Source organism: Haloarcula salina (assembly GCF_010119195.1).
Classification (GTDB): domain Archaea; phylum Halobacteriota; class Halobacteria; order Halobacteriales; family Haloarculaceae; genus Haloarcula; species Haloarcula salina.
The window spans coordinates 290170-346399 of the sequence record NZ_WRXL01000003.1 but is presented as its reverse complement, the minus strand read 5'-3'; the positions used below and the strand labels follow the sequence as shown (position 1 = coordinate 346399).

At 68.0% G+C, this 56230-nt stretch carries 51 protein-coding genes and 1 pseudogene (2 of these 52 running past the window's edge); 21 read left to right on the top strand and 31 right to left on the bottom strand.

The genetic code is table 11. The annotated features are described in order from the left end of the window. A protein-coding gene (locus tag GM656_RS10155; RefSeq protein WP_162413546.1) for an inorganic phosphate transporter crosses the window boundary here: on the top strand, positions 1 to 966 show its 3' portion. 228 nt of this gene lie to the left of the window's left edge; the window shows 966 of its 1194 coding nt (coding positions 229-1194); its start codon lies beyond the left edge, outside the window; it ends in the stop codon at positions 964 to 966. A 38-nt stretch (positions 967 to 1004) separates the two neighbouring features. Here the strand turns inward: GM656_RS10155 and GM656_RS10150 are convergent, their stop codons facing one another. Both GM656_RS10150 and GM656_RS10145 read right to left on the bottom strand, forming a co-directional pair. Further along, positions 1005 to 1436: a universal stress protein gene (locus tag GM656_RS10150; RefSeq protein ID WP_162413545.1), complete on the bottom strand. Its 432-nt coding sequence runs from the start codon at positions 1434 to 1436 to the stop codon at positions 1005 to 1007. 344 nt (positions 1437 to 1780) lie between these two features. Further along, a complete protein-coding gene (locus tag GM656_RS10145; RefSeq protein WP_162413544.1) occupies positions 1781 to 2377 on the bottom strand; it encodes a homing endonuclease associated repeat-containing protein in 597 nt (198 codons plus the stop codon). Between the two features lie 129 nt (positions 2378 to 2506). Here GM656_RS10145 and GM656_RS10140 point away from each other — a divergent pair, with 129 nt between their 5' ends. The 3 genes from GM656_RS10140 to fer all read left to right on the top strand — a co-directional run bounded on the left by GM656_RS10140 (position 2507) and on the right by fer (position 4616). Next, complete coding sequence (locus GM656_RS10140; RefSeq protein WP_162413543.1) at positions 2507 to 3115, top strand: IMP cyclohydrolase; 609 nt, start codon at positions 2507 to 2509, stop codon at positions 3113 to 3115. Between the two features lie 67 nt (positions 3116 to 3182). Beyond that, entirely contained in the window at positions 3183 to 3881 is a 699-nt protein-coding gene (locus tag GM656_RS10135; RefSeq protein ID WP_162413542.1) for a metallophosphoesterase family protein, read from the top strand. Between the two features lie 81 nt (positions 3882 to 3962). Further along, positions 3963 to 4616: a ferredoxin Fer gene (gene fer, locus GM656_RS10130; RefSeq protein WP_162413541.1), complete on the top strand. Its 654-nt coding sequence runs from the start codon at positions 3963 to 3965 to the stop codon at positions 4614 to 4616. Positions 4617 to 4636: 20 nt separating this feature from the next. Here the strand turns inward: fer and GM656_RS10125 are convergent, their stop codons facing one another. Continuing rightward, positions 4637 to 5812, bottom strand: coding sequence for an aspartate kinase (locus tag GM656_RS10125; RefSeq protein ID WP_162413540.1), 1176 nt, complete (start codon positions 5810 to 5812; stop codon positions 4637 to 4639). A 184-nt stretch (positions 5813 to 5996) separates the two neighbouring features. Here GM656_RS10125 and GM656_RS10120 point away from each other — a divergent pair, with 184 nt between their 5' ends. Next, a complete protein-coding gene (locus GM656_RS10120) occupies positions 5997 to 6395 on the top strand; it encodes a hypothetical protein (protein ID WP_162413539.1) in 399 nt (132 codons plus the stop codon). A 112-nt stretch (positions 6396 to 6507) separates the two neighbouring features. Here the strand turns inward: GM656_RS10120 and GM656_RS10115 are convergent, their stop codons facing one another. The 4 genes from GM656_RS10115 to GM656_RS10100 form a co-directional block, all read right to left on the bottom strand. Further along, positions 6508 to 7473 carry a YndJ family protein gene (locus tag GM656_RS10115; RefSeq protein WP_162413538.1) on the bottom strand — a complete coding sequence of 322 codons (966 nt, stop codon included), beginning with the start codon at positions 7471 to 7473 and terminating at the stop codon, positions 6508 to 6510. Continuing rightward, positions 7470 to 8144: a DUF4166 domain-containing protein gene (locus GM656_RS10110; protein ID WP_162413798.1), complete on the bottom strand. Its 675-nt coding sequence runs from the start codon at positions 8142 to 8144 to the stop codon at positions 7470 to 7472. Before GM656_RS10110 ends, GM656_RS10115 begins: the two co-directional genes overlap by 4 nt. Before the next feature lie 230 nt (positions 8145 to 8374). Continuing rightward, a complete protein-coding gene (gene thrC, locus GM656_RS10105) occupies positions 8375 to 9757 on the bottom strand; it encodes a threonine synthase (RefSeq protein ID WP_162413537.1) in 1383 nt (460 codons plus the stop codon). A gap of 71 nt (positions 9758 to 9828) precedes the next feature. Beyond that, entirely contained in the window at positions 9829 to 10215 is a 387-nt protein-coding gene (locus GM656_RS10100) for a helix-turn-helix domain-containing protein (RefSeq protein ID WP_162413536.1), read from the bottom strand. Positions 10216 to 10612: 397 nt separating this feature from the next. Between GM656_RS10100 and GM656_RS10095 the strand changes: the two genes are divergently transcribed. Beyond that, positions 10613 to 11590, top strand: coding sequence for an orotate phosphoribosyltransferase (locus GM656_RS10095; protein ID WP_162413535.1), 978 nt, complete (start codon positions 10613 to 10615; stop codon positions 11588 to 11590). A 475-nt stretch (positions 11591 to 12065) separates the two neighbouring features. Here GM656_RS10095 and argF read toward each other — a convergent pair whose 3' ends face one another. From argF to GM656_RS10040, 11 genes are all read right to left on the bottom strand, one after another. Next, positions 12066 to 12962 (bottom strand): ornithine carbamoyltransferase, encoded by an 897-nt coding sequence (gene argF / locus GM656_RS10090; RefSeq protein ID WP_162413534.1) that lies wholly within the window; start codon positions 12960 to 12962, stop codon positions 12066 to 12068. Between the two features lies 1 nt (position 12963). Beyond that, complete coding sequence (locus GM656_RS10085) at positions 12964 to 14025, bottom strand: [LysW]-lysine hydrolase (protein WP_162413533.1); 1062 nt, start codon at positions 14023 to 14025, stop codon at positions 12964 to 12966. Continuing rightward, positions 14022 to 15149: an aspartate aminotransferase family protein gene (locus GM656_RS10080; RefSeq protein WP_162413532.1), complete on the bottom strand. Its 1128-nt coding sequence runs from the start codon at positions 15147 to 15149 to the stop codon at positions 14022 to 14024. The genes GM656_RS10085 and GM656_RS10080 overlap by 4 nt, the downstream gene beginning before the upstream one ends. Then, positions 15146 to 16045 (bottom strand): acetylglutamate/acetylaminoadipate kinase, encoded by a 900-nt coding sequence (locus GM656_RS10075; RefSeq protein WP_162413531.1) that lies wholly within the window; start codon positions 16043 to 16045, stop codon positions 15146 to 15148. The genes GM656_RS10080 and GM656_RS10075 overlap by 4 nt, the downstream gene beginning before the upstream one ends. Before the next feature lie 18 nt (positions 16046 to 16063). Then, positions 16064 to 17101: an N-acetyl-gamma-glutamyl-phosphate reductase gene (gene argC / locus GM656_RS10070; RefSeq protein WP_162413530.1), complete on the bottom strand. Its 1038-nt coding sequence runs from the start codon at positions 17099 to 17101 to the stop codon at positions 16064 to 16066. After that, a complete protein-coding gene (gene lysX, locus GM656_RS10065; protein ID WP_162413529.1) occupies positions 17098 to 18000 on the bottom strand; it encodes a lysine biosynthesis protein LysX in 903 nt (300 codons plus the stop codon). Before lysX ends, argC begins: the two co-directional genes overlap by 4 nt. Positions 18001 to 18084: 84 nt before the next feature. Then, positions 18085 to 18249 carry a lysine biosynthesis protein LysW gene (lysW, locus tag GM656_RS10060; RefSeq protein ID WP_162413528.1) on the bottom strand — a complete coding sequence of 55 codons (165 nt, stop codon included), beginning with the start codon at positions 18247 to 18249 and terminating at the stop codon, positions 18085 to 18087. Positions 18250 to 18414: 165 nt separating this feature from the next. Next, positions 18415 to 19950 (bottom strand): argininosuccinate lyase, encoded by a 1536-nt coding sequence (gene argH, locus GM656_RS10055; protein ID WP_162413527.1) that lies wholly within the window; start codon positions 19948 to 19950, stop codon positions 18415 to 18417. A gap of 4 nt (positions 19951 to 19954) precedes the next feature. Beyond that, positions 19955 to 21202: an argininosuccinate synthase gene (locus tag GM656_RS10050; RefSeq protein WP_162413526.1), complete on the bottom strand. Its 1248-nt coding sequence runs from the start codon at positions 21200 to 21202 to the stop codon at positions 19955 to 19957. 306 nt (positions 21203 to 21508) lie between these two features. Next, positions 21509 to 22285, bottom strand: coding sequence for a hypothetical protein (locus GM656_RS10045; RefSeq protein ID WP_194242951.1), 777 nt, complete (start codon positions 22283 to 22285; stop codon positions 21509 to 21511). 141 nt (positions 22286 to 22426) lie between these two features. Further along, on the bottom strand, positions 22427 to 23515 hold the full coding sequence (locus GM656_RS10040) for a helix-turn-helix transcriptional regulator (RefSeq protein WP_162413525.1): 1089 nt from the start codon (positions 23513 to 23515) through the stop codon (positions 22427 to 22429). Positions 23516 to 23658: 143 nt separating this feature from the next. Here GM656_RS10040 and GM656_RS10035 point away from each other — a divergent pair. From GM656_RS10035 to GM656_RS10005, 7 genes and pseudogenes are all read left to right on the top strand, one after another. Further along, a pseudogene (locus GM656_RS10035) lies at positions 23659 to 23846 on the top strand (DUF7554 family protein). Between the two features lie 40 nt (positions 23847 to 23886). Continuing rightward, positions 23887 to 24396, top strand: coding sequence for a 2'-5' RNA ligase family protein (locus GM656_RS10030; protein WP_162413524.1), 510 nt, complete (start codon positions 23887 to 23889; stop codon positions 24394 to 24396). Between the two features lie 188 nt (positions 24397 to 24584). Further along, on the top strand, positions 24585 to 25007 hold the full coding sequence (locus GM656_RS10025) for a PPC domain-containing DNA-binding protein (RefSeq protein ID WP_162413523.1): 423 nt from the start codon (positions 24585 to 24587) through the stop codon (positions 25005 to 25007). A gap of 1 nt (position 25008) precedes the next feature. Further along, positions 25009 to 28668: a DNA polymerase II large subunit gene (locus GM656_RS10020; RefSeq protein WP_162413522.1), complete on the top strand. Its 3660-nt coding sequence runs from the start codon at positions 25009 to 25011 to the stop codon at positions 28666 to 28668. A 114-nt stretch (positions 28669 to 28782) separates the two neighbouring features. After that, positions 28783 to 30846, top strand: a complete 2064-nt coding sequence (locus GM656_RS10015; RefSeq protein WP_162413521.1) for a hybrid sensor histidine kinase/response regulator — start codon at positions 28783 to 28785, stop codon at positions 30844 to 30846. Continuing rightward, complete coding sequence (locus GM656_RS10010) at positions 30839 to 31885, top strand: sensor histidine kinase (protein WP_162413520.1); 1047 nt, start codon at positions 30839 to 30841, stop codon at positions 31883 to 31885. The genes GM656_RS10015 and GM656_RS10010 overlap by 8 nt, the downstream gene beginning before the upstream one ends. A gap of 57 nt (positions 31886 to 31942) precedes the next feature. Further along, positions 31943 to 32158: a hypothetical protein gene (locus GM656_RS10005; RefSeq protein ID WP_162413519.1), complete on the top strand. Its 216-nt coding sequence runs from the start codon at positions 31943 to 31945 to the stop codon at positions 32156 to 32158. A gap of 38 nt (positions 32159 to 32196) precedes the next feature. On the opposite strand, the gene serA is transcribed toward GM656_RS10005, so the two are convergent. From serA to GM656_RS19100, 3 genes are all read right to left on the bottom strand, one after another. Then, positions 32197 to 33783 (bottom strand): phosphoglycerate dehydrogenase, encoded by a 1587-nt coding sequence (gene serA, locus GM656_RS10000; protein WP_162413518.1) that lies wholly within the window; start codon positions 33781 to 33783, stop codon positions 32197 to 32199. A gap of 150 nt (positions 33784 to 33933) precedes the next feature. Continuing rightward, entirely contained in the window at positions 33934 to 34104 is a 171-nt protein-coding gene (locus GM656_RS09995; protein ID WP_162413228.1) for a hypothetical protein, read from the bottom strand. Positions 34105 to 34163: 59 nt separating this feature from the next. Beyond that, positions 34164 to 34331, bottom strand: coding sequence for a DUF7556 family protein (locus GM656_RS19100; RefSeq protein WP_174242965.1), 168 nt, complete (start codon positions 34329 to 34331; stop codon positions 34164 to 34166). Positions 34332 to 34734: 403 nt separating this feature from the next. Between GM656_RS19100 and GM656_RS09990 the strand changes: the two genes are divergently transcribed. The 4 genes from GM656_RS09990 to GM656_RS09975 all read left to right on the top strand — a co-directional run bounded on the left by GM656_RS09990 (position 34735) and on the right by GM656_RS09975 (position 40543). Beyond that, positions 34735 to 35580 carry a CBS domain-containing protein gene (locus GM656_RS09990; protein WP_162413517.1) on the top strand — a complete coding sequence of 282 codons (846 nt, stop codon included), beginning with the start codon at positions 34735 to 34737 and terminating at the stop codon, positions 35578 to 35580. Continuing rightward, on the top strand, positions 35577 to 37313 hold the full coding sequence (glyS, locus tag GM656_RS09985) for a glycine--tRNA ligase (protein ID WP_162413516.1): 1737 nt from the start codon (positions 35577 to 35579) through the stop codon (positions 37311 to 37313). Before GM656_RS09990 ends, glyS begins: the two co-directional genes overlap by 4 nt. Continuing rightward, positions 37314 to 37904, top strand: a complete 591-nt coding sequence (locus GM656_RS09980; protein ID WP_162413515.1) for a dolichol kinase — start codon at positions 37314 to 37316, stop codon at positions 37902 to 37904. Positions 37905 to 37981: 77 nt separating this feature from the next. Further along, complete coding sequence (locus GM656_RS09975; protein WP_162413514.1) at positions 37982 to 40543, top strand: DEAD/DEAH box helicase; 2562 nt, start codon at positions 37982 to 37984, stop codon at positions 40541 to 40543. Between the two features lie 2 nt (positions 40544 to 40545). Here GM656_RS09975 and GM656_RS09970 read toward each other — a convergent pair whose 3' ends face one another. Continuing rightward, on the bottom strand, positions 40546 to 41424 hold the full coding sequence (locus GM656_RS09970; RefSeq protein ID WP_162413513.1) for an Sjogren's syndrome/scleroderma autoantigen 1 family protein: 879 nt from the start codon (positions 41422 to 41424) through the stop codon (positions 40546 to 40548). A 142-nt stretch (positions 41425 to 41566) separates the two neighbouring features. Here GM656_RS09970 and mdh point away from each other — a divergent pair, with 142 nt between their 5' ends. Next, entirely contained in the window at positions 41567 to 42481 is a 915-nt protein-coding gene (gene mdh / locus GM656_RS09965; protein ID WP_162413512.1) for a malate dehydrogenase, read from the top strand. A gap of 158 nt (positions 42482 to 42639) precedes the next feature. On the opposite strand, the gene GM656_RS19510 is transcribed toward mdh, so the two are convergent. The 4 genes from GM656_RS19510 to GM656_RS09950 all read right to left on the bottom strand — a co-directional run bounded on the left by GM656_RS19510 (position 42640) and on the right by GM656_RS09950 (position 44593). Then, on the bottom strand, positions 42640 to 42771 hold the full coding sequence (locus GM656_RS19510; RefSeq protein WP_277815051.1) for a hypothetical protein: 132 nt from the start codon (positions 42769 to 42771) through the stop codon (positions 42640 to 42642). A 144-nt stretch (positions 42772 to 42915) separates the two neighbouring features. Continuing rightward, positions 42916 to 43563, bottom strand: coding sequence for an OapC/ArvC family zinc-ribbon domain-containing protein (locus GM656_RS09960; protein ID WP_162413511.1), 648 nt, complete (start codon positions 43561 to 43563; stop codon positions 42916 to 42918). After that, positions 43563 to 43946, bottom strand: a complete 384-nt coding sequence (locus GM656_RS09955) for a DUF2073 domain-containing protein (RefSeq protein WP_162413510.1) — start codon at positions 43944 to 43946, stop codon at positions 43563 to 43565. Before GM656_RS09955 ends, GM656_RS09960 begins: the two co-directional genes overlap by 1 nt. Before the next feature lie 5 nt (positions 43947 to 43951). Further along, a complete protein-coding gene (locus GM656_RS09950) occupies positions 43952 to 44593 on the bottom strand; it encodes an Era-like GTP-binding protein (RefSeq protein WP_004590329.1) in 642 nt (213 codons plus the stop codon). A 1060-nt stretch (positions 44594 to 45653) separates the two neighbouring features. Here GM656_RS09950 and GM656_RS09945 point away from each other — a divergent pair. Next, positions 45654 to 47213 carry a Cdc6/Cdc18 family protein gene (locus tag GM656_RS09945; protein WP_162413509.1) on the top strand — a complete coding sequence of 520 codons (1560 nt, stop codon included), beginning with the start codon at positions 45654 to 45656 and terminating at the stop codon, positions 47211 to 47213. Between the two features lie 27 nt (positions 47214 to 47240). Here the strand turns inward: GM656_RS09945 and GM656_RS09940 are convergent, their stop codons facing one another. Continuing rightward, on the bottom strand, positions 47241 to 47930 hold the full coding sequence (locus GM656_RS09940; RefSeq protein WP_241692745.1) for a S26 family signal peptidase: 690 nt from the start codon (positions 47928 to 47930) through the stop codon (positions 47241 to 47243). A 29-nt stretch (positions 47931 to 47959) separates the two neighbouring features. Beyond that, complete coding sequence (locus tag GM656_RS09935; protein WP_162413508.1) at positions 47960 to 48703, bottom strand: S24/S26 family peptidase; 744 nt, start codon at positions 48701 to 48703, stop codon at positions 47960 to 47962. Between the two features lie 89 nt (positions 48704 to 48792). On the opposite strand from GM656_RS09935, the gene GM656_RS09930 reads away from it, so the two are divergent. Further along, positions 48793 to 50370: a DNA-directed DNA polymerase II small subunit gene (locus GM656_RS09930; RefSeq protein WP_162413507.1), complete on the top strand. Its 1578-nt coding sequence runs from the start codon at positions 48793 to 48795 to the stop codon at positions 50368 to 50370. Between the two features lie 67 nt (positions 50371 to 50437). On the opposite strand, the gene GM656_RS09925 is transcribed toward GM656_RS09930, so the two are convergent. Further along, positions 50438 to 51871, bottom strand: a complete 1434-nt coding sequence (locus GM656_RS09925) for a receiver/sensor box histidine kinase (RefSeq protein ID WP_162413506.1) — start codon at positions 51869 to 51871, stop codon at positions 50438 to 50440. A gap of 171 nt (positions 51872 to 52042) precedes the next feature. Between GM656_RS09925 and GM656_RS09920 the strand changes: the two genes are divergently transcribed. After that, the gene (locus GM656_RS09920; RefSeq protein ID WP_162413505.1) at positions 52043 to 53341 is read left to right on the top strand and encodes an O-acetylhomoserine aminocarboxypropyltransferase/cysteine synthase family protein; all 1299 of its coding nucleotides are present in this window, start codon (positions 52043 to 52045) and stop codon (positions 53339 to 53341) included. 370 nt (positions 53342 to 53711) lie between these two features. Here the strand turns inward: GM656_RS09920 and serB are convergent, their stop codons facing one another. Both serB and GM656_RS09910 read right to left on the bottom strand, forming a co-directional pair. Next, complete coding sequence (serB, locus tag GM656_RS09915; RefSeq protein ID WP_162413504.1) at positions 53712 to 54344, bottom strand: phosphoserine phosphatase SerB; 633 nt, start codon at positions 54342 to 54344, stop codon at positions 53712 to 53714. Positions 54345 to 54436: 92 nt separating this feature from the next. Further along, a protein-coding gene (locus tag GM656_RS09910) for an ATP-dependent DNA helicase (protein ID WP_162413503.1) crosses the window boundary here: on the bottom strand, positions 54437 to 56230 show its 3' portion. 384 nt of this gene lie beyond the right edge of the window; only the last 1794 of its 2178 coding nucleotides appear in the window; its start codon lies beyond the right edge, outside the window; it ends in the stop codon at positions 54437 to 54439.

The window sequence follows — 56230 nt, the reverse complement described above, 5'->3', positions numbered from 1 at the left end:
GGCGCGACGATCTCGTCGCTGGCGGCCGTCGCCGGCCTGCTGACCGCGACGGCGTTCATGGCCTTCGGCATCTACACCGGCTACCCCGTCCCGGCGGCGTTCGCGACGACCGGCGCGATGATCGGCGTCGGCCTCTCGCTCGGCGGCGATCCCGTGTTCGGCACCTACCGCCGCATCGCGACGTTCTGGCTGCTCGTCCCGCCGGTCTCGGGCGGGCTCGCCTACCTCACCGCGACGCTCCTGCGTCGGGACGACATCCCCGAGACCGTCGGCGTCCCGCTGCTGGCGGGCGTCGTCGGCGGCATCGTCGCCAACGTCGAACTGAGCGTCATCCCCTCGCCGGCCGGGAGCGAACAGGGCTCGCTCGCGGGCTTCGCCGCCATGGTCGTCGGCACCGAGATCGCCGCCGTCGTCCTGACGCTGCTCGTCGCCGCCGGGAGCTTCCTGTTCATCCGCCGACGGACCCAGGCCTCCGTCGACAAGGGCATCAAGACGTTCCTCGTCGCGCTGGGCAGCGTGGTCGCCTTCTCCAGCGGCGGCAGCCAGGTCGGCCTCGCCACCGGCCCGCTGGAGAACCTCTACCGCGTCGAACTCGGCCTGCCCGGCCTCCTCCTGCTCGCGCTCGGGGCCGCCGGCATCCTCGGCGGCGCGTGGATGGGCGCGCCCCGGCTCCTGCAGGCCACCTCCCGCGAGTACGCCCAGCTCGGCGTCCGGCGCTCCATCGCCGCGCTGGTCCCCGGCTTCATCATCGCGCAGGCCGCCATCACGCTTGGCATCCCCATCTCGTTCAACAACATCATCATCTCCGGCGTCATCGGCGGCGGCCTCGCCGGCGGGTCGGCCGGCGTCTCCCGGCGGAAAATCGGCGTCACCGTCGGCTTCTGGCTCGTCACGCTCGTCACGAGCGTCGCCGTCGGGTACGGCGTGTATCAAGTCCTCGAAGCGGCGCTCGGCGGGCAGGTCTGACACGGAGCGACCGACCACCAGCAGCCGACTGCCTGGCGCTACCGCACGACCGTCACCGTCACCGGCGCTTCGCTGACGACCGCCGTCGCCACGGTCCCGAGCAGCCGCCGCGCGAGTTCGTTGCGCTCCCCGCCGTGGCCGCCCATCACCACTTGATCCACGTCTCGCTCCGAAACCGCGTCGAGTATCGTCTCCGCCGGGTCGCCGGTCTCGACAGTGGTGGTGACCGCCTGGTCGCGCTCGGCGGCCCGCCGCTTCGCTCGTTCCACGAGGTCGTTCGCTCGCTCCATCGCCGCCTCGCGGCGCTCGTCGCCGGGTTCGAGCACCCCGCCCTCGCTCATTCCGGCGTCCAGCGGCGCGACGACGTTCAGCACCGTTATCTCGCAGTCGAAGGTCGACAGCGCGTACGTCAGCGCCTCGTCCGAGAGCGGCGACCCGTCGAGCGGGACGAGCACGTGAGCGGGAGCCATACCCGTACTCTCGGGGCGAGCTACAAGTATCCGGTGTGCGAGACGTGCGCGGCTCGCTGATTTGTTCGTCGCAGAAATAGTCCATCCTGGATTCGAACCGACTGCAGACTCGCTACGCTCGTCTGCCGGGGCTCGAACCAGTAATTACGATTCGCGGCTCGCGTTATTGCTCGCCGCAGAAATAGTCCATCCTGGATTCGAACCAGGGTCGAAGCCCCCAGAAGGCTTCAGGATTGGCCTCTACCCCAATGGACTGATACCTTCGCCACCGTTCGCAGATGGTGGCGCGTGATTATCTGTAATCCCGCAGCCGTATTTCAGTGTTGCGGAGTGAGGTGGCTATGTCACTCGCCGGCATCCGGCGTGTCGACCGTGGGAGGCCCGACTGTATCCGGCACTTCGTAATGTTCCTTTCGGTGACAGTTGGCACAAAGGATGTCGCATTTCGCCATCTCTTCGCTGATTTTGGCCTTCGAATAGCCGTAGGTAATCATCTGAGAGATGGTCATTTCCTTCTCTTCGTCGTCGCGATGGTGGAAGTCGAGACAGGCCGGGTCGGTCTCGTCACAGCGTCGGCATCCGCCGCTGTTTCGCTTCTGTTCGTACACCCATCCGCGATGTCTCGTCCGTCGATCAAGGGTTCGCTGTCCGTTCTCCTCAACGTTTTTGTAGTGCCAACGCTGGTCCTGTGAGAGGTCAGACCACGAACAACCCTCGGGAAGAGAGACATTTGCGGGCCGCTCGGCGACGCGAGTCCCGCGAGAGTAATTCGTCTCCAGTCCTGCCGCGCGCTTCGCGTCGTTCCAACTGCCCAGGACACGCTGAATCGTCCCCGACGCTGGAGTGAGTCCGAGGTCCTCGTACTGCGCTTTGGTCGGGGACTCACCGAGGCTCTTCGCTGCGGAGCGGAGCGCGTCGAGACAGTCTTTCTCAGTCACCATGAGTCGAATCGAGTCGCGTTCGTATTTCAATTCACGTCAGATAACATACATTCTCGTCTCAGAGACCGGCCGTGTCGCGGGCGGCGCGACATCGACACCGCTTTTTCCGGGTGCCGATCACAGTCGGGTATGTACGTCGGACGATTCGTCGTCGTCGGCCCCGAGGTCGGCGCGTACCGCGTCTCATCGCGCTCGTTCCCGAACCGCCAGGCCGTCCAGCGAGACGGCACCGTGACCGTCGAACCGACGCCGGACGCGCCGGAGACGGACAACCCCTACATCTCCTACAACGGCGTCCGCGTCACCGAGCGCGGCGCGGTCGTGGGCAACGGCTCGCACGTCGACCCCATCGCGGAGAAGCTCGAACTGGGCTACCCCGCGCGGGACGCGCTGGCGGAGCCGCTGCTCGCGCTGGACTTCGAGAAGGACGACTACGACACGCCCCGCATCGCGGGGATCGTCGGCGTCGACGCGGCGGACCCGACGACGACCGCCGAGGGGCCGGGCGCGGTCGTCGGGACCGTCCGCCGGGACGCCCTGCTGGTCGAGGAGGTCACCGAGCCGACGCTCGTCGCCACCTACGAGGAGGACAGCCCGACGGCGTTCGGCCTGGACGCGACGGCGGCCGACGCGGCGGCTCGCGAGGTGTACGACCACGAGTACGAACACGCCGTCTGTGCGGCCGGCGTCAGCGGGACCGCGGGCTCGTTCGACGTGGCCGTGTACAACGGCGAGTGACACGCGGGCGACACAGTAACTGAGTCAGCACCGACACTCAAGACCCTTCAGTGGATAGGAACGAACAATGAAGCTCGGAGTCCTCTCGGATATTCACGGAAACAGGGTGGCGCTGGCGGCGGTCCTCGACGATATGCCGGCGGTGGACGGACTGGTCTGTGCGGGCGACGTGGTCGGGTACAACCCCTGGCACGCCGACTGCGTCGACGCGATGCGGGGCGAGTCGGCGGGATTGCCCGAAGGCGTCCCGTGGCCGACCGAAGCGGTCCCGACGGTGATGGGCAACCACGACCGGGCCGTCGCTGGCGAGACGCCCTTCGCCTTCAACGGGATGGCGCAAGCCGGCGTCGAACACGCCACCGAGCAGCTCTCCGAGGAGCAACTGGCGTGGCTCGCCGACCTCCCAGACGAGCGGCGGGTCTGTGACGACCGGGTCAAGCTGGTCCACGGCCACCCGGACGACCCGGACCACTACACGTACCCCGACGAGTTCGGGCCGGACCTGCTCGACGACGAGGACGTGCTCGTGATGGGCCACACGCACCACCAGCACCACGAGGTGTACGACGACGGCATCGTGATGAACCCCGGGAGCGTGGGCCAGCCCCGCGATAACGATTTCCGGGCGGCCTACTCGGTGCTCGACCTCGACGAGATGACCGTCGAAGACCGGCGGGTCAAATACGACACCGACGCAGTCATCGAGGCCGTCGAGGACGCCGGCCTCCCGCGGAACATCGGCTTCAGGCTGGTCAAGGGACAATAATCGCGGGATCGCTACCGCGGGTCGCCAGCAGAAACTGTAGCGAGAGGAGGGGATTTATGTCCGTGCCCGCTACGTGACGGTGTGGAGTCCCCATTCGAGGTGCTCGGGGTCCCGCCGGACGCCGACGACGACGAGGTCGTCGACGCGTACCGGGAACGCGTCAAAGACGCGCATCCCGACCAGGGCGGGTCGATAGCCGAGTTCCAGGCGGTGAAGACGGCCTACGAGCGGCTGCAGAACGGCTACGAGCCCGGCGACCCGCTGCCCGACGAGGACGCCGAGAGCGAGGCCGAGCCGGCCCCGCCGGAGCCGGACGATCCGCTGGTCGAGTTCCTCAACTTCGAGGTGCTCGACGACCGCGGGTGGGCGCTGGACGACGACGACCTCTTCGAGAAGGCGGCCGCGGCGGACCTCGACACCGCGGACTACGGACGGTTCTACGTCGAGCCGAACGACACGCTGCTCGAAGCGGCCGAGAGAAACGAGTTCGCGTGGCCCTTCGCCTGCCGCGGCGGCGCGTGTACGAACTGCGCGGTCGCGGTCGTCGATGGGGAGATGCCGTCACCGGCGAGCCACATCCTCCCGCCGGACCTCACCGAGAAGGGGATCCGGCTGTCGTGTATCGCCGCGCCGGTCACCGACGACGCGAAGGTCGTCTACAACCTCAAGCACTTGCCGGAAGTGAGCGAGTTGCTGTTGCCAGCGAGCCGATTCGAGCAGGCGTCGACGGACTGACGCCGGTGAAAACGCCGTCCTCAGAACACGTCCTGGACGAGCGAGAGCGCCTGCTCGCGGTCCTCCCACGGGACGAACACGGAGACGGAGGTCGCCGACGTGATCACGTCGTAGAGGTGGATGTGGGCCTCGGCGAGCGGTTCGGTGACCTGGTGGGCGAGCGCGGACTGGCTCGGGTCGCCGCCGGTGACGCGGATGACTGCGATGTCGTCCTCGACGGTGACGGACGAGAGCGTCTCGTCGTCGACGATGCGCTCGTGCAGCAGCGCCTCGGCCTGTTCGGCGTCCTCGCCGTCGACGTAGAACGTCAGCGAGTCCATCCCGGAGGAGTTGGCCTCGATGTTGATGTCCTCCGCGGCGATGGCAGAGGCGAGGTCCGCGAGGATGCCCGGGCTGTTGCGGATGGCGCGCCCGGCGACGGTGACGCAGGCGACGGACTGCTCCTGCAGGTCGATGAGGTTCTGGAACTCGCCCTCGATAGACGTGCCGCCGCTCAGCAGATCGCCGTGCTGGTAGTGGACGACGCGGACGCCGAGGTCGCCGGTCTTGTACGACAGCGCTGACGGCGCGACCACCTCGGCCCCGCGGAACGACAGCGAGCGGAGCTCGTCGACGGAGATCTTGCCGACGTTTCGCGCGCCCTCGACGACGCGTGGGTCGCCGGTCATGACGCCTTCCACGTCGGTGACGATGACGACCTCGTCCGCGTCCATGTAGTCGCCCATCATCACGGCGGTCGTGTCGGAGCCGCCGCGGCCGAGCGTCGTGACGTTGCCCTCGTGGTCCTCGGCGAGGAAGCCGGTGATGACCGGAACGACGTCCTGGAGCTGGCCGGCCAGCGCGTGGGCGCGCTTCTGGGTCTCCTCGACGTCGACCTCGCCGTACTCGTCGGTGATGATCGGCCAGTCCTCGCTGCCGGGCTCGAGGAAGACGGCCTCGATGCCGCGGGCGGCGAGCGCGCCCTTGAGCATGCGGACGGAGGTCCGCTCGCCCATCGAGACGATCTCGGCGCGGTCGCTCTCGTCGGCGTCGTAGTTGATCTCGTCGAGCAGTTCGTCCGTCGTGTTGCCCATCGCCGAGGCGACGACGGCGACCTCGTGGCCCTGCTGGATGGCCGTCGCGATCGAGTCGGCGGCCCGGTTGATCCGGTCACCGCTGCCGAGGCTCGTTCCACCGAACTTGGCGACTACGCGCATGCTACCACCGTGTCTGTGTATGTGTGACTCATTGAAACCGGGTTATCCGTCACCCGGGATAACTGTGTTCATCTGCGGTCGTCGGCCGACGGGAAACGCGGACGCCGACCGGCCGCCCGCCCGCGGTCGACGCGCCGGCGAGCGCGACACACCGTTTATTTGCATGGGGTTCCCACACACAGGCATGGAAATCCGCGACGCCGTCGAGGACGACGCCGAGCGGCTGGCGGCCCTCGCCGACGGGCCGCCGGACGTGATGCGAAACCTCGTCCACGACCGAACCGTCCGTGTCGCCGAGGAGGGCGATGACACCGTCGGGTTCGTGAGCTTCGACGCCGAGCGAGGGACCGTCCACGTGACGCAACTGGCCGGGACGAGCGAGGCCTGCGAGCGGCTGCTCGCCGACCCGATCGAGTTCGCCCGCCGGGAACACATGTCCGTCGAACTGCTGGTCCCCGAGAGCGAACGGGAGGTCCGCGACGCCGTCGAGACGACGGGCTTCGATTCGACCGGGACCGGACCGCGCTTCGACGGGGAGGAGACGACTCGCTACCGGTTGGAGCCCGAGCGCGCGGAGCACTGACGAGCGACGGGCCGACGGAGCGGGGAATCCTCGTCGAATCGTCGAGACGCGCGCCCGTCCTCTCCAGAATCGAATCGGCGGCGGGAGTCACCGAGTCGACAACGCTGCGCGCTCACTCATCGCGGGACGGAACCGAGAGCCGCCAGCCGAGCATGCCGAGTAAGGCGAACCCGAAGGCGTTGAGCGAGCCGTGGAGCGCGATCATGACTGGAACGGTCAGCCCGAGCGAGCGGCCGGTGAACGTCGAGACGGCGTAGCCGAGCGCGAGTGCCATCGAAACCGGGAGCGCGACCGCCGACAGCCCGAGGAGGAGCGCCTGCGCTCGGGGCCGCGTCGGGGCGACGCGCCACAGGACGACGAGGCCGAACAGGGCGACCGCGACGGTGAACGCGCCGACCGAGACCACCTCCACGAGCGGCGAGAAGCTGATGCCGACGGCGATGAGCGCCGGGCCGGCGAGGATCGTCCAGACGACGGCGCGGACGGCGCGGGAGCGGTCGCCGAGACAGCGTCCCGTCAGCCCGGCGGCGACCGGGAGGACGAACCCCGCGTAGTGGAAGTGGACCGCCGTCAGCCCGATGATGGTCCGGCCGAACCAGAGCGTCAGGTCGAGGTGCAAGAGCAACAGCGCCACCGCGCCGACGGAGACGTACGCCAGCCCCGCGTCGGCCGCCGTCTCCGGGAGCGACAGGTCGCCGCGGTCGCGGGTCCGGGCGAGCGCGACGAGACCCAGGAGCCCGGTGACGGCCAGCCACGGGACCGCGAGCGCGGCGGCCCGCGGGGACGGGGACGGGACTGCGAGCGACGCGGCGAGGGCGAGCGCGCCGAGGGGCTGGAGCCAGACGGCGGCGCGCAGCAATCGGCCAGCTCGTCCGCGGAGCGGCGGCGTCCCGACCGCCGCGAGACCGAGCGGGACCAGGACCAGCGGCGCGAGCGCCAGTGCGCGCTCGACGGCGTCGAGACCCGCGGCGAGCGTCATCGCGACCCAGACGACCGCACCGAGCGCCGCGCTCAGGTCGGCCACGACGAGGCCGCCGAGCGTCGGCCGGCGGGCAGTGCGGCCGCCATCGCGGGTCATCGCGGCGGCAGGCGGTCGAGGTCCCGGACGATTCGCAGGTCGTCGGGCGTCCCGTCACCGTCGGTCTGCTCCTGGGTGAACGTCCCGCGGTAGCCCAGCATGTGGCCGACGACGCCGTTCTCGACCGTCGCGGTGACGTGGTAGCGCTCGTCGCTCTCGTCGTAGCGGTCCCGGACCTCGACGTCGGCGGCCAGCGGCCCCGGCAGCGGGACGTACCGATTGCCCAGTCGAGCCCACTGCCGACCGCCGGCGACGACGAGCGCGCCGTCCTCGACTCGGGGGCGGAGTTCGCTCGCGACGCGGCCGCGGGTCCCGAGGAAGTCGAGCAGGCGCTCGGCGTCGGCGTCCCAGACGGTCAGCGAGTCGAACACGCGCGTCGTGTCGCCGAAGTCGAACGCCCGGCGAGTCGTCATCGCCTCGTGTCCCGCGGCGGTGGTGTACGCCGTCGTCGTCACGGAGAAGGGTACGTCCGTCCCGGACTCGGGGAACAGCATGTTCTGGGTCGTCATCGCGTACAGCGCCGGCAAGACGAGTGTCCCGCGAGTGATGTCCATCTCGCCGCGGCCGACGCAGACCACGCCGTCGTCGGCGTCGAGGTCGTAGCGCTCGCGGACCTTCGGATGGAGGTCGGCGGCGGCCTCGCCCAGGGCGCGCTCGTAGACGCCCGTCACCGTCTCGCTCCCGGCCGTCGGTGGCTCGCGAGCGGCGTCCTGGTCTCGGGGCAGTCCCACAGCGAACGCGGGGGAGGAGCACTCGGTCCGTCCATCGTTCGACGGTTGCCGGGCCGGACAGATATCTCTGCTGGGGCGAAACCCGAGAGACAGCGGGTGGCGGCCGCGTCGAGGTCTCCGAGCAGGTGTTCGGTCGACGGCCACGGACCCGGCGGCGACGCCCGCCGACGTTACCGCTTCGAGCGGAGTTTCCGGTAGAGATACGCGAGGCCGAGGCCGCCGGCGACCAGGGCGGGAAGCGACGGCGAGTCGGCAACCTTCCCGGCCTGCCGGCGAACCGACTTCCCGACCGAGGACGACCCGTCGTCGATGATGTCTAGGATGGCGTCGGTGTCGTTGGGCACCGGTTCGGGTTCGGCCCCGGCCTCGGCGGCCGCGTCGGGGTCCTTGAGCAGGTGGCCCGTGGTCAGGCAGACGACGGACTCGCTCCCGTCGACCTCGCCCTCGCGGCGGAGTTTTCGGAGGCCGGCGACCGAGGCGGCGGAGGCCGGTTCGACGCCGACGCCCTCGCCCGCGAGGTCGCGCTGGGCCGCAGTGATCTCCTTGTCGGAGACGGCGACGGCGGTCCCGCCGGTGGCGCGGATGCCCGGCAGCGCCTTCGGGGCGTTGACCGGGTTGCCGATGCGGATGGCGGTCGCGCGGGTCTCGACCTCGTCCCAGCGGGTCGTGTCCTCGGCCCCCTCCTCGATGGCCTCGACCATCGGGGCGGCCCCCTCGGCCTGGACGCCAGTGAGCTTCGGGACCTGGTCCTCGGTGATCGCGCCGGCCTTGACCAGTTCGCGGAAGCACTTGTAGAGCGCCGCGGTGTTGCCGGCGTTGCCGACGGGCAGGACGATGCGGTCGGGGTACTCGCCGTGGTCGGCGTGGAACGACTCCATGATCTCCAGGCCGATGGTCTTCTGGCCTTCGAGGCGGAAGGGGTTCAGCGAGTTCAGGAGGTAGGCCTCGCCGCGGGCGGCGAGGTCCTGGACGATGTCGAGACACTGATCGAAGTTGCCGTCGACTTCGAGGATGCGCGCGCCGTGGAGGCTCGCCTGCGCGATCTTCCCGGCGGCGACTTTGCCGGCCGGGAGGAGGACGAGCGTCTCCATGCCGCCGCGCGCGCCGTAGGCCGCGAGCGCCGCGGAGGTGTTGCCGGTCGACGCACAGGCCAGTCGGTCGACGCCGACCTCTTGGGCGACGCGGACGCCGACGGTCATGCCGCGGTCCTTGAACGATCCCGTCGGGTTCATGCCCTCGTGTTTCACGCGGAGCGCGTCGACGCCGACGTCGTCTTCGAGCCGCGGGACGCGGTGCAGCGGCGTGTCGCCCTCGGGGAGCGTGACGCCCTCCTCGAAGGGCAGCGCGGCGTTGTACCGCCAGACGCCGCGGCCCTCGAACTCGTCGAAGGTGGGCAGGTCGGCGTAGCGGACTTCCAGCAGTCCGTCGCAGTCGTCACAGGTGTAGCGAATCGCGTCGAAGGGCGCGAACGTCTCCCCGCACTCGATGCAGGTCAGCCAGACGCCGTCGTCGGCCTCCGGGGGCACGTCGTCGGTAAGCTCTAGGTCGGCCATTGTCGGGACCACGCCCCGGGCAGGCAAAAGTCGGACGGTTGGCGGGCGCTGACGCGCGGTTCCGGCGCCGGCTACGCCCGCTCGTCGCCGAACTCGTCGATGCGGTCGCGGACGCCCGCGACCCACGCGTCGAAGGCCTCGTGCAGCAGCTCTCGGGCCGCAGCGGGGGGCGTCGCCGTGTACTCGAAGACGTGGCCGCCGCCGTCGAGGAGCCGACGCCGGCGGGTGGCGAGTCCCGCCTCGCGGAGCGTCGACAGCGACCGATTGACGTTCGAACGGTCTCGGTCCAGTTCGTCCGCGAGGTCGGCGACGGTGCTGTCCGGGACCCGCACCAGCGCGCGATACGTTCGGCGGTCGTGGGCTCGGATTCCGAAGGCGCAGGCCAGCGCCTCATTCAGTTCCGACTCGTCGCCGTCGAGCAGGTCACTGCCCCGGTCCGGTGCGGAGTCGACTGCCATTGTCCGAGTGTTTCACCGCCGAGCCGATAAACGGGGTCGTTACCACGACCTCACCCGGTATCGAGCGTGTCAGCCGATCCGAGGCGGTCGGGCGTGGCACCCACGAGCACTGTGCGGTATGTTCGCAAACGTAGCAAAAAGGGCATCGTTTCGACTGGAACCGGGCGCGATTTCGTCGACAGCCGGCGGCTCCCGCGGACGAGAGTCGCCGACGGGACGCCGTATCGACCGTCGTGAGCGAGCGGCGTGGCGGAGTCGAAGCCCTGACCACGCACAGGTGACACACGATCTACAGATCGCAGTTTTTAATAAGCGGCCATGACTGTCACTCTGAAAACAAGTAAGCGCATGTCCCGCTGCGACGGGGAGATGCTAATACTTGCGATGCCAGCAAACAATGAATTACAGGAGTTTCGATCATCTCAGCGCCGATACGCAAGAGTGGATTGTCGACCTGCCGGACGATCTCGACCTGATCGTCGGCATCCCGAGAAGCGGGATGCTCGTCTCGAATCTGTTATCGCTCCATCTGAACTTACCCATGACGGACATCGAGGGGCTGCAGGAGCATCGACTGCTGCAGACCGGCGAGCGATACGCCGGCGAGTTCGACGTCTCGGCGTTCTCGAAGATACTGATCGTCGACGACACCGTCTACAAGGGCGGCGCGATGACCGAAGCGCGAGAGACCGTCGAGTCACTCGACCTATCCGCCGAAACGCACTACGGCGCGGTGTACGTCGACGAGGGCTCCGAGCGATTCGTCGACACGTACGCCCAGACGCTCCCGTTCCCCCGGGTGTTCGAGTGGAACATGATGCACCACGACTTTCTCAACGACGCCTGCGTCGACCTGGACGGCATCCTGTGTCGCGACCCGACCCCGGCGGAGAACGACGACGGACCGAACTACCGGGAGTTCCTGACGACGGTCTCCCCCAAGTGCGTTCCGTCAGTGGAGATCGGCCGGATCGTGACCTGTCGGCTGGAGAAGTACCGCGAGGAGACGGCGGCCTGGCTCGACGAGCACGGCATCGAGTACGACGAGCTCGTGATGATGCAGTACCCAGACAAGGCGGCCCGCGTCGCCGCGGGCGACCACGCCGAGTACAAGGCAGACGTGTACCAGTCGACGGACGCGAAGCTGTTCATCGAGAGTTCCCACACCCAGGCGCGGAAGATCGCCCGCCAGACGAGCAAGCCGGTCTACAGCAAGGAGCGCAACGTGATGCTACAGCAGGGCTACTTCAACCGGGTCGCCCGAGAGGGCCGCGCCTCCATCGAGGCCGTCCAGTCGGACCCCGTCCGGTACGTCAACCAACTCCGGTCCGACCCCGTCGACTTCGTCAAGCGCGCCTCGTCCGTGTTCCTGTGACGGCCGGGGTGTGAAACAGTCCCAAACGTAGCGAAAAGGCCATCGTTTCGGGTGGAGATTCCCGAGACGGCAGGGCCGAGTATGGCACGCGCCGCTCACGCTGTTCGCTGCGGGAATCGCTCGCGCAAAACGTGGGCGAAAACGCGTCTCACGCCCTTCGACGCGGACTCACCCTTGCTCGGCCAGCCACGCTAACAGCCCCTCCGTCAGCCACCTTTTCCGCGTCGGGTCGTTCGCTCCGCTACGACCACTCGCGCAAAACGTGGGCGAAAACGCGCCTCACGCCCTTCGACGCGAGACTACTCCTGCTCAGCCAACCACGCTAACAACCCTTTCTGAGCGTGTAGCCGATTCTCCGCCTGGACCGGCAGCCACTTTTTCCGCGTCGGGTTTCCTCGCTCACGTCGTTCGCTGCGGAAACCGCTCGCGCAAAAACGTGGGGAAAAAGGCGCGTCTCACTCCGTTCGACGCGTACTCACTCTTGCTCAGCCAACCACGCTAACAACCCTTTCTGAGCGTGTAGCCGATTCTCCGCCTGGTCCCAGACGATCGCGTTGTCGGACTCGATGGTCTCGTCGGTGACTTCCTCGCCGCGGTGGGCGGGGAGACAGTGCATGAACGGGCGGTCGCCCAGCAGGTCCGGCGTGATCTGGAAGCCGTCGAAGTCTTCGAGTTTCTGGCCGCGCTGGTCCTCCTGGCCCATGCTGACCCAGACATCCGAGTAGACCACGTCGGCGTCGGCCACCGCGGCCTCGGGGTCGTGAGTGGTCTCGGGTGCGTTGCCGAAGCCGGCGGCCCGGTCGGCCACGTCGTCGGAGATGCCGTAGCCCTCGGGCGTGGCGACGGTCAGGTCGAGGCCGACCATCGCCGCGCCGATGACGAACGACTGGCAGACGTTGTTGCCGTCGCCGACCCAGGCGACCGATACGTCCTCGAAGTCGCCGAACTGCTCGCGGACGGTCAGCAGGTCGGCGAGCGTCTGGCAGGGGTGGGCGTCGTCGGTCAGCCCGTTGATGACCGGGACTTCGGCGTAGGCGGCCAGCTCCTCCGCGTCGGCGTGGTCGAAGACGCGCGCCATGATGAAGTCCACGTAGCGACCCAGCGCGCGGGCGGTGTCCTTGACCGGTTCGCCGTGGCCCAGGTGGATGTCGTCGGGGCCGAGGAAGACGGCGTGGCCGCCCAGTTGCGTCATCCCCGTCTCGAAGGAGACGCGAGTGCGCGTCGACGGCTTCTCGAAGATCATGCCGAGCGTCTGCTGGTCGAGCAGGTCGCTGGTGGCCCCCGCGCCGTGGTCGGCCTTGATGGCCGCGGCGCGGTCGAGGACGGTCGCCAGCTCGTCGGTCGTGAGGTCGTCGACGTCGAGTACGTCCATCTCAGTCCTCCAGCAGGCGCTCGGCGACGCTCTCTAAGACGCTGACCGAGCGGTCGTACTCGTCGAGCGGCAGGCGCTCGTTCGGTGCGTGGTCGAGATCGGAGTCGCCGGGCCCGTAGGTCGCCATGGGACAGTCCCACGCTTTCGCGTAGACGTTCATGTCGCTTGTGCCGGTCTTGCGCAGCAGCGTGGGGTCGCCGCCGTGCTGGCGGATGGCGGCCCGGAACGCCCGGGCGACGCTCGTCCGGGGGCTCTGCATCACGGGTTCGACCTTGTCGTCCCAGTTGACGGTGCCGTTACCGAGATAGCCGTCGGCTATCTCCCGAATCTCGTCGGTGGTGTACTCCGGCGGGACGCGAAGCTGAACGTCCATCGTCGTCTCGACGCTCAATCCGTCCTCGGAGATACCGCCGTCGATGTCGACCGGCTTGCAGGTGACGCGCTCGAAGACCGGGACCCAGTCGTCGGGGTCGAACTCGGCTTCGACGGCCGACCACCAGTCGATGGCGTCCTGAATCGCGTTGTTCTCCGGGCGCGAGGAGTGACCGGACTCGCTGGTGGCGACGTAGGTGCCCGCGAGCAGTCCCCGATAGCCCAGCGTGATGCCCTCCCAGCCGGAGGGTTCGCCGTTGACGACGGCGTCGGGGGCGTCCTCGCGGTCCTCGACGAGGTATCGCGCGCCCTTGGAGTCGACTTCCTCGCCGACGACGCCGACGAAGGACGCGCCGGTGCGGACGGCAGCCACGGCCATCGCGCACAGGGGGCCTTTCGCGTCGACGCTACCGCGGCCCCACAGCACGTCGCCCTCGTCGGTCGCCTCGACGCGGACCGGGATGTCGCCCGGGACGGTGTCGATGTGCGACGTGAGGAGGACGCCGTCGTCGTCGGGCGCGCGGACGTTGCCGACCTCGTCGAGCCACACCTCGCGGTCGTGGGCCTCGAAGAAGTCGACGAGTCGCTCCGCGGCCTCGCGTTCGTTCCGCGAAACCGAGGGGATGCGGACGACGGCTTCGAGCAGGTCGCGGGCCTCGGCGTCGGCCTCGCGGGTCGCGGTCTCGCTCATCCCAGCACCTCCGTCATCGCCTCGACGACGGCGTCGGCGTGGCCCTCGTCGATGGTCAGCGGCGGGAGCAGGCGGACCACGGTGCGGCCGGCCGGCAGCGCCAGGACACCGTGGTGCAGCGCGAGTTCCTTCAGCGCCGCGTTCGCGCCGCGACCGACCTCGACGCCGACCATCAGGCCCTCGCCGCGGATGTCCCGCACCTCGTCGCCGATGGCCGATTCCAGTTCCGTCTGGAGGTAGTCGCCCATCGCGGCGGCGTTCTCGGGCACCTCGTCGTCGACGAGCGTCGAGACGGTCGCGCCGGCGGCGGCGGAGATGACCGGTCCGCCGGAGAACGTCGAGGCGTGCGAGCCGTAGTTCTCGGCGATCCAGTCGCGACACAGCGTCGCGCCGACGGGGAGACCGTTGCCCAGCCCCTTCGCCGACGTGATCATGTCCGGGGTCACGGCCGCGCGCTGGGAGTTCCAGAGCGCGCCGGTCCGGCCCATGCCGGTCTGGACCTCGTCGAAGATGAGGGCCGCACCGGCCTCTTCGGTGATCTCGCGGGCCGCTTCGAGGTACTCGGTCGAGGCGGGGTTGATACCGCCCTCGCCCTGGACCGGTTCGACGATGAACGCCGCGGTGTCCTCGTCGACGGCCTCGGCCAGCGCCTCGCTGTCGTCGTAGGGGACGAACTCCACGTCGCCGATGAGCGGCTCGTAGGGCTTCTTGTACTTGCTCTTCCACGTCGTCGCGAGCGCGCCCATCGTCCGGCCGTGAAAGCCCTGCATCGTCGCGACGATCTTCGAGTTCCCGGTGGCCGAGCGGGCGAACTTCAGCGCCGCCTCGTTGGCCTCGGTCCCGGAGTTACAGAGCCAGGTCTTGTCGATCGGGTCCGGCGCGGTGTCGGCGAGCAGCTCGTACAGGGCCGTCCGCTCGGCGTTCGGGTACGACGCCTGTACGTACGTTATCTTCTCTAGCTGCTCGGTGACGGCGTCCTGAACCGCCGGGTTGCCGTGCCCGAGCGGGACGCAGGCGTAGGACGCGCCCATGTCCAAGTACTCGGTGCCGTCGGCGTCGTAGACGTACGCGCCGTCGCCGCGTTCGATCTGGATGGGTTTCTCGTTGAAGACGAATCCGCTCATGTGTCTGTTTCCTCCGTCGTTTCGTCGTCCTGTTCGAGCGCGCCGGCGTAGACGTGCGTGCCGCCGCCGTCGAGCGCCGAGCGAATCGGTTCGTCGGCGTTGGCGTCGGCCACGACCGCCTCGGGCGCGCCGCCGTCGAGGGCCTCCTCGACAGCCATGATCTTCCGACCCATGAAGCCCTCGGCCGCGTCTTCGAGGGCGTCCCACTCCTCGGCCGTCTCGACGGCCTCGATGAGCGTCGCCGGGTCGTCCGGGTCCGCGTAGACGCCCTCGACGTCGGTCAGGAGGACCAGCGTCGCGTCGAGTTCGCCGGCGATGGCCGCCGCCGAGCGGTCGGCGTCGGTGTTTACCGGAATTATCCGTTCTCGCGGCTCGTCGCCGCTCGAATCTTCCGAGGCGCTTCGCGCCTCGCTACCCGCCATCGGCGGTGCCGCGACCGGCGTGTAGCCATCGTCGAGCAGCGTCTCCAGCAGGTCGCCGTTGACCCGCTTGATGGTCCCGGAGTGGTCGCCGCGGCGGATCTTGCGCTTGCCGTCCTCGACGACCCGCACCGCGGACTTCCGGGGCCCGTACAGCAGCTTCCCGTCGACGCCGTTCAGTCCGACCGCGTCGACGCCCTGCGTCTGGAGCCCGGCGACGAGCTGGGTGTTGAGGTGGCCGAAGGCCATCTCGAACACTTCCATCGTCGTCTCGTCGGTGAACCGGCCGACGACGCCCGACGGCGTCTCGACGTACTCCGGCTCGACGCCGAGCCGTTCGAGCGTCTCGTCGACCTTCGTCGAGCCGCCGTGAACCACGACGACCTGCTCTCCGTCCGCTACGAGCGATGCGACATCCGCAAGCGCCCCCGCTGGGTCAACAGCGCGAGCGCCACCGACTTTGATGACTACAGTCATGAAAACTACCTCCAGGTGTTACGGTGCGCCGACGGGGTGGAGTCCCTGGAACTCCAGTCCCGCCGTCTCCTCGATGCCGAGGGCGACGTTCGCGGCGTGAACGGCCTGTCCCGCCGACCCCTTCATCATGTTGTCGATGGCCGAGAACACGACCAGTCGCTTGTTGCCGGGGTCGAGTTCGAAGCCGACCTCGGCCCCGTTCGTGCCCGCGACCGACTTGGGCTCGGGGTAGCGGTAGACGCCGCCACCGCCCGAGACGAGTTCGACGAACGGCTCGTCCTCGTACTGCCCGCGGTAGGCTCCCCAGAGGTCGCCCTTGGAGACGGGACCGTCGGGGAACACGTGACAGGTCGCGCTCGCGCCGCGGGTCATGTCCACCGCGTGGACGGTGAAGGACACGTCGATGCCGAGGAACTGCTGGATCTCGGCCTCGTGGCGGTGGCCCGTGGGCGCGTACGGGCGGACGACGCCCGAGCGCTCGGGGTGGCTCGACGCCTCGCCGCCGCCGGCCCCGCCCTCGCTGGAGCCGACCTTCACGTCGACGACGACCTGCTCGTCGCCGGAGAGGATGTCGGCCTCGAACAGCGGGAGCAGGCCCAGAATCGTCGCCGTGGCGTTACAGCCGCCGGAGGCGATGAGGTCCGCGCCCTCGAGGTTGTCGCGGTTGAGCTCCGGCAGCGCGTACTCGCTCTCGGCGAGCAGTTCCGGGCGCGTGTGGCCGTCGTACCACTCGTCGTACTGCGCCTCGGTGTCCAGCCGGAAGTCGGCGGAGAGGTCGACGACCGTGCCGGCGGCCTCCTGAAAACGGTCGATCTGTTCCATCGAGACGCCGTGGGGTGTCGCGGCGAACAGCACGTCCACGGAGTCGAGGTCCTCCGGCGAGGAGAAACGCAGGTCCGAGTGCCGGAGGTTCGGGTGGGCGTGCCCGACGGTCTTGTTCTCCTTCGAACGGCTGGTCGCCTGGGCCAGGTCGAACTCGGGATGGCCGTCGAGCAGGCGGAGCAGTTCCCCGCCCGTGAAACCGGACCCGCCGACGACGCTCGCGGTGTACGTCATGCCGTCACCTCGGCGTCGGCGCCCGTCGCGGCCCGCTGTTCGAGCCAGTCGACGACGGCGGCGGGCACGTCGATGTCCGTGACCTCGTTCAGCGCCTTGAACTCGACGGTGTGGTTGACCTCGTGGACGGTGTAGTCCTCGAAGGACCACTCGCCGTCGCTCTGGGACACCCCGGTCTCCATGAGGTCGATGCCGAGCAGCCCGCCACCGACGGCCTCGGAGGCTTTCTCGACCAGTTCCAGCGCGCGGTCGTCGAGTTCGAAAGTGTCCGTCTCGGCCCCCTTGGCGGCGTTGGTGAGCCAGTGGTCCGACGAGCGGACCATCGCCGCGACCGGCTCGCCGTCGGTGGCGAGCACGCGGATGTCGCGGCCGGGCTTCTCGACGAACTCCTGGACGTAGAAGATCTTGTGCTCGTAGTGGCCCAGCGTCTCCTTGTGTTCGAGGATGGCCTCGGCGGCCGACCGCGAGTCGATCTTGGCCATCAGGCGGCCCCACGAGCCCACGACGGGCTTGAGGACGCAAGGGTAGCCGAACTTCTCGATCGACTCCAGCGCGGCGTCCTTGGTAAAGGCCACGTCGGTGTCCGGCGTCGGGACGCCGGCCGCCTCCAGCGCGAGGCTGTTGTTGACCTTGTCCGCGCAGGTGTCGGCCACGTCCGGCCCGTTCACGACGGGGACGCCGTAGGCCTTCGCGAACTTCGTCGCGTACACGCTGCGGCTGGTCGCGAGACACCGGTCGACGACGATGTCGAGGTCGTCGAACGCCTCGGGGGCCTCGCTGATGTTGAACTGCTGTTTGCGGACGTCGATCTTCTCGATCTCGTGGTCGCGCTCGCGCAGTTCCGACAGCAGGAGCTTCTCGTCCCGTCGGATGCGCGAGTAGAGGATCCCGACCTTCATCTGTCGGCCTCCGTCAGTTCGCGGCTCGCGGCCACAGGCACCACGGTCGGATACGGCGCAGTGCGCCGCGCCACCGCGAACACCTCACTCACCCCAGTCCTCTTCGAGCTCGGGTGCGCTGTCGAGCTCGACGGGGTCGGTGCCCACGACTTCGAGTTCGGCACCGCAGGTCGCACAGTCGACTATCTCTCCGACTTCCAGGTCGTCGTGCAGGGTCACGTCGGCCCCGCACTCGATGCATTCTGCCATTGTGGTTCACAGTCGTTCAGCGTACCACTTAAAGGCTTCGAACTTATCAGAATACAATTATGACACGGACTGCACGCTAACGCTTCCAGAAGGCAATATCCGCGACGTGACTGATACGAGTATCAGAATTATGGTACAAAATCCCCTCGCGGGGATGGCGGACGTTCAGGCATAGCGATCCACCTCCGTGCGAAGCCGTTCGTCCGCCCGGTCGACGGCCCGTCGGCGGTCGGCGAGCGCCTCGTCGTCGATCGCGACGGCGTCCTCGGCGGTCGACACCTGAGCGTCGACGGCGTCGGGGGCCGGCCCGCCGCGGGAGTCGCGCATGGCGACGCTCTCGACGGGGTCGAGCGCGGCTTCGAGCGCCTCGCGGTCGACGTAGGTCGAGAGCGGATCGCCGAGTGCGTCCTCGGCGACGGCGGACAGCGCCGCGTAGTCGGGCGCGTCCTCGTCCGCCTCCAGCCCCGCCGCGGCCTCGGCGACGACCTCGTGGGCCGTCCTGAACGGGACGCCGGCCATCGCCAGCAGGTCGGCGACGCCGGTCGCCGTCGCGAACCCGTCGCTGGCAGCGGCCTCGAGCGTCTCGGCGGGCCAGTCGGCCGTCGCGACCGCGCCCGCGGCGACCGCCACGCTCTCGGTGACGCTGTCGATGGCGTCCCAGGCGTGGCGGCCGGCGCGCTGGAGGTCGCGGTTGTAGGCGCGGGGCTGGCCCTTGAGGTTGGTCAGCAGGCCGTTCAGCCCGGCGACGGCGTCGCCGGTGCGCCCGCGGACCAGTTCCAGCGTGTCGGGGTTCTTCTTCTGGGGCATGATCGACGACGTGGACGAGTAGTCGTCGTGGAGGTCGACGTGGCCCTTGCTCGCCATCACGACCACGTCCTCGGCCAGCCCCGACAGCGTCGTCGCCAGCGTCGCGACGGCGCTCGTCGTCTCGACGAGGAAGTCCCGCGTCGCCGAGGCGTCCATCGAGTTCTCGGCCACCGAGTCGAACCCGAGCAGTTCAGCGGTGCGTTCACGGTCGACGTCGAACGGCGTCCCGGCGAAGGCGGCCGAGCCGAGCGGGTTCTGGTTGATGCGCGCGTAGGCGTCGAGCAGCCGCGCGGTGTCGCGCCGGAGCGCCTGCTCGTAGGAGAGTACCCAGTGTGCGACCGTCGTCGGCTGTGCGGGCTGGAGGTGCGTGTAGCCCGGCATCACCGTCTCGCGCTCGGCGCGGGCCACGTCGAGCAACTGCTCGCGCGCGCCCACGACAGTCTCGATAAGGTCGAGCACGTCCGCGCGCAGGCGGTAGCGGATGCAGGCCGCCACCTCGTCGTTGCGCGAGCGGGCGGTGTGCATCTTCCCGCCGTCGGGGCCGACGCGCTCGATCACCGCGCTCTCGATGGCCTCGTGCACGTCCTCGCCGTCCGGGAGCGCGCCGTGCCCCGTGGCTTCCACGTCGTCGAGCGCGGCCAGAATCTCGCCGGCCGTCTCTCGACCGACGATGTCCTGCTCCGCGAGCATCACGACGTGCGCGCGGTCGACGGCCAGGTCGGCCGCGAAGATGCGCTCGTCGTCGGCGAGCGAGGAGAGGAACGAGCGGGCGGGGCCCCCGGCGAAGCGCTCGCGGCGGACGACGGTCTCGTCGCCGCGGTCGGCATCGCCGCTCGCGTCCGCCGCGTCGCCGCCGTCGGCCTCGCTCGCGTCGCGGTCCCCGCCGTCGCTCATCGATTTACTCCTCCGCGCCCTCGCCGCTGCCGTCGGTGACGGCCGCGCCCTTCTTCGCGTCTTCGAGGATCTTGTTGGCGAGGCGGGACTGGAAGCCGTGGTACTTCGCGACGCCGGTGGCGTCCTGCTGGGTGATGCCGCCGGAGACGTCCTCCTCGTCGAAGGAGGCCGCGGACTCGCTGTAGACGGCGTAGTCGGACTCGCGCGAGACTGGACGACAGTGCCCGCCCTCGAGCTTCACGGTGACGGTGCCGGTGGCGCGCTCGTTCGTCTCGTCGATGAACGCCTCGAGCGCGCCCGTCAGCGGCGCGTCGACGAGGCCCTGGTAGGCCTTCTGGGACCACTCCTGGTCGACCTGGGCCTTGAACTGGCGTTCCTCCTGCGTGAGGACGAGGCCCTCCAGCGCCTCGTGGGCCGTCAGCAGGACGGTGGCCGCGGGGTGCTCGTAGTTCTCGCGGACCTTCAGCCCGAGCATCCGGTCTTCCATCATGTCCGTGCGGCCGATGCCGTGTGCGCCCGCCTGCTCGTTGAGTTGCTCGATGAGCGAGACGGTGTCGAGGGCCTCGCCGTCGACGGCGACGGCCTCGCCCTCCTCGAACTCGATCTCGACGAGTTCGGCGTCCTTGTCCGAGGGGTTCTCGGTCCACTTGTAGATGTCGTCGTCGGGAATCGTGCTCGGGTCTTCGAGTTCGGAGCCCTCGATGGAGCGGCTCCAGAGGTTCGTGTCGATGGAGTAGCGACCGCCGTCGCCGCCCTCGACGGGCAGGCCCTTCTCGGCTGCGTACTCGTTCTCCCACTCGCGGGTCAGGCCGAGTTCGCGGACCGGGGCGATGACGTCCAGGTCGGAGTCGCGCCAGATGGCCTCGAAGCGCAGTTGGTCGTTGCCCTTGCCGGTACAGCCGTGGGCGACGGCCGAACAGCCCTCGTCCTCGGCGACTTCGAGGATGGCCTTGGCGATGACCGGGCGCGCGAGCGCGGTTCCGAGCGGGTAGCCCTGGTAGTCGGCGTTGGCCTTGACGGCCTCGAGACAGAGGTCGGCGAACTCCGCCTTCGCGTCGACGACGAACTGCTCGACGCCCAGCGCCTCGGCGGTCTCCTCGGCCTCCTCGAACTCGTAGTCGGGCTGGCCGACGTCGACGGTGACGCCGACGACCTCGTCGTAGCCGTACTCCTCTTTCAGCAGCGATACGCAGACTGTCGTGTCGAGCCCGCCGGAGAAGGCGAGCGCGACGGTACCGTTTCCTTCTGGCATGGATGTATTCTGGATGGGTTCCGTGGTGTGACTGTCGGTTTAGCGTGACCCGCCGGACAGCCGACCGGCGGTGCTTGTGGACGAGACGAACCGTGAGTCAGAATGTGGATAGTAGTGGGCCTAGCAGAGGCCCGGTCGTCGCCGTCGTGGGGAAAAGCGGACGGACCCCTCGCTGCCCGCGGCGAGCGGCAGGATGTCGAGGGTCCGCGTCATGTACTTGCGACTACTGCAAGTCGGCTACTAATAGCTTCCGTGTTGCGATCGGTGTGTGTATGCGCCACAGCCCCAGACTCGGCCCCGCCGCCGCTACCGGTCACTCTGGCCGCCGCTGGACGGTCGGTCGGTGCTGTTCGTCGTCGCGTCGGTCGATGTCGTCTCGGCGTCCGGTCGACGGTCAGTCGCGTTCTGCTGAGGTCCGTCCCCGGCCGGATCGGCAGTCCGGTCCGACGCGGTACGGTTCCCACCGACAGCGGTCCGCTCACCGGCCCCGTCGGGGCGAGCCTGCTCACCCACGCCGGGTCCCGCGACTGCCCGCGCGATGGCGGCGACTTCGGGCCCGCTCAGTTCGTTCGCCCGCTGGGCGAGCGTCCGAATCGCCGCCGCGTCGACGCCCTTCCGTTCGAGCGCCGCGGCGGGGAGTCGGCCGGCAGTCTCGTTCGCCTGGCCGACCAGGCGCTCGACGGTCCGCGTCTCTGCGTGGAGTCGGGCGACCTTCGCGCGGTACTCGCCCGCGGTCATCGAGCCGTTCGCGCGAGCCCGGTCGAGCGACTGTTTGCGCCGTTCGAGTTCGGCGAGGCGCTGTCGAGAGTCGGTCAGTTGCTCGGCGACGACGGCCGCCTTCGCGGCGTCGGTGTTCGCCTGCGCCACGCGCAGCCCGTAGGTCCGCGACTGCACGTCGCCGCCGATTTCGGCCCCCTGCACGCCGACGACGCCGGACAGCTGAGCGCCGGGCGCGGCCGTCGCGTTCCCGGCCGCGGGCTCGGCGTCCGTCGCGGTTTCCTGTGCCATCGTGGCGACCGGCACCGCGGCGAGCGTGCTCACCACGAGCAGGAGTGCTACCGTGACTGGGGTCGCTCGTCTCATCACGTTCGGTACGTCGCCCCCGAAGACCCTATAAATAGCCGGTCGTCGTCCCGGATTTGTGCCGATTAAGCCGGATTAAACCGCCTGGCAGCGCCGTCACGGGCCGTCGAGGCACGTGAATCGTCGATACCTTTATTACCGCTACTCGTCGCCCGAGTCGCCGCCGTCGGTCCCGCCGGTCAGTTCGGTGTCCGGGAGCGTCACGACGTTCTCCCGACCGATACGGAACGTCTCGACCTCGTCGTCGTCCCGCAGGCCGCTGATGACCTGGCTGGTCTTGGCGTCGGTCCAGTCCAGTTCGCTCGCGACCCGCTGTTGCTTGAGTCGACCGCCGTTCGCTTCGAGCAGCTGGACGACCTGTTCCTCGTTGCTCAGGAGGTCCTGGGGCGGGGTCTCCGCACCGGCCCCTCCGTTCGCGTCGTTCGGCGGCGGGGTCGCGGTGTCCGCAGTCGAGTCACCCGACTCGGTCGGCCCGGACCGGTCCGGCGAGTCGTCGCCATCCGATAGCCCGTACCGCCGGACGGCGTAGGCCGCGACGACGAGAGCGACCAGCCCGATCGCCGCGACGACGAGCAGAGTGTTCGGCCCGCCGTCATCCGACGCAGCGGCCCCGCTGGTGACGACGGCGCGGGGCTCGTCCGCGCCGAACTCCTGTTGGCCGCGCCACGTGACCGACGTGTTGGTCCGTTCGTCCGGCGACGGGGTGACGCCTTCGGCCCGGTACGCGGACGGCCAGCGCACCGTCAGCGAGGTCTCACCGTCGAGGAACAACCCCGAGAGCGAGTCGCCGATCTCGAGTCGCCCGTCGGACGCCGCCGCGAAGTTCGTCCACGCGAACCGGTAGGTGACGACGCCGTAGGTCTGGCCGAGCGTCTCCGTCCGCGTCTGGACCGTGACGTTCTCGATGGTCATCTCGCGCCCCGTGGCGTTCTCGGCCGCGCGTGCGGTGCGTTCCATTCGTCCCGCGAAGCGGTCCGTGTACGCCGACGAGTTGGCCCGGACGTCGGCCTGCAGGTCCTCGAACGCCGCCGTCTCGTTGTCGTCGGCCAGCCGGACGCGGTAGGCCACCGTCCAGTCCGCGCTCCCGTCGGCCCCCACGTCGGCAGTCATCACGACCACGTCGGGGTCGACCGACTGCTGGTCGAGCGCGCCGAACCCGGCCGCCGCCGGCGGGACGAGCATCGCTACGGCGAGCAGTACGACCGCCACCGTTCCGAGCGTCCGACCCATTCTACCGCGGCTTCCCGCTCGGCGGGTATATGGTTTATTGCCGATCGTGCGGCGCGCTACCGAGTCAACAACCGGACCGCGACGCGGCCGCGCCCGTCGGAACAGCCACAAGGGGTTTGACGCGGCCGCTCGACCCGTCGCCTATGGACAGAGCAGAACTCGACGTGGACACCTCCTGAAGGTCGTTCTCGCGCTGGTCGTCGTCTGGCTGGCGCTAGAGATACTGGATGTCGTCCTCGGGCTGTTGACCGGCCTGCTCGGGTTCTTACAGCCCCTCCTGGGCGTCGTCCTCGTCGTCCTCATCGTCCTCTGGCTGGTCGACCGGCTGTAGGATCGCGTCTCTTTTGCCACAGCCCGGCGTCAGCCGGCGTGTGTACAGCCTCAACGTCCCGCTCCCGTCGGAGATCACGACGCTGGCGGCCGATCTCGCGACCGAACTGCCGCTGGCCGAGGAACGGGGGCGGGGCGAGCACACCCTCGTCGCCAAGCGACTGGGCAGTGGCGATCACGCGGCGTACGCGCGCCTGGAAGCGCAAGCGCGCGACTCGCTGCACGGCCAGCCGACGTTCGAGGCGGCGGTGACGGGCATCGAGCAGTTCGAGACGGCGGCGACCGGACCGTCGCCGGTGGTGTACCTCGCCGTCGAGAGCCCGGGACTGCTCGCGCTCCACGAGCGCCTCTGCGAGCGATTCGACGCCGTTGCGGGGGTTGAGGGGGGAGACTACGTCCCGCACGTGACGATAGCCCGCGGCGGCGACGCCGACGCGGCCCGACGGCTGGTCGAGCGGGAGATCGAGCCGGTCCGGTGGTCCGTCGAGGCGCTCGCCTTTTTCGACGCCGACCTCGGGCAGGAAGTGAGCCGGGTCTCGCTCCCGGCGTGAGCGTAGCGAGGGCTATCCGGAGGTGGTGTGGCGAACAGGCGGCACGCGTCGCTCCCGGCGCGTCGTGCCGCCCGACCGCGTCTCGCGCCGGGACCCGAATCAGATCACAGCGGCCCTGGCCCCGGCTTTCGATATAAACGTCGGGTCGAAAGCAACGCTTTTGGACCGGCCTGTCGTTCGGTACGCATATGGATTATCGGGAAGTCGACAGCACGTCCGAGTACGTCTGCCGGCTGGAGCACGGCGCGGACTGGCGCGAGGAGATCGAAACGTTCGCCGACAAGCGGAGCATCGACGCCGGCTTCTTCTACGGCCTCGGCGCGGTGCAGGACGCCGAGTTGATGTTCTACGACCAGGACCGTACCGAGTACGACTCGATGACGTTCGACGAGCCCCTGGAGGTCGCCGCCTGCATGGGGAACGTCTCACACCTCGACGGCGAGCGCTTCGCCCACACGCACGCGGTCCTCTCGCGACCCGACGGCGAGGCGATCGCCGGCCACCTGAACCGCGCGACCGTCTGGGCGGGCGAGCTGTACGTCCGCGCGTTCGACGCGAAACTCAAGCGGGAACACGACGACGCGACGGACCTCGACCTCTGGAACGTGTAGCATGCGGGAGGCCGACGAACGGTACTTCGAAACGCTCGAAAGCCAGCTCGAGGACGCCTTCGACGTGGCCGAGCGGGCGAAACAGCGCGGCGGCGACCCGAAGCCCGAGGTCGAGATCCCGACCGCGCGCGACATGGCCGACCGCGTCGAGAACATCCTCGGCATCGAGGGCGTCGCCGAGCGCGTCCGCGAACTGGAGGGCCAGATGTCCCGCGAGGAGGCGGCGCTGGAACTGGTCGACGACTTCGTCGAGGGGACCGTCGGCGACTACGACAGCCGCGAGGGGAAAGTCGAGGGCGCGGTCCGGACCGCCGTGGCCCTGCTGACCGAGGGGGTCGTCGCCGCCCCCATCGAGGGCATCGACCGCGTCGAGCTGCTGGAGAACGACGACGGCACGGAGTTCATCAACGTCTACTACGCCGGCCCGATCCGCTCGGCCGGCGGGACGGCCCAGGCGCTCTCGGTGCTGGTCGCGGACTACGCCCGTGCGCTGCTCGGAATCGACCAGTACAAGGCCCGCGACGACGAGATCGGCCGCTACGCCGAGGAGGTCGACCTCTACGACAAGGACACCGGCCTGCAGTACTCGCCCAAGGAGAAGGAGACGAAGTTCATCGCCGAGCACATGCCCATCATGCTGGACGGCGAGGCGACCGGCGACGAGGAGGTCTCGGGCTACCGGGACCTAGAGCGGGTGGACTCGAACTCCCCCCGGGGCGGGATGTGTCTGGTGCTCGCCGAGGGGATTGCGCTCAAGGCCCCGAAGATCCAGCGCTACACGCGGAACTTGGACGAGATCGACTGGCCGTGGCTCCAGGACCTCATCGACGGAACCATCGGAGAGAGCGAGACCGAGGCCGACGACGAGGGCTCGGAGGACGCGAGCGGCGACGGTGACGAGGCCGACGACGAGGGCGACGACGCAGACGGGGACGAGGAGAGCGACGACGTGCCGGGCCCGCCCCGCGTCGACCCCGCGAAGAAGTACCTGCGAGACCTCATCGCCGGCCGACCGGTGTTCTCCCATCCGTCGAAGGCGGGCGGCTTCCGCCTGCGCTACGGTCGGGCGCGCAACCACGGTTTCGCGACCGCCGGCGTCCACCCGGCGACGATGCACCTCGTCGACGACTTCCTCGCGACCGGGACCCAGATCAAGACCGAGCGGCCGGGAAAGGCGGCCGGCGTCGTCCCCGTCGACACCATCGAGGGCCCGACCGTGCGCCTCGCGAACGGCGAGGTCCGGCGCATCGACGACGCCGAGGAGGCCCTGGAAGTGCGCAACGGCGTCGAGAAGATCATCGATCTCGGCGAGTACCTCGTCAACTACGGCGAGTTCGTCGAGAACAACCACCCGCTCGCGCCGGCCTCCTACACCGTCGAGTGGTGGAGCCAGGACCTCGACGCCGCGGGCGCGGACGTACAGGCGATGCGGGACTCCCCGCGGATCGACCTCGACGACCCAAGCGCCGACGAGGCCCTCGAGTGGGCCACCGAGTACGACGCGCCGCTGCACCCGAAGTACACCTACCTCTGGCACGACGTGAGCGTCGAGCAGGTCGGCGCGCTCGCCGACGCGGTCGAGGACAGTCACATCGCCCAGGCCGACGGGGCGTACGCCGACCCCGAGGCGGAGGACAGAGCGGGCGACGCTCACACCGACGACGGCGCGCTGGTCTTCCCGCGCACGGACGCCGTCCAGGAGACCCTCGAACACCTGCTCGTCGAACACACGCAGGACGACGACACCGTCACGGTCACCGACTGGGTTCCGCTGGTGCGGACGCTCGGGTTCTCCCGGTCGCTGGAGCGCGACTGGACGTTCGCCGACCTCTCCGAGCGCGCGCGGACCTACGGCGAGAGCGAGTCGGTCGACGCCATCGGCGTCTCGGAGGACGCCGAACCGGAAGACGGGCAGAACGCCGTCGAGGCCATCAACGAGGTCGCGCCCTTCGAGGTCCGCGAGCGCGCCCCGACACGCATCGGTAACCGGATGGGCCGGCCGGAGAAGTCAGAGCGCCGCGACCTCTCGCCGGCCGTCCACACGCTCAGCCCCATCGGCGAGGCCGGCGGCGCACAGCGCGACGTGGCGAAGGCCACGAAGCACGCCGACGACATGAGCGACACGCCCGGCCGCGTCGAGGTCGAGATCGCCCGCCGGCGCTGTCGCGACTGCGGCACCGAGACCCACCACGCTTGCTGTCCGGACTGCGGAACCACGGCGGACCCGGTGTACGTCTGCCCCGACTGCGAATCGGAGGTCGAACCGGACGAGTCCGGCCGGGCAGAGTGCCCCCGCTGTGAGACGCTGGCCTCGCCCACGCAGTACAAGGAACTGGACCTCCGTGCGGCCTACCGCAACGCCCTGGAGAGCGTCGGCGAGCGCGAGACCGCCTTCGACACGCTGAAAGCCGTCAAGGGGCTGACCTCCGGCGAGAAGGCCCCCGAGCCGATGGAGAAGGGCATCCTCCGGGCGAAACACGACGTGTCGGCGTTCAAAGACGGCACCGTCCGCTACGACATGACGGACCTGCCCGTGACCGCCGTCCGGCCGGCCGAACTGGACGTGACCGCCGACCGACTCCGGGCGCTGGGCTACGACGAGGACATCCACGGCGACCCGCTGACCCACGACGACCAGCTGGTCGAGCTGAAGGTCCAGGACATCGTCCTGTCGGACGGCGCGGCGGAACACATGCTTCAGACCGCGCGATTCGTCGACGACCTGCTGAAGCAGTACTACGGGCTGGAGCGCTTCTACGAGTTCGACGACCGCGAGGACCTCGTCGGCGAACTCGTATTCGGGATGGCCCCCCACACCAGCGCGGCGACCGTCGGCCGCGTCGTCGGCTTCACATCAGCTGCCGTAGGTTATGCACATCCGTATTTTCACGCGGCTAAGCGTCGGAACTGCGATGGTGACGAAGATTGCGTCATGCTCCTGATGGACGGCCTGCTGAACTTCTCGCGAAAGTTCCTGCCGGACAAGCGCGGCGGGCGGATGGACGCGCCGCTGGTGATGTCCTCGCGCATCGATCCCAGCGAGATCGACGACGAGGCCCACAACATGGACATCATGGCGACCTATCCCCGCGAGTTCTACGAGGCCACGCGGGAACTGAAAGACCCGACGGAGGTCGAGGACGTGATGAAGATCGCCGAGGAGACGCTGGGCACCGACCGCGAGTACACGGAGTTCATGCACACCCACGACACGACGAACATCGCGGCGGGACCGGACCTCTCGGCGTACAAGACCCTCGGGTCGATGGAGGACAAGATGGACGCCCAACTGGAGATTTCCCGGAAGCTGCGGGCCGTCGTCGAGAGCGACGTGGCCGAGCGGATCATCGAGTACCACTTCCTGCCGGACCTCATCGGGAACCTCCGGGCGTTCTCCAGACAGGAGGTCAGGTGTCTGGACTGCGGGGAGTCGTTCCGGCGCGCCCCGCTGACCGGCGACTGCCGTGAGTGCGGCGGCCGCGTGAACCTCACGGTCCACGAGGGGTCGGTTAACAAGTACATCGACACGGCCATCCGCGTCGCCGAGGAGTTCGGCGCGCGCGACTACACGAAACAGCGACTCGAAGTCCTCGAGCAGTCGATCGAGTCCGTGTTCGAAGACGACCACAACAAGCAGTCCGGCATCGCGGACTTCATGTAGCCCGCCGGGCGCGAGAACGTGTTCGCCCTTACATTTAAAGCCCCACTTCGTTCTCACTCCCCTGTAATCTGGGGGACGCTATAATACGATTACTGAGAGAGAGACGGTCAAGAGATGCCTCGAGACGTGCTGGTCGTCGACGACATCGTAGATCGACGAGCGTACGAGACCGGTCTCGGTTCGGCGGACGAGTACGCCGTGGTGGACTCGGTCGACGACATCGCCGACGCGTTCGACCGGGCCGGCGTCGTCGTCTACGATCACGGACGCCCCGAGATCGAGTTTCGAGAACTGAAAGAGACGGTCCGAACCGTCGGGGGGACGCGGTACGTCGTCGTCGTCGCCGACGCGACACCGACGCCGGCGCTCCTGTCGCTCCCGTGCGACGACTACCTCCGGAAGCCGGTCGACGGCGACGACCTCCGGACGGCGGTCGACCGGGCGAGGGCGCTCGGTGACGGCGAGGTCCGCGAAGCGGCGACGCTGGTCCGGAAAGCGCAGGCGCTGTCGGCCGCCAGTTCGAGCGAGGAGCTCGAGCGGAATCGGGAGTTCCGCCGCGTCCGAGGACGGCTTCGCGAGCTAGCGCGCCCGGACATCCTCGGCGAACTCGACCGGATCGACGGCGACGTGCTGTCCGCGCACCTGGCGCTGATCCGGGGGAGCGACGGTCGACGCGAGCACCGAACCGACGGCGGCGAAGCGGTCGACAGGCGCGTCTCGAACGCGGACATCAGCCCGTGGAAGTTCCGGGAGGCGGTCGAGAGCGCGGGCCACGCCGTCGTCTTCACCGACCGCGAGGGCGTCATCGAGTACGTCAATCCGGCGTTCGAGGAACTGACCGGCTACGACGCGACGGAGGTCATGGGGAACACGCCGCGGGTGCTCAAGTCCGGGGAGCACGACGCCGCGTTCTACGAGGACCTGTGGGACACCGTCACGGCCGGCGAGGTCTGGCAGGGCGAACTGGTCAACGAGCGCGCGGACGGCGAGCGATACGTCATCGAGCAGACCATCGCGCCGCTCCCGCACGACGGCGAGCCGCGGGGCTTCGTCGCCATCAACACGGACATCACGGAGAAGCGCAACCGTGAGCGAAAGATCGAGGCACTCCACGAGGCCACGCGGGACCTGCTCAGCGCCGACACTCCGTCGGCGGTCGCCGCCGAAGTGGGCGAGGCCATCGAGTCCATTTTGGAGTTTCGCATCAACGTCATCCGTGTGCTGCGAGACGGGGAGCTCTGTCCCGTCCACGTCAACGACAAGGCCGAGGAACTGCTCTCCGAGCGCCCGGCCTACGAGGTCGGCGAGAGCTTCGCCGGCGAGGCCTTCGCCGAGCAGGAGGCGACCGTCTACACCGACATCCGGGACCACGACGGCGGTGACGACCTCCGGCCGGTCGTCTCGTGGCTCTACGTCCCCATCGACAGCTACGGCCTCATCAGCGTCGGCCAGACCGAGGCGAACGCCTTCGACGAGACGGACCTGAACCTCGTCCAGATCCTCGCGAGCAACGCCGAGATCGCGCTCCAGCGGCTCGAGCACGAGCGGAAACTCCAGCGCGAGAACGAGCGCCTCGAACGGTTCGCGAGCACCGTCTCGCACGACCTTCGGAACCCCCTGCAGGTCGCCGAGGGGACGCTGAGCCAACTGCACGACTTCAACGAGGAGATCGATCGGATGCGCCAGGCCCATGAGCGCATGGAGGAGGTCATCGAGGGCGTGCTGACCCTGACGCGTCAGGGCAACCGCGTCGAGGAGCCGGAGCCGGTCGACCTCGGGACGCTCGCGCGGACCTGCTGGGACCACGTCAGTTCCTGCGGGACCGACCTGGTCGTCGAGTCCGAGGCCCTCGTCGTCTCGGGCGACGACACCCGACTGAAACACCTCTTCGAGAACCTCTTTCGCAACGCCGTCACGCACGGACAGGCGTCGACGGTTCGAGTGGGAGACCTCGACGGCGGCTTCTACGTCGCCGACGACGGTGTCGGTATCCCGGCCGACGAGCGGGACGGCGTCTTCGACAACGGGTACACGACGAGCGACGACGGGACCGGGCTGGGGCTGACAATCGTCGACGAGATCGCTCGCGCGCACGACTGGGAGGTCTCGGTGACCGAGAGCGAGAGCGGCGGGGCTCGCTTCGAGTTCGTCTCCGCCGGCCAGTACCGGCATGAGTGACGACGACCGCTTCCGGGGGCTGTTCGAACACACGAGCGACGCCGTCGCCGAGGTGGAGTTCGTCGACGACGAGCCCGTCGTTCGGGCCGTGAACGACGCGTTCGTCGACATCTTCGGCGTCGAGCGCGACCAGGTTCGCGGCGACTCGCTGACGGCCCACGTCGAACCCGACGGCGAGGAGCGCGAGCGGCCGGTTGACGACGATAGGACGGCCGGGAACGGGTTCTGTCGAGGGGTCATCACCAGGGAGACGGCGACCGGACCGCGACAGTTCTCCTGCCGGGTCGTCTCGACCGAGTCCGACCGGGCGCTGGTGCTCTACACCGACGTGACCGCGGCCCACCGAATGGAGCAACACCACCAGGTGCTCCACCGCGTGTTGCGACACAACCTCAGGAACAAGCTCGTGCCGCTGCTCGACGGCGCGGAGCGGCTGTCGACGGAGCTCTCCGGCGATCTCGGCCAGCAGGCGTCGCTGATGGCGATGGCCGCACGTGAACTGTCCGGGCTGAGCGAGACGGCCGGGAAACTGGAGTACGTGATGGAGTCGACGGCGGTGACGGAGTCGCGGGTCGACCTCGTGGCGTGCCTGCGGTCGGTCCTCGCCGAGTACGACGCGTCGACGGTCGACGTCGCCGTCGAGGGCGACGGAGCGGTGCTCGTGGCGGCCGACGACCGGCTCGAAGTCGCGCTGGCACAGCTCGTCGAGAACGGGATCAAACACGCCGACGGCGAGCCGGGGCTGTCGATTTCGATCCGTAGCGAGGCCGGCGACGCGGTGGCAGAGATCAGCGACGACGGGCCGGGCCTGCCGGAGAACGAGCGGGCGGTGCTGTTCGGCGACCAGCCGATCACGCAGCTCAGACACAGCACCGGGCTGGGGCTGTGGCTGACGAAGTGGATTCTCGAATGTCACGGCGGGAGCCTCGCCTACGACAGGCGCGACGAGCGGACGACGCTCACGGTCCGGGTCCCGCTGGCGACCGAGCGGCCGGTGGTGGCGAACGGGAAGCGGGAGCGCGAGGAGCGGAGCGACTGACGGGCGCGTGACAACCGTCCGACGGGTGTTTTTGCCCGTGGCGCCGCTTCGGTCGATATGGCCTCGTCCCGCAGTACAGTGTCGACAATCGACTCCGAGGAGCGGTCGGGCTCTTCGTTACCGTCGTCCCGACAGACGCCGAGTACGATCTATCAGCTACAGATCGCGATGTTACGCTCGCAGATCGCGATGCTCGAAACGGCGCTCGAACGAGAGCGAGAACACCGCCAGGCCGTCGTCGACAGATACGAGCGCGTCCTCGACGCGAAGTAGCCGAGCCGGCGGTCGAAAACCCAGTCGCGTTTTTTGCCTTACTCGTCGCCGAGCGCGACGTAGGTCGTCTCGATGATGCGGTCGTCGGACTGGAGGCGGTCGAGCACGTCGTTCATCGGCGGCTCGTCGAGGTTGTAGACGGAGAGGGCCTCCCCGCCGATGGTCTCGCGGCCGTTGAACATCCCGGCGATGTTGATGTCGGACTCGCCGAGCACCGTCCCGATGAAGCCGATGGTACCGGGCTCGTCCTTGTTGCGGACGACGAGCATGTGACCGTGCGGGACGGCCTCGATACGGAAGTCGTCGATGCGGACGATGCGCGGTTCCTCGCCGCCGAACTGGGTCCCGCAGACGGAGACGGACTCCTCGCCGTCGGAGACGGTGACGGTGATGAGGCTCTGGTAGTCCTCCGAGGAGCGGGTCTTGGACTCGGTCACGTCGATGCCGCGGTCCTCGGCGATCTGGGGTGCGTTGACGGCGTTGACCTGCAGGTCCGAGGGCGCGAAGACGCCCTTCAGCGCGCTGGCGGTGACGTACTCCACGTCCTCCTCGGCGATGTCACCGGCGTAGGTGACCTCGACGGTGGACATGTGGCCGCCGAACAGCTGGACGGCGATGCGACCGGCGGTGTCGGCCAGGTCGAGGTACGGCCCGACCTCCCGGAACGTCGCCTCGTCGAGCGAGGGGGCGTTCAGGGCGTTCGCGACCGGTTCCTCGTTGAACGCGGCGACGACCTGGTCGGCCGTGGACGTGGCGACGTTCTCCTGGGCGGCCTCCGTGGACGCGCCGAGGTGGGGCGTGACGATGACGTCCTCCACGTCGAGCAGGGGGCTGTCCTCGGGGAGCGGTTCCTCGCCGAAGACGTCGAGCGCCGCGCCCTTGAGCAGGCCGTCCTCGACGGCCTCGGCCAGCGCCGGCTCGTCGATGATGCCGCCGCGGGCGCAGTTGATGACGTAGCCGCCCTCCAGCTGGGCGAGTTCCTCCTCGCCGATCATGTTCTCGGTCTCGGGAGTCAGCGGCGTGTGGATGGTGACGAAGTCGGCGGCCGCGAGGCAGTCGTCGAGGTCGTCGACCAGTTCCGCGCCGAACTGCTCGGCGCGCTCCTCGCTGATGTAGGGGTCGAACGTGACGATGTCCATGCCCAGGCCCCCGAGGCGCTTCGCGACCTCCTGACCGACGCGGCCGAAGCCGACCACGCCGAGGGTCTTGTTGTTGACCTCCGTGCCGAGGAATTCGCCCTTCGCCCACTCGCCGCCCTTGAGTCGGTCGTGGGCCTGCGGGATGGAGCGCGCGGTGGCAAAGGCCATCGCGACGGAGTGCTCGGCGGCCGCCCGGACGTTGCCCTCGGGAGCGTTGGCGACGATGACGCCGTGGTCGGTGGCGGCGTCGATGTCGATGTTGTCGACGCCGATACCGGCCCGGCCGACGATGACGAGGTCGGGTGCGGCGGCGAACACTTCCTCGGTGACCTGCGTGCCGGAGCGGACGATGAGCGCGTTCACGTCGGCCACCGCTTCCAGGAGCGCGTCGCCCTCGACGTCGTAGGCTGTCTCGACTTCGTGGCCCGCCTCGCGCAGTCGTTCGAGGCCGGCGTCAGCGATCGGGTCCGTGACGAGTACCTTCATATCGAGTCGAACTTACCGGGACGCCATAACGCTTGTTTTCTCCGCGCGAGCGGGGACTGCGCGCCCGTTCGTGAGGGTGTCGCACGCTCGTACGGTCGGTGTGCCAGCGACCGTCACGCCCGTCGCGCTCCCGGCGAGTCGGCGGCCCGGCTAGCCGCTCGACTCGTCCTCGTTCCCGGTGGTCGCGTCGGACAGGGACGGCTCCTCGGAGCGGTAGTCGCGGCCGAAAAACCCTCGGAGGGCCATCGTCGTGCCGATGTACGACGCCGCGACGAGGAGGACGAACCCGACGGCGAACGAGAGGACGGTTCCAGAGAACATGTCCGAGAACACCGACTCGACGGGCAAAACGGTGCCGCTGTCGGAAACCGACGCGGCGTCTACCGCCAGGCCGGAAGCGTGGCTGCCTCTTCGAGCGGCACCGTCAGATACGCGTCGTCCTGTGTCACGTCCGCGATGATGAACTGGTCGGTGTCGCCTTCCTCGACGGAAGCCATGACCTCTGCGTCCGCGGCAACTTCGACTGGGGCAACCGTGTCCGGCTCCATGCATGACAATATGTAACAACCGTATAAAAATATAGCGAAACCCGTAGACGGTGGGTCGATTCGCTCCCACCACGCGTCTGACAATAGTTCGGATGCTGTCAGGACCGGTGCGTCCAGGGGCCTGTTCCCGGACGGATCGCCATCGGCATACACCTGATACGTAAAGTGATAGCGCCTGTAGACCGCGGGTCGCTCGACGGGACAGGTCCGGACTGAATAAATGATATATTCAATATACATCTGAGGTCCGAGTCGGTGAGCGAGGAGCGGGTGGCGTTACGAGGACAGACTGCTGTAACACTTCGAACGCACGCGACACCGTCGCGCGATTTCACCGGACGAGCGGCGGGAAAGCGGACGGATGTTAAGGACTTAGTAGATGCGGGCAGGAGGTTTTGGCAGTATGAACGTCGCAGACGCTATGACGCCGCGCTCGGAGGTCGTCACGGTCTCGATTCCGGGCACCCGTGACGACGTACTGGAGTATCTACAGGAGCGGGGCTTCTCGTCGGTCCCGGTGATAAAGGAAACCGAGGGCGGCGAGGAGTTCCGCGGGATCGTCTCGCGGGACGCGCTCATCGAGCGCCCCGACGAGGACCAGCTCGCCCTCCTCGTCGAGGAGGTGCCGACGATCAGCGCGGACACGACCATCGAAGCCGCCGCACAGCTCATGGTCGGCGAGGGAGAACGCCGCGTCCCGGTCGTCGACGGCCGCCTCGAAGGCATCATCACGATCACGGACGTGATCCGCGCCATCGCTAACGGCGACGTCGACGGTGACCGCATCGTCGGCGACCTCGCGGAGCGCGACATCAACTGCGTGTACGCCGAGACGCCGCTGACCGTCGCCGAACGCGAACTCTCGCACGCCAACGTCCCCTACGGCGTCGTCCTCGACGACGACGGCGACATGACGGGGATGCTCACCGAGGTCGACATCATCGAGGTCGCCCGCGTCGTCGAGGGCGAGGACGACACCGGCGACTCCATCGCCAACCAGGACGACGAGTGGGCCTGGGAGGGCATCAAAGCCGTCGGCGGGCGCTACATGCCGACCCGGAACGTCGAGATCCCCGTCGAGCCGGTCAGCGAGTTCATGACCGGCGACGTGGTGACGGTGAACAAGCGCCGGACGGCGGCTGAGGCGGCGCAGCTGATGATCGAGCACGACATCGAACAGATCCCGCTGCTGTCCGGCGACGAGCTCACGGGCATCGTCCGGGACATCGACCTGCTGCAGGGCCTATGAACGAGGGCGAGCGCCTCACCGAGCTGGCCAAGCGCCGCGGCTTCTACTTCCCGTCTGCGAGCGCCTACGGCGGCGCGTCCGGTTTCTGGACCTACGGCCCGCAGGGGGCCGCGCTGAAGTCGAACGTCGAGGACGCCTGGCGCGACCGCTACGTCGTCAAGGAGGGCCACCAGGAGATCTCCGCGCCCACCGTGATGCCCGAGCCCGTCTTCGAGGCGTCGGGCCACCTCGACGGCTTCGACGACATGATAATCGAGTGCGGCGAGTGCGGCGCGACCCACCGCGCCGACCACGTCGTCGAGGACAACACCGACGTCGAGGAGGCCGAGTCGCTCCCGAACGAGGAGGTCATGGACCTCATCGCCGAACACGGTATCGAGTGTCCCTCCTGTGGCGCGTCGCTGGCCGGCGAGCCCGTCGAGAACTTCAATCTGATGTTCGAGACGAACATCGGGCCCGGCTCGTCCTCGCCCGGCTACCTCCGCCCGGAGACGGCACAGGGCATCTTCGTCGAGTTCCCGCAGCTCTCGGAGTACGCCCGGAACCAGCTCCCCTTCGGCGTCGCCCAGATCGGCAAGGCCTACCGCAACGAGATCTCGCCGCGGAAGTCGCTGGTCCGCGTCCGGGAGTTTACACAGGCCGAACTGGAGCACTTCGTCGACCCCGAGGAGGACGAGCCGCCGCTGGCCGAGGTCGCCGACGTGACGCTGCCGCTGTACTCCGCGGAATCGCAGCAGGCCGACGACGGCGGCCAGCGCGACCTCACCGTCCGCGAGGCCGTCGACGAGGGCGTCGTCGCCAGCGACTGGGTCGCCTACTACCTCGGCGTCTCCAAGCGGTGGTACGAGCGCATCGGCGTCGACATGGACCGCTTCCGGTACCGCCAGCACCTCGCCGGCGAGCGCGCCCACTACGCCTCGGACTGCTGGGACGCCGAGAGCGAGGTCGACGGCGACTGGATCGAGATCACCGGCTTCGCCTACCGCGGCGACTACGACCTCTCGAAGCACGCCGAGCACTCCGGCGAGGACTTCACCGTCTTCAAGCAGTACGACGAGCCGATCACCGTCGAGCGCGCCACCGTCGACCCCGACATGAGCTACCTCGGGCCGGAGTTCGGCGGCGACGCGCAGCGGGTCGCCGACGCGCTCGAAGCGCTGGCCGAGCGCGACCCGAGCGCCTTCGACGCAGACGAGGTGACCGTCGAAATCGACGGCGAGGACTACGCGGTCCCCGTCGAGCAGACGAACTTCAGCGTCGACGAGGTGACCGAGAGCGGCGAGCACGTCCGCCCGCACGTGGTCGAACCATCCTTCGGCGTGGGCCGGATCATCTACACGGTCCTCGCGCACGCGTACGAGACCGACGAGGTCGACGGCGAGGAGCGGACCTACCTCTCGCTCCCGCCCGAGCAGGCCCCGACGACGGTCGGCGTCTTCCCCCTGATGGACAAGGACGGGATGGACGACCTCGCCCGCGAGATCGCCGGTGACCTCCGCTCGGCCGGCCTGTCGGTGACCTACGACGACTCCGGGGCCATCGGCCGTCGCTACCGCCGCCAGGACGAGGTCGGCACGCCCTACTGCGTCACTGTCGACTACGAGGCACTGGAAGACGACACCGTGACCGTCCGCGAGCGCGACACGACCGAACAGAAGCGACTCCCCGTCGACGGACTGGCGGAGACGCTCGAACAGCTCAACACCGGCGAACTCACCTTCGACGACCTGTAAATGGCCGACGAGGTGTCACGACGGCTCGTCCACGTCACGGGCGCGACGGTCCCGCTCGCCCACCTGCTCCGCCCGGACCTGATCACGTGGCGCGTCGTCCGGGGCTTTCTGGCCGTCGCGCTCGCGGTCGTCGTCGTCCTCGAAGCCGTCCGGCTGACGACCGGTCTCGACTGGGTCGTCTACGACCGCCTCACGCGCGAGTACGAGCAGGACAACCCCGCCGGCTACGCGCTGTACATCGTCGGGATGGCCGCCGTCGCCTTCGCCGTAGGGCTGCCGGGCGTGACGACCGACATCGCCGTCCCCGCGATGCTGATGCTCGCCATCGGCGACCCCATCAGCGGCCTCCTCGGGTCCGGGGACGCGAGCAGCGTCAAGCAGGCCTGGGTCCTGCTCGTGATGTTCGGCGTCTGTACGCTGCTCGCGGCCCCGTTCGTCTCGACCGCCGCGGCGGTCCTCGGCGGCGCGGCGGCCACCTTCGCCGACGGCGTCAAGCCCCGCATCGCCGGCTACGTCATCGACGACAACTTCTCGATCCCGGTCCTCGGCGCGCTAGCGATGTGGGTCGGCGTCCAGTACCTCCCGTTCTGATCAGCCGCTCAGCGACCGCCTTCACTTTCACCGCGGTATCTGAACGCTTAACCGCGGCCGGGTCGAACGCGTGGGTAATGTCGACCGCCGACGCCGGTGGCGAGCACGTCGAGCGCCCGCTCGTCGTCCCGGAGTTCCTGGAGAACCGCCGCTATCAGGTCGAACTGGCCGAGACGGCGAGTGCCGGCCACACGCTGGTGTGTCTCCCGACGGGGCTGGGCAAGACGACCGTCTCGCTGCTGGTGACCGCCGAGCGCCTCCACGCCGTCGGCGGGAAGTCGCTCATGCTGGCCCCGACGAAGCCGCTGGTCCAGCAACACGCCGAGTTCTACCGCGAGGCTCTCGAAATCGACCCCGAGGAGGTCGTCGTGTTCACCGGCGAGGTACGCCCCGACGACCGCGCCGACCTCTGGGCGGACGCCCGCATCGTCATCGCGACGCCGCAGGTCGTCGAGAACGACCTCGTCGGCAACCGGATCTCCATGGCGGACGTGACCCACTGCACCTTCGACGAGTGCCACCGCGCGACCGGCGACTACGCCTACAACTACATCGCCGACCGCTACCACGCCGACGCCGAGGATCCCCTCGTGACGGGCATGAGCGCCTCGCCCGGCGACGACGAGGAGGCCATCCTCGAGGTCTGTGAGAACCTCGGGCTCTCCGAGGTGGCCGTGATGACCGAGGACGACGCCGACGTGGCCGAGTACACCCACGACACGAGCGTCGAGTGGAACCGCATCGAACTGCCCGACCTCGTCGTCGAGATCCGCGACGCCATCAACGCGGTCATCGAGGAGCGCCTCGGGAAGCTGAAGGAACTCGGCGTCACGAACAAGTCCTCCGCCGACGTCTCCGAGCGCGAGATCCAGGGGATGCAGGCCGAACTCCGCAAGCTGATGGACAACGACCAGAGCGAGGGCTACCAGGGGATGAGCCTGCTCGCCGAGATCCGGAAGCTGCGGACCGCCGTCACCTACGTCGAGACCCAGAGCGTCGAGTCCCTGCGGCGGTACTTCGAGCGCCTGAAGGAGGCCGCCCGCTCCTCCGGCGCGTCGAAGGCCGACCAGCGCCTCGTCAGCGAGCCGAAGGTCCGCGAGGCGATGCGCAAGGCCGAGTCCTACGACGACCTCCACCCGAAGTTCCGCCAGACCCGAATGCTGCTCGCGGAGACGCTCGGCATCGAGAACGGCGAGCGCGTCATCGTCTTCACCGAGTCCCGCGACACCGCCGAGACGCTCGTGGACTTCCTCTCGAACCACTTCGAGACCGAGAAGTTCGTCGGCCAGAGCGACACCGACGGCAGCGAGGGGATGACACAGAGCCAGCAACAGGAGACCCTCGACCGCTTCCGGGGCGGGGAGTTCGAAGTGCTCGTCTCCACCTCCGTCGCCGAAGAGGGCCTCGACGTGCCCGAGGTCGACCTCGTGCTGTTCTACGAGCCGGTCCCGACCGCGATCCGCGCCATCCAGCGCAAGGGGCGGACCGGCCGCCAGGCCGAGGGTCGCGTCGTCGTCCTGCTCGCCGAGGACACCCGCGACGAGGCGTACTTCTGGAAGGCCCGGAACGACCAGAAGCGGATGAAACGCGAGCTGAACGAACTCAAGAGCGTCGCCGGCGAACTGGAGGCCGAGCTCGGGCAGGCCGGCCTCGACGAGTACGAGGGCGGGGGTGAGGCGACCGACACCGACGCAACCGACGCCGAAGCGGGGGCCGCTTCCAGTGGAACAGGTGGGGGAGAAACCCATACACAGGAGTCGGGTTCCAGTCGAAACGGAAGCGGTCGGACGGGCGACACGTCGGGCGAGGACGGCGACGGGCAGGCCGGCCTCGACGCGTTCGCCGCCGACGCGGCCGCCGGGGCGAGCGAGGCGGCTCGCAAAACCGCGACGGACGGCGAAGACGAGTCTGGCGACGGCGATGCGGCGAGTGAGCCGGAGGAAGCCGACGGCGACGGGACCGTCGCGAGCGCGGGGACCGACGCCGACGAGATCGAGATCGTCGCCGACCAGCGGGAGCTTGACTCCACCATCGCCCGGGACCTCTCGACGCGCGAGGGGATCGAAACGCGACTCGAGACGCTGGCCGTCGGCGACTACGTCCTCTCGGACCGCGTCGTCGTCGAGCGAAAGACCGTCGCGGACTTCATGGACACGCTGACCGGCGGCGACCGCTCGATGTTCGAGCAGGTCGGGGACGCCACTCGCCACTACGCCCGCCCCGTGGTCGTCATCGAGGGCGAGGACCTCTACGGCGCGCGCAACGTCCACCACAAGGCCATCCAGGGCGCGCTCGCCTCGCTGGCGGTCGACTTCGGCGCGAGCATCGTCCGCACCGCCGACGAGGGCGAGACGGCCGACTTGCTGGAGGTCATCGCCGAGCGCGAACAGGACGTCTCGGACCGCGAGGTGAGCGTCCACGGGGAGAAACAGTCCAAGACGCTGGCCGAGCAACAGGAGTACGTCGTCGCCTCTATCGCCGAGGTCGGCCCGGTGACGGCGCGGACGCTCCTCGAGGCGTTCGGGAGCGTGGAAGCCGTGATGACCGCCGACCGCGAGGACCTGCTCGACGTGTCCGGCATCGGCGAGGTGACCGCCGACCGCATCCGCGAGGTCGTCGCCGCCGACTACGAGCCCTAGTCTCAGAACGTCGCCGCGTCGAGCGCCTCGGCCGCTTCTCGCGCCGCCTGGAGGTGTTCGCGGGCCTCTCGCGGATTGTCCGTCGCCGCGGCGCGCTCGGCGAACCGGTGGACCGTTTGTGCCAGCAGCGTCGCCGCCGCGTCGAGTTCGGCCCCCGCGTCGTCGCTGCCGGCGCGCGACCAGTGCTGTCGAGGGGAAACGGGGGGGTTTCCGCCGCCCGTTTCGGGTCGGCCGTCCGGGCCGGTGTCCGCGCCAGTGGTGCGCTCCGCCCCCGATTCAGCGGCGTCAGCGGCTCCGGAGCGAACCCCCCGACCCCCCTCCGGTTCGGGTGGAGCGGCAGTCCCGTCGGTCACCGGTCCCGTTTCGGATGCGTCTGGGGCCGATCCGGCATCGGAGGCGGAGCGCGCGGGCCGTTCAGCCTCGGGAGCCGCGTCCGAGGGCGGCGTCGAATCGGTCGCCGCGTCGGCGGTCTCGGACTCGCCGGTCGTACCAGAGGCGTCGGTCGTCTGGTCCTCGCCGTCGGCGTCGCCGCCGAACTGGACGCGGGCCTCGTCGCTCGGGTCGGCGACCTCGATGTGGTCGCCGTCGTCTGCGCCGTCGCGCTGGTCGCGCTCGGCCCCGTCGGCGTCGGCTGTTCCGTCGGCTTCGTCCGCACCGCTCGCCGCGTCCTCGCGCGCGACGGGCTTCTGGCAGGTCGGGCAGAACTCCTGGCCGTCGTAGCGGAAGATGGGGTCGCCGCAGTCGCTGCAGTGGGCGTTGGTCATCGTCGCGCCCTTCAACAGGAGCTCGCTCATCTGCTCGGTCGTCTGGCGCTTCTCGTCTTCCTTCTCGAACTTCTCGCGGAGTTTCTCTCGTTCGGCTTCCTTGTCGAAGTCGCTCATACCCGTCACAACGCCGCGGGGCTGAAAACCGTTTTCGGGTACGGGACGGGCGAGTAAGGGGCGAGCGCGTCGGCCACGTTCCTCGCCGTGGAACAGGGGTTTCGACACGTTTAACGTCCGTGCGAGTGGGCTTTCGAATGGTATGACAAAGGTAAGCGTAGTCGGCGCGGCCGGAACGGTCGGCGCTGCCGCAGGGTACAACATCGCACTCCGAGACATCGCCGACGAAGTCGTCTTCGTCGACATCCCGGACAAGGAAGACGACACGGTGGGACAGGCCGCGGACACGAACCACGGGATCGCCTACGACTCCAACACGACGGTCCGGCAGGGCGGCTACGAGGACACCGCCGGCTCCGACGTGGTCGTCATCACGGCCGGCATCCCGCGCCAGCCCGGACAGACGCGAATCGACCTCGCCGGCGACAACGCGCCCATCATGGAGGACATCCAGTCCTCGCTGGACGAGCACAACGACGACTACATCTCGCTGACCACTTCGAACCCCGTCGACCTGCTCAACCGCCACCTCTACGAGGCCGGCGACCGCTCGCGCGAGCAGGTCATCGGCTTCGGCGGCCGCCTCGACTCGGCGCGCTTCCGCTACGTGCTGAGCGAGGAGTTCGACTCCCCGGTCCAGAACGTCGAGGGGACCATCCTCGGCGAGCACGGCGACGCGCAGGTCCCCGTGTTCTCGAAGGTCCGCGTCGACGGGACCGACCCCGAGTTCAGCGACGACGAGAAGGAACAGCTGCTGGGCGACCTCCAGGAGTCCGCCATGGACGTCATCGAGCGCAAGGGCGCGACCGAGTGGGGTCCCGCCCGCGGCGTCGCCCACATGGTCGAGGCCATCGTCCGCGACACCGGCGAGGTGCTGCCGGCGTCGGTCAAACTCCAGGGCGAGTTCGGCCACGAGGACACCGCCTTCGGCGTCCCGGTCCGACTCGGCAGCGACGGCGTCGAGGAGATCGTCGAGTGGGACCTCGACGACTACGAGCAGGAACTGATGAGCGAGGCGGCCGAGAAGCTCTCCGAGCAGTACGACAAGATCGCGTAACCGGACGACGCCCGTTCGGTCCTTTTTCCAAGGCGGCGCGCGCGAACCACGTTCGAACGCGACGGGATGGTAACGACCGAACCCGTCGTCTCGCACGCTACGTTCGCGACGGCAGGCTCCGTATCGCCCACTGGCGAGGCCGGGCGCATCCGTCGCGCTCAGGCGCGCTCGTCCTGCTCGTCGAGCAAGTCCGCGTCGGAACCGTCACACCCGGTGTCGATGTCGGTCCCGAGGAGCGACGCCCACTCTTCGAGGTGTGAGTCCGATGCCGAGAGTTCTCGGTGGCCCATGCGTTATCGGAAGCATCTCTGGCATATTATATAATGGTTGTGCCGGTGGTAGGCGGAAAGCGGTCGCTGGGCAGTCTACGACGTGTTCAGGGAAGTCTGGTACCGTATCGAGTGCACGCGAAACGGCGGGAGGCGGACCCGTCCTCACTCGGACTGGATGGGGTCGGGGACCTGGATGGAGTACCGGCCGTCCTCCTGGAGCGCGATGATGTACTCCTCGCGGTCGTACAGTTCCATCAGGTTCAGTTCGTACTGCCCGGGTTCGAGCACCTTGATCGACTCGAACTGGTCGTTGAGTTCCTCGCGAAGTTCCTGGAGGTCCGGGCGGTCGTCGCGCTCGGGCTCCTCCGGCGGGTCCGGGTCCGCGCCGACGGGGCGGAACTGGTGCTCGTCGTCCGACGGTTCGGGCGCGGCCGAGGGGAGTTCGTCGGGTTCGACCACGTCGCCGCGCGCGCTCGCCTGCGCGGCGTCCTCGGTGGTCGAAGACGGGCGCTCGGGCTCGGATTGGGGCCGCTCACCGGCGGGCGCGCCGCTGGACCGCGAGTCGGGCGCGTCCGTCGAGGACGACCCGCTGACGAAGTCGCGAACCGAGGCGGCGGTCTTTCCGACGGTCCGAGCGACCGAGCTGTCGGGACCCGGTGGTTCCGGTGGCTCCGCGTCCGGCGTCTCGGTGGCGTCGACGCCCTCGGGCTGAAACTGGAACTTGTTCCCGCCGCAGTCGGGACAGCCCGAGAGCATCTCCTTCGAGCCGTCGTCGAAGCCACGGCCGCAGTTCGTGCACTGGTGGGGCATTATTTCCGGGAGACGAGGGCGCTGATGAGCGTTTCGTCCTTGTGGAGCGTCTCGATCTGGTTCGCCGGTCCGATGACGGTCAGCTTCTGGGTCGACTGCTTGCCCATCAGGCGGTCGAGGATGCTTGCATCGGCGGTCTGGGACTTGGGATAGGTCTCGATCTCGATGCCGTTGAACTCGTCGGGACTGATCTCGGTCATTGTCACTTCGATGAGCCGGGACTCCTCGTCGGGCGAGAGCCCTTCTTCGAGGATGACGATGTTCCCGTCACGGACGCCGTCGAGGATCATCCGTATCTTCTCCATCGAGGCGAGACCGTCCATCCGCTCGCCGCTGATGAGGTCGATCTGGACGCCGTCGTCTGGGTCTTTGACTTCTGCCATCTAGATCACCCGAAGTACTCCGCGATCTTGTCGTATACCTCGTCCATGTTGTCCCCTTCCAGCGCGGACAGCGGGATGGTCTCGTGTTGCGGGTAGGCGTTTCGGATGCGCTGGACCGACGACTCCTCCAAGTCGATCTTGTTCGCGAGGATCAACACCGGGAGGTCCTGGCTCTCGATGATGCCGATGAGCATCGTGTTGACCTGCGTGAACGGGTCGGTCGCGGAGTCTAAGACGTAGATGACGCCGTCGACGTCCTCGCGGAGCCAGTGCATCGCCTCGGCGACGCCCTCCGTGGCCTCGCGGGAGCGACGGACGGCGTCGTCTTTCTCCATGTCGTGTTCCAGGAACTCGGTGTAGTCGACCTTCGTCGTCACGCCGGGCGTGTCGACGATGTCGATTGTGACTTTCTTCCCGTCGCGTTCGATTTCGACGTTCTCCTTTCGACGCGCGCGGCGCGTCTCGTGGGGCACGTGGCTCTCCGGTCCGACGGCGTCGCCGGTCCAGTCCCGGGCGATCCGGTTCGCGAGGGTCGTCTTGCCGGCGTTCGGCGGGCCGTAGATGCCGATCCGCTTCGGATCTTCCTCGGAGAACAGCGTCGATGCTGCACGTGAAATGCTATCTTTTAGGTTTGTAAGCAGTCCCATCCTATCCTCCCGCCGCCCGGAGGTGTCCGGTATGGCGGCTCTGCCCGTAAAAGATAGGCGAATTTACTTAAGCCTACGTCAGACAAACATATGTTCGCTGACGAGTGTCCGGAGGGATCGGTTCGGGTGGAACGACACAGAACGTCGGGGTCCTCGTCTGAGGTGAGAGACAGAGGTGCGAATCCGGACGGATATCGGTCCGCCGAGCAAGGGCGGCTCGGATTCGGTGGGGAGGGAGAATGCCCCCCACCCCCTCGTTTCAGGTGGAACCGGAATCCCCTCCGGGGGGAGGGCGGACCGAGGCGGATTACGACGGAAGTGAGGCGTATTCTTGCGCGAAGGCAACGGTCGGATTTCTAAGCTAGGAGGGGTCTTCCACTAGAAACAGGCCCTAGATACACTCTTTATATCTTCTCTCTTTCTAGTGCGGATTTGGTTTAATATATTGTATATTAAATCTTTCCTCTTCCAGCTAGAATAGTCTCGTTGCCACCCCCTCCCCCCACTCCTCTTAGCCGTTCCACCCGAAACGAGGGGGTGGGGGGGTCGACCCGATAACGTCCCGTTTACTGGTCTAATCCCCCGAGTAATCTGAGTGCAGCCTGCCTCACGCCGCGGCCAACACGTTCGAGGCGAAACGTCCACCTCGGCACGCCGACCTCCCCACCATTTCCCGTCGACGGCCGATCAACGCACCTCGGCCAGTCGAATCTCACCGACTAGCATCCGAAACCACATCGTCCACGATCACTTCTTCCTGCGATTCGATGAGGCCGGAAACAACGACCGTACCCTTCCCAGCCCGTCTATATATTTCAGATAAAAAACAGCATCTCGAAGAGAAACTATACAGCTGAATCCACCGGTAACGGGGCGCACGTCGGCATCGCAGTTGTTGGACCGAAATACTTAATATCTAATCACGGAACGGTTCATGTGGTTCAACTGGACGCCGGAGAGCGGCGATTCCTGCTAACGACAGCGTTGACGGCCTCTTCGCCCTCTCTATCGCAATCTCCGATGCGCTCTCCACTCGAAACGAAGGGGTACCCTCTCGATTATGACCGACGCAAGCGACGATACGGATCCGACGCCCGACTCGTCGACGGACGACACGTCGAACGCCGTCGACGGGGACCGACCTCGAGACGACAGTCCGCCGTCGGGGTCGTCCGACCTCGACGACGTGATCCTCGACAGCCTCGACACCGGAAACGACGACTCCTCGGACGAGGCTTCGCGCGGGCTCTTCGACGACCTCCTCGAAGGCGAGCCGATCTTCGAGAACAAGGAGGTGCTCCGCCCGTCGTATACGCCGCACAAACTGCCCCACCGCGAGGAGCAGATCAACAACATGGCGACGATTCTCGTCACCGCGTTGCGCGGTGACACGCCGTCGAACATCCTCATCTACGGGAAGACCGGGACCGGTAAGACGGCGAGCGCGAAGTTCGTCAGCGAGGAACTGGAGACCACTTCACAGAAGTACGAGGTCCCCTGCGAGGTCGAGTACATCAACTGCGAGGTGACGGACACCCAGTACCGCGTGCTGGCCCAGCTCGCAAACAAGTTCATCGACAAGAACGCGGCGCTCATCGACGACCGCATCGACGACCTCGACGACCTCCGGTCGCGCGCACGCGAAGACGCGGACGCCCTCGACGAGACCACGTACGGCTCGCTGGATGCGCTCGACGCGGAGATCGAGTCTCTTGAGGCCGACAAGGCGGAGTTCGAGGAGGTCCCCATGACCGGGTGGCCGACCGACCGCGTCTACAGCTCGTTTTTCGACGCCGTCGACTACCACGAGCGCGTGGTCGTCATCATGCTCGACGAGATCGACAAGCTCGTCGAGAAGAGCGGCGACGACACGCTGTACAACCTCTCGCGGATGAACTCCGAACTGGAGAACTCCCGCGTGTCGATCATGGGCATCTCGAACGACCTGAAGTTCACCGACTTCCTCGACCCGCGGGTCAAGTCGAGCCTCGGCGAGGAGGAGATCGTCTTCCCGCCCTACGACGCGAATCAGCTCCGGGACATCCTCCAGGCGCGCTCGGACGTGGCGTTCAAAGACGACGCGCTCACCGAGGACGTGATTCCGCTGTGTGCGGCCTTCGCCGCCCAGGAACACGGCGACGCCCGTCGCGCGCTCGACCTCCTCCGGACCGCGGGGGAGCTGGCCGAGCGCGACCAGACGGACAACGTCCTCGAAGACCACGTCAGGCAGGCCCAGGAGAAGATCGAACTCGACCGCGTCGTGGAGGTCGTACGCACCCTCCCCACCCAGTCGAAGATCGTCCTGTTCGCGATCATCCTCCTGGAGAAAAACGGCGTCCGCAACATCAACACCGGCGAGGTGTTCAACATCTACAAGAACCTCTGTGAGGAGATCGACGCCGACATCCTGACACAGCGCCGCGTCACCGACCTCATCTCCGAACTGGACATGCTCGGCATCGTCAACGCCGTCGTCGTCTCGAAGGGGCGCTACGGCCGGACGAAGGAAATCTCGCTGTCCGTGCCCACGGAGGAGACGGAGGCCGTACTCCTCTCTGACTCGCGGCTCGGGGACATCGAGGACGTCCAGCCGTTCGTGCAGGCCCGCTTCGACAACTGAGTCCGTCCGGGCTCGCGTGGCCGGTCGTCACGCCGGGGCCGTCACGTTCGCTCCGGTGGCGTTCGTCTGGTTTCTACCGATCTCCGGCCGCGTCGTCGCCCTGGCCTCGCTCCACTGGAGTCGAATCTGCCCCAGCAGTGGGACCCGTAGCTCCGCGGTGCCTATGACCCAATCGGGCTTGACCGGGTCGCTGATGGGGTTCGATCCGACCTGGTCGTAGGCCCCGTTGTTGTCGCCCTTGGTGATGAACCCGGAGTACTCCGCCGGACAGGAGGTCAGTTGCTCGCAGTTGTCCGCGCCCCCGATGTACGCCGGATCGGCGCGGTCGTACCAGTTCTCGCCGTCCTCGACCCAGAGCATCGCCCGATGGATGATCGGCGTCTGGTCGCCGTTCCCGTCGGGCTTGTACACGATCACGTCGCCGGTGCGCTGGAACTTCGTGTACCCGCCGTCGCTCGCGGCCGTGACGACGCCGTGGTGGGCACCGGGCCCGGAGAAGCGCGCTTCCTCCATCACGAACACGAGGTCCCCCTCCTTGATGTGCGGGTCCATGCTCGGGCTCTCGATGGCGACGAGCGGGGGCCACACCCCGCTGACGGCGAACAGCAGGATTCCCACGAGCAGCACCGAGCCGGCGCTGCTGACGACGTCGGTCACGTACACGATCCCACCCGGCTCGTCGTCCTCGTCCGACGACCGACGGTCTCGACCGGCCATTCCTATCGCGAGTACTCGGAGGCCGCCAATCAACCTTCTGTTGTCACGTTGGAACTTCCGCCCGTCGGCTCGCGTCCGCTCGCCGCTCCGATGTCCGGAGCGTCGGCGGCGACGGCCGCCGACAGCTCGTCGCCGGCGGTCGGCCACAGCCGAACGAAGCCGAGGCGGGGAATCCTGACGACGCCGGTCCCGACGACCCACGTCGGGCGGACGACGGTGCTGGTCCCCGTCACCTGGTCGTACGCCCCGTTGTGATCTCCCTTGGTGACGAAGCCGCTGTGCGGGGCCGGGCAGTTCCGCAGGTCCCGACAGCTGTCGGCGCTCCCGACGGCGTCGTCGTCCGCTCTGTCGTACCAGTTCTCGCCGTCCTCGACCCAGAACATCGCGCGGTGGATGACCGGCGTCCGCCGCTCGTTCCCGTTCGGCTCGAAGACGATGACGTCGCCGGACCGCTCGAAAGTCCGATACCCGGTCCCGGAACCGCGCTCGGCGGTGACGACGCCGTGGCGGGCGTCGGGGCCGGGGAACCGCTCTTCGTCCATGATGAACACCATGTCACCGGTGTCGATGTGTGGCTCCATGCTCCCGCTCTCGATGGCGACGAGCGGTGGCCACACCCCGCTGACGGCGAAGAGGAAGAGGCCGACCAGCACGACGGCGCCGACGCTCGTGCCGACGTCTCGCAGGTACACCGCCCACGGGGCGGCGTCAGTTTCGGGCCCTCGCTGCTCGGACTCTGTCGGCGTGCCGTCCGTCGACGTGTCGGGGCCCATCCGTACCTCGCGTTGCCGACACCGCGGCATCAATCTTGTGTCGGGCGGCGGTCCGCTATCCTTTTGCCCGCGGACGCGGAGTGTCGAACGTGCCTCTGGAGACGCCGGCACGCATCGTCAGCGAACTCGCGAGCCGCGGCTACAACGCCGAACGGGAGGCGGTGACACGCATCGCCGACGCGCCGGACCCCGCGGCGACGCTGGACCGCGCACTCGAAACCGTCCCCGACGACGCGCTGAAGCTGACGACGGACCACGTCGATTCTGTTATCGAAGCAACAGAAACGGCGCGGAGCGACCCGAAAGCCGAATCCGGCTCGACGCCGGCGTCTCAGGCTGACGCGGCCGCATCGGCCGACCACGACCCCTCTGTTTCGACTGGAACGACCCCGGGCTCGTCGGCCGTCGAGGGTGGGACCGTTCCACACGAAACGGAGGGGTCTCGGGACGTCGACACCTCCCTTCGCGCCATCGAAGTCGCGAACGACATGACCGGTCAGTCGACCGGGACCGGCGAGTACTCGGACTTCGTCACGGTGTTTCGCGACCGCTACGAGAAATTGGCGAGCAAGCTCCGAGGGCGGGTGAACCATCGACCGACCGACGCCATCGAGAGCATGGCCGGCGGCAGCGAGGCCGCCCTCATCGGCATGGTCTCGGACATCCGCTCGACGGCCAGCGGCCACTGGCTGGTCGAACTCGAAGACACGAACGGGACGTTCCCGTGTCTCGTGATGAAAGACCGCCCCATCGCGGACCTCGTCCAGCAGTTACTCATGGACGAGGTCATCGCCGTCGAGGGGACGCTGGCCGACGACGCCGGCATCCTCTTCGTCGACTCGCTGCACTTCCCGGACGTTCCCCGAACCCACAAGCCCTCGACGGCAGACCGACACGTCCAGGCGGCGCTCATCTCCGACGTGCACGTCGGGAGCCAGGAGTTCATGGAGGACGCCTGGCGCCGCTTCACCGACTGGCTCCACACCCCTGAAGCCGAACACGTCGAGTACCTGCTCATCGCCGGCGACATGGTGGAGGGCGTCGGCGTCTACCCCGAGCAGGACAAGGAACTGGACATCATCGACATCTACGACCAGTACGAGGCCTTCTCGGAGTACCTGAAGGAGGTGCCCGGTGACATGGAGATTCGGATGATTCCGGGCAACCACGACGCCGTCCGGCTGGCCGAGCCCCAGCCCGGGTTCGACGAGGAACTGCGGGACATCATGACTGCCCACGACGCGCAAGTCCACTCGAACCCCGCCCTGATCACCGTCGAGGGCGTCACCGTACTGATGTACCACGGCGTCTCGCTGGACGAGGTCATCGCCGAGCTCCCCGACGAGGAGGCGAACTACGACGAGCCGCACAAGGCGATGTACCAGCTTCTGAAGAAGCGTCACGTCGCTCCCCAGTACGGTGGCCACACCCGACTGGCTCCGGAGGACCGCGACTACCTCGTCATGGAGGAGGTCCCCGACGTGTTCCACACCGGTCACGTCCACAAGATCGGCTGGGGCGAGTACCACAACGTCCTCGCGCTCAACTCCGGCTGCTGGCAGGCCCAGACCGACTTCCAGAAGAGCGTCAACATCGATCCCGACGCCGGGTTCGCTCCCATCCTCGACCTCGACACGCTGGACATGACCGTTCGGAAGTTCACCTGACCGGCGCGTCCGGGAGGTCGCGTCGCAGCACGCGGAGCGGCGACCGCCTCCGAGACAGGGACCTGCCTCAGGCCGCCCCGCCGGTCCTGAACTCGAACTGCGCCCCGCCGTCCTCGCTTTCGGTTACGTCGACCGACCAGCCGTGGGCCGTGGCGATGGTCCGGACGATGTTGAGCCCGAATCCGCCGTCCGCCATCGAGAACTCCTCTTCGAAGAGCGATTCCCGCTCTGACTCCGGGATTCCGGGCCCGTCGTCGGCGACGAAGAAGCCGTCGTCGAGCGAGCCGACGGTGACGGTCACGTCGGCGTGGGCGTGGTCGACGCTGTTGCGAAAGAGGTTCTCGAACAGCTGCTTGAGCCGCGTCTCGTCGGCGTCGACCGTCTCGATGTCGCCGGCGACCGAGAGGCTCGCCTCGCGCGTCTCGCTCGTCAACCACGCCTCCCGGGCGGCTTCGTCGACCGAGACCTCGTTCGTCTCCCCGACGAGCTTCCCCTGTCGCGCGAGCGTCAGGACGTTCTCGACCAGTCGCTCCATCCGCTCGAGGGCGTTCTCCGCCACCGCCAGGTGGCTCGATTCGTCGTCTCGCTCTCGTCTGGTGAGTTCGATCCTGCCGGCGGCGACGCTCAGCGGGTTCCGCAAGTCGTGGCTGAGGACGCTGGCGAACTTGTCGAGGCGCTCGTTCTGGCGCTCCAGTTCCCGCTGGTACTCCTTGCGCTCGGTCACGTCGCGGAGCGCAGTGACGGTCCCGGCGAACTCTCCGTCTTCGGGCGGGAGGAGCGCGAAGTGAACGTCGAACAGGCGCTGGTCTCCCGGCTCGGTACGGATGGGAACAGCGCTCATCTGCGCCGTGTCGATGTCGTTCGACGGCGAGAGGAGATCGCGGACCTCGTCGTCGTAAGCCTGCGAAAACCACGGTGGGAGGTGGCCGGACTCGATGAGCCCCCGGTACGGCGTCCCGACGAGTTCCTCGGGGGTCCGTCCCACCGTCGACGCGAACGCCTCGTTGACCCACAGAAACGTCCCTTCCTCGTCGAGGACGTGGATGCCGATGGGGGCCGTCTCGATCAGGCTCTCGCGGAGTTCGAGGTCCGCCGCGCGCGTCTCGTCCCCCTCGTAGTTGCGGTCAGTCCCGCCGATGACCGCGCTGACGGCCTCGGTGACCGCTTGCTCCAGATCCTCGTCGTCGTCCGCGACGATGTAGCGGTCGATGCCGCCGTTGAGGGCGCGAGCCGCGAGACGCTCGTCACCCTCGAAGGCGACGAACACTGTCCCGGTTTCGGAGCCGGTCACGTCGGCGATGTCGGCCACGTCCAGCGGTCCGGAACGGATCAGGTCGTCGGTGACTACGATGCAGTCGGACTCGTCGTCGGATCGCCACAGCCACTCGGGGTGGTCGCTCCACTGCACGGCGACCGAATCGATATCGCGGAGGATCCGCCCGAGTCCCGCCCGCGTTTCGGAAGCGACGAGAACGACTGTCGCTCCCGACGGTACGTTCATACCACCCATATTACACTACAGGGTCATAACTTTTCGACTGTATAAGGAAACATGACAATACAGGCCAGAATATGTTCGGGATAGCCGGCAGAATCGCCGCTATCTCTCAGCAGTGGCGGGCCTCACCGTTGGGCTCGGGATTAAGCCCCTCCGGGTGTAGCACCCGTACGTATGACGGACGATTCAGACCGCGGCTTCGAGACGGACGCGCTCCACGTCGGACAGGAAGAACCGGACGCCGAGACGCGATCTCGCGCGCCGCCGCTGTACCAGACGACCTCCTACGTCTTCGAGGACGCCGAGGACGCCGCCAAACAGTTCGCGCTGGAGAAGCCCGGGCACATCTACTCGCGGCTGATGAACCCCACAGTCGGGATGCTCCAGGAGCGCCTCGCCGCCCTCGAAGGCGGCGTGGGTGCGGTCGCGACGGCCTCCGGGATGGCGTCGCTGAACCTCGCGACGTTCCTGCTCGCCGACGTGGGCGACAACGTCGTCACCGCCTCGTCGCTGTACGGCGGGACCTACACCTACTACACGCACACTGCGCCGCGAAACGGCGTCGAGACGCGCTTCGTCGACACGCTCGACTACGACGCCTACGCCGCGGCCATCGACGAGGACACCGCATACGTCCACTGCGAGACTATCGGCAACCCCGCGCTCGTGACGCCCGACTTCGAGCGTCTGGCCGAGATCGCCCACGATCACGGCGTCCCGTTCTTCGTGGACAACACCTTCGCGACGCCGTACCTCTGTAACCCCATCGAGAACGGCGCGGACCTGGTCTGGAACTCCACGACGAAGTGGATCCACGGCCACGGCACGACCGTGGGCGGGGTCCTGGTCGACGGCGGTTCGTTCCCGTGGGAGGACCACGCCGAAAAGTACCCCGAAATCGCCGGCGACAACCCCGCCTACCACGGCGTGAACTTCCGCGACCGCTTCGGCGACGCCGCGTTCACCTACGCCGCCATCGCCCGCGGCCTCCGCGACCTCGGCTGTCAACAGTCGCCCTTCGACGCCTGGCAGACGATGCAGGGCCTCGAGACCCTCCCGTCCCGGATGGACCGCCACTGCCGGAACGCGATGACGGTCGCCGAGTTCCTCGACGACCACCCCGAGGTCTCCTGGGTCACCTACCCCGGTCTCGACGACCACGAGACCCACGCGAACGCCAGCGAGTACTTAGACGGCGGCTACGGCGGCATGATCACCTTCGGCCTCGAGGCCGGCTACGACGCCGCCCGGACGACCGTCGAGTCGACCGAGATCGCGTCGCTGCTGGCGAACGTGGGCGACGCGAAGACGCTCATCATCCACCCCGCCTCGACCACCCACCAGCAGCTCACGGACGAGGAGAAGGCCGCCGCCGGCGTCACCGACGACATGGTCCGCCTCTCGGTCGGGACGGAGGCCGTCGAGGACATCACGGCCGACCTCGATCAGGCCATCGGGCAGGCGACGAACTGAAGGGGGCGTCCTCACGCCCGAGTCCGCTCGTTCCGTACCGCTACCGCTCCGTTCCACGCGAAGAGATGTAGCGTATTTACTACCACACGATTTAGCGACTATCTCTGGACAAACGTATCGATACCGCGCAAAATTTTGCCTGTTCAAAACGCTTATGCGGATGGAAGCGTATGTATTCGATGAGCCGGCCGCCGGCGAGCGCGCGTCGGTTCACGCTCAACCATGTCTGTCATTGGTCCGACAACCACCGCTCGCATCCGATAGGGAGCACCGCTCCCGGTTTCGAGGCGTCGCTCTGTCGCGTGTCTGTCAGGTCCGACGACCGTCGACGCCTCGACGTTTTTCGACACGTAGGGACGGCTGTGGTGCGCTACAGAATACCTTCGGCTTCGAGCAGGTCGGACAGTTCCGCCATCGTCTCGACCGTCGCGTCACAGGACGGTGCGACTGCCGGTTTCGGGTCGAAGCCGACCGCCAGGTTCGCGACTTCGAGCATCGGGAGGTCGTTGGCGCCGTCGCCGACGGCCACCGTCGCGTCCCGGTCCTCGCTCGTGACGGCCGTCACGACCTCCAGCGCGTCGTCTTTCGTTCCGGAGATGAGCGGCCCGCGGACCTCGCCGGTGAGTTTCCCGTCCTCGACTGGGAGGCGGTTCGCGACGATGGCGTCGACCGCGACCCCCTCCTTTTCGAGTGCGGCCGCGACGCCGCGCTCGAAGCCGCCGGTGAGGATGGCGACGTAGACGCCGGCGTCCCGGAGCGCTTCGATGACTTCGGCCGCGCCCGGGCGCAGAACGACCTCGTCGAAGGCCGCCTGGGCCTTCTCGTCCGGGAGGTCCTCCAGCAGCGCACAGCGCTGGCGCAGGCTCTCGGCGTACTCGATCTCGTCGTTCATCGCGCGCTCGGTGATGTCGGCCATGTCCTCGGCCGTCCCGTTCTGGCGTCCGAGCAGGACCGTCATCTCCGAGTCGGAGAGCGTCCCGTCGAAGTCGAAGGCGACTAGCATTACCCGCCCGTTTCGCGTGGAGGGTTTCAAACTATCCGGTTTCGGGTCGGCGCCGCGACCGTCGCGTTCGCTCCCGGGGACGCTCGCACCCGCTAGGGTTTCGGCGGCGGCCCGTCGTACGCGCCCATGTCCTGATAGAAGTTCAGCATCGCGAACTTGAGCTTCTCGGGGTCGATGTCGACCATCTCGCGTCGCTCCTCCGGCGGGAAGGTCCCGCGGACGGCGTAGTCGTGCATCTCCATCTCGGCGGCCTCCGTGTAGCGCTTGTCGAGCAAGATGCGCGCGCCGAAGTCGTCGGGCGAGCGGACCACGCGCCCGAGCGCCTGTCTCGTCTTTCGGATGGTCGGAATCTCGACGGCGTAGCGCCAGCCGGCCTCGTCCTCGCCGTCGCCGAAGGCCGCGTCGTAGGCGTCCTGGACGGCGTCCATCCGGTCGTCGAGGTGAGGATAGGGGACGCCGACGACGACCACGGTGCGGGCGTCGTCGCCGTCGTAGCTGACGCCTTCGCCGAGCGTCCCCCACAGCGAGGTGTACAGCACGCCGTCGTCGTCGTCGGTGAACGCCTCGCGGAGGTCCCGAGCCTGCTTGCCGGGTTCGTCGAGGTAGCGCGTCGCGCTCACCGCGACCATGTCGTGGTAGCGTTTCGCCTCGCTGTAGGAGGGACAGAACACGAGCGTGTTTCCGGGGGTGAACCGGACGATATCTTCGAGCGTGCGGGCGATGCGCTGTTGGGTCTCGGGGTTGTCGCGTTCGCTCGAAAAGAGCGCGGGCCCCGAGACCGCGTAGGTCCGGCGGCGCTCCTCGGGGAACTGCGCGCCGTAGGCCATCGTCACCGGGTCGTCGACGCCGACCACGTCCTCGGTCACGTCGAACGGCCGGAGCGTGGCGCTCATCAGCACCGACGCGTGCAGGTCGCCGAACAGGTCGCGGGTGACGTTCTCGGGGATGCAGGTGTACAGCTCGGCGCGGCCGTACACCTCGTCGGTGGCGTCGTCGCGGCGGACGCTGACCACCGGGTACTGGCCCGACTCGTCGGACTCTTCGAGCCAGTCCGAGACGAACGCCGCGGCCTGGAGGGTCTGACACTCCTTTCTGGTGTCGAGGTCGCCCTCCTTGAACGCCTCCAGGTAGCGCTCGTCGAGGTCTCGGCCGAGCGACAGCGCGAGGTCCAGTTCCTCGTGGAACCCGGGCCCGCTGTACCCCTGCAGGAACGCGAGCGTCAGGTCGTCGCGCCGGTCGTCGTTGGCGATGGTCACGTCCTCCCAGTGTTCGTCGACGGCCTCGCGGTCGCCGAAGCCGAAGGCGTCCTCGTATGTCTCGACGAGCGCGTCCCGGAAGGTCGCGAGGACGTTGGCCGCGCTCTCGGCCCGCTCGTCGTCCTCGGCGTCGAGTTCGTCGAGCGCCTGGTCGAGCGTGTTCTCGGTCAGCGTCCGCCGGGCGTGGTCGCGGGCCGCCGACTCGACGTTGTGGGCCTCGTCGAAGACGGCGATGACGTCCTCGGGGTCGCGCCCGATCCAGCGGAAGAACTGCTCGCGGATGGTCGGATCGAGCAGGTGGTGGTAGTTACAGACGACGAGGTCGACGCCGTCCATCCCCTCCTTGAGCAGTTCGTAGCCACAGAGTCCCTGCTCGTGGGCGTACTCGTACACGTCGTCGGGGGTCCGCACGTCGTCGAACAGCCACCCGTAGAACTCGCTGGTGTCGGCGGTGAGGTTCCGGTAGTAGTGGTCGCAGGTCGAGCGCTCGCGCTGGATCTCCTCGCGCTCGTCCTGGAGGTCGCGCAGTTCCTCGACGACGGCGTTTCGGGCCTCCATCGCCTCGCTGCTGCCGGCCTGGCCGTCTTCGAGGAGTTCGCCCTCGCGCTGTTCGAGTTCGGCGATGTCGCT

Bases quoted from the DNA above. Each gene is read 5' to 3' on its own strand.
- GM656_RS10150 (WP_162413545.1), bottom strand. From the start codon at position 1,436: ATGGCTCCCGCTCACGTGCTCGTCCCGCTCGACGGGTCGCCGCTCTCG.
- GM656_RS10145 (WP_162413544.1), bottom strand. From the start codon at position 2,377: ATGGTGACTGAGAAAGACTGTCTCGACGCGCTCCGCTCCGCAGCGAAG.
- GM656_RS10140 (WP_162413543.1), top strand. From the start codon at position 2,507: ATGTACGTCGGACGATTCGTCGTCGTCGGCCCCGAGGTCGGCGCGTAC.
- GM656_RS10135 (WP_162413542.1), top strand. From the start codon at position 3,183: ATGAAGCTCGGAGTCCTCTCGGATATTCACGGAAACAGGGTGGCGCTG.
- GM656_RS10125 (WP_162413540.1), bottom strand. From the start codon at position 5,812: ATGCGCGTAGTCGCCAAGTTCGGTGGAACGAGCCTCGGCAGCGGTGAC.
- GM656_RS10120 (WP_162413539.1), top strand. From the start codon at position 5,997: ATGGAAATCCGCGACGCCGTCGAGGACGACGCCGAGCGGCTGGCGGCC.
- GM656_RS10115 (WP_162413538.1), bottom strand. From the start codon at position 7,473: ATGACCCGCGATGGCGGCCGCACTGCCCGCCGGCCGACGCTCGGCGGC.
- thrC (WP_162413537.1), bottom strand. From the start codon at position 9,757: ATGGCCGACCTAGAGCTTACCGACGACGTGCCCCCGGAGGCCGACGAC.
- GM656_RS10100 (WP_162413536.1), bottom strand. From the start codon at position 10,215: ATGGCAGTCGACTCCGCACCGGACCGGGGCAGTGACCTGCTCGACGGC.
- GM656_RS10095 (WP_162413535.1), top strand. From the start codon at position 10,613: ATGAATTACAGGAGTTTCGATCATCTCAGCGCCGATACGCAAGAGTGG.
- argF (WP_162413534.1), bottom strand. From the start codon at position 12,962: ATGGACGTACTCGACGTCGACGACCTCACGACCGACGAGCTGGCGACC.
- GM656_RS10085 (WP_162413533.1), bottom strand. From the start codon at position 14,025: ATGAGCGAGACCGCGACCCGCGAGGCCGACGCCGAGGCCCGCGACCTG.
- GM656_RS10080 (WP_162413532.1), bottom strand. From the start codon at position 15,149: ATGAGCGGATTCGTCTTCAACGAGAAACCCATCCAGATCGAACGCGGC.
- GM656_RS10075 (WP_162413531.1), bottom strand. From the start codon at position 16,045: ATGACTGTAGTCATCAAAGTCGGTGGCGCTCGCGCTGTTGACCCAGCG.
- argC (WP_162413530.1), bottom strand. From the start codon at position 17,101: ATGACGTACACCGCGAGCGTCGTCGGCGGGTCCGGTTTCACGGGCGGG.
- lysX (WP_162413529.1), bottom strand. From the start codon at position 18,000: ATGAAGGTCGGGATCCTCTACTCGCGCATCCGACGGGACGAGAAGCTC.
- lysW (WP_162413528.1), bottom strand. From the start codon at position 18,249: ATGGCAGAATGCATCGAGTGCGGGGCCGACGTGACCCTGCACGACGAC.
- argH (WP_162413527.1), bottom strand. From the start codon at position 19,950: ATGAGCGACGGCGGGGACCGCGACGCGAGCGAGGCCGACGGCGGCGAC.
- GM656_RS10050 (WP_162413526.1), bottom strand. From the start codon at position 21,202: ATGCCAGAAGGAAACGGTACCGTCGCGCTCGCCTTCTCCGGCGGGCTC.
- GM656_RS10045 (WP_194242951.1), bottom strand. From the start codon at position 22,285: ATGAGACGAGCGACCCCAGTCACGGTAGCACTCCTGCTCGTGGTGAGC.
- GM656_RS10040 (WP_162413525.1), bottom strand. From the start codon at position 23,515: ATGGGTCGGACGCTCGGAACGGTGGCGGTCGTACTGCTCGCCGTAGCG.
- GM656_RS10025 (WP_162413523.1), top strand. From the start codon at position 24,585: ATGGATTATCGGGAAGTCGACAGCACGTCCGAGTACGTCTGCCGGCTG.
- GM656_RS10020 (WP_162413522.1), top strand. From the start codon at position 25,009: ATGCGGGAGGCCGACGAACGGTACTTCGAAACGCTCGAAAGCCAGCTC.
- GM656_RS10015 (WP_162413521.1), top strand. From the start codon at position 28,783: ATGCCTCGAGACGTGCTGGTCGTCGACGACATCGTAGATCGACGAGCG.
- GM656_RS10010 (WP_162413520.1), top strand. From the start codon at position 30,839: ATGAGTGACGACGACCGCTTCCGGGGGCTGTTCGAACACACGAGCGAC.
- GM656_RS10005 (WP_162413519.1), top strand. From the start codon at position 31,943: ATGGCCTCGTCCCGCAGTACAGTGTCGACAATCGACTCCGAGGAGCGG.
- serA (WP_162413518.1), bottom strand. From the start codon at position 33,783: ATGAAGGTACTCGTCACGGACCCGATCGCTGACGCCGGCCTCGAACGA.
- GM656_RS09995 (WP_162413228.1), bottom strand. From the start codon at position 34,104: ATGTTCTCTGGAACCGTCCTCTCGTTCGCCGTCGGGTTCGTCCTCCTC.
- GM656_RS19100 (WP_174242965.1), bottom strand. From the start codon at position 34,331: ATGGAGCCGGACACGGTTGCCCCAGTCGAAGTTGCCGCGGACGCAGAG.
- GM656_RS09990 (WP_162413517.1), top strand. From the start codon at position 34,735: ATGAACGTCGCAGACGCTATGACGCCGCGCTCGGAGGTCGTCACGGTC.
- glyS (WP_162413516.1), top strand. From the start codon at position 35,577: ATGAACGAGGGCGAGCGCCTCACCGAGCTGGCCAAGCGCCGCGGCTTC.
- GM656_RS09980 (WP_162413515.1), top strand. From the start codon at position 37,314: ATGGCCGACGAGGTGTCACGACGGCTCGTCCACGTCACGGGCGCGACG.
- GM656_RS09975 (WP_162413514.1), top strand. From the start codon at position 37,982: ATGTCGACCGCCGACGCCGGTGGCGAGCACGTCGAGCGCCCGCTCGTC.
- GM656_RS09970 (WP_162413513.1), bottom strand. From the start codon at position 41,424: ATGAGCGACTTCGACAAGGAAGCCGAACGAGAGAAACTCCGCGAGAAG.
- mdh (WP_162413512.1), top strand. From the start codon at position 41,567: ATGACAAAGGTAAGCGTAGTCGGCGCGGCCGGAACGGTCGGCGCTGCC.
- GM656_RS19510 (WP_277815051.1), bottom strand. From the start codon at position 42,771: ATGGGCCACCGAGAACTCTCGGCATCGGACTCACACCTCGAAGAGTGG.
- GM656_RS09960 (WP_162413511.1), bottom strand. From the start codon at position 43,563: ATGCCCCACCAGTGCACGAACTGCGGCCGTGGCTTCGACGACGGCTCG.
- GM656_RS09955 (WP_162413510.1), bottom strand. From the start codon at position 43,946: ATGGCAGAAGTCAAAGACCCAGACGACGGCGTCCAGATCGACCTCATC.
- GM656_RS09950 (WP_004590329.1), bottom strand. From the start codon at position 44,593: ATGGGACTGCTTACAAACCTAAAAGATAGCATTTCACGTGCAGCATCG.
- GM656_RS09945 (WP_162413509.1), top strand. From the start codon at position 45,654: ATGACCGACGCAAGCGACGATACGGATCCGACGCCCGACTCGTCGACG.
- GM656_RS09940 (WP_241692745.1), bottom strand. From the start codon at position 47,930: ATGGCCGGTCGAGACCGTCGGTCGTCGGACGAGGACGACGAGCCGGGT.
- GM656_RS09935 (WP_162413508.1), bottom strand. From the start codon at position 48,703: ATGGGCCCCGACACGTCGACGGACGGCACGCCGACAGAGTCCGAGCAG.
- GM656_RS09925 (WP_162413506.1), bottom strand. From the start codon at position 51,871: ATGAACGTACCGTCGGGAGCGACAGTCGTTCTCGTCGCTTCCGAAACG.
- GM656_RS09920 (WP_162413505.1), top strand. From the start codon at position 52,043: ATGACGGACGATTCAGACCGCGGCTTCGAGACGGACGCGCTCCACGTC.
- serB (WP_162413504.1), bottom strand. From the start codon at position 54,344: ATGCTAGTCGCCTTCGACTTCGACGGGACGCTCTCCGACTCGGAGATG.